The sequence below is a fragment of the Cellulomonas sp. P4_D11 genome (assembly GCF_056401915.1).
Genome location: NZ_JBFUIK010000036.1, coordinates 1 through 44161 on the forward strand (window position 1 = coordinate 1; position 44161 = coordinate 44161).

At 73.9% G+C, this 44161-nt stretch carries 46 protein-coding genes and 2 tRNA genes; 29 read left to right on the forward strand and 19 right to left on the reverse strand.

Translation table 11 applies throughout. The features are described from left to right. Positions 1–112: 112 nt before the first annotated feature. Positions 113–1219 carry a YlbL family protein gene (locus tag AC1DT4_RS17240; RefSeq protein ID WP_477091010.1) on the forward strand — a complete coding sequence of 369 codons (1107 nt, stop codon included), beginning with the start codon at positions 113–115 and terminating at the stop codon, positions 1217–1219. Here AC1DT4_RS17240 and AC1DT4_RS17245 read toward each other — a convergent pair whose 3' ends face one another. Further along, positions 1220–1789, reverse strand: a complete 570-nt coding sequence (locus AC1DT4_RS17245; protein ID WP_477091011.1) for a PPA1309 family protein — start codon at positions 1787–1789, stop codon at positions 1220–1222. Positions 1790–1938: 149 nt separating this feature from the next. Between AC1DT4_RS17245 and AC1DT4_RS17250 the strand changes: the two genes are divergently transcribed. Both AC1DT4_RS17250 and AC1DT4_RS17255 read left to right on the forward strand, forming a co-directional pair. Beyond that, complete coding sequence (locus AC1DT4_RS17250; RefSeq protein WP_477091012.1) at positions 1939–4905, forward strand: UPF0182 family membrane protein; 2967 nt, start codon at positions 1939–1941, stop codon at positions 4903–4905. 96 nt (positions 4906–5001) lie between these two features. Next, positions 5002–5075: transfer RNA gene (locus AC1DT4_RS17255), tRNA-Met, on the forward strand. Positions 5076–5135: 60 nt separating this feature from the next. Here AC1DT4_RS17255 and AC1DT4_RS17260 read toward each other — a convergent pair. Further along, positions 5136–8390: an ATP-binding protein gene (locus tag AC1DT4_RS17260; protein WP_477091013.1), complete on the reverse strand. Its 3255-nt coding sequence runs from the start codon at positions 8388–8390 to the stop codon at positions 5136–5138. 195 nt (positions 8391–8585) lie between these two features. Between AC1DT4_RS17260 and AC1DT4_RS17265 the strand changes: the two genes are divergently transcribed. The 3 genes from AC1DT4_RS17265 to AC1DT4_RS17275 all read left to right on the forward strand — a co-directional run bounded on the left by AC1DT4_RS17265 (position 8586) and on the right by AC1DT4_RS17275 (position 10526). Then, complete coding sequence (locus AC1DT4_RS17265; protein ID WP_456824894.1) at positions 8586–9155, forward strand: TetR/AcrR family transcriptional regulator; 570 nt, start codon at positions 8586–8588, stop codon at positions 9153–9155. 154 nt (positions 9156–9309) lie between these two features. Beyond that, positions 9310–10029 carry an alpha/beta fold hydrolase gene (locus AC1DT4_RS17270; protein WP_477091014.1) on the forward strand — a complete coding sequence of 240 codons (720 nt, stop codon included), beginning with the start codon at positions 9310–9312 and terminating at the stop codon, positions 10027–10029. Positions 10030–10452: 423 nt separating this feature from the next. Further along, positions 10453–10526 (forward strand) — tRNA-Met (locus AC1DT4_RS17275). Positions 10527–10656: 130 nt separating this feature from the next. Here the strand turns inward: AC1DT4_RS17275 and ligD are convergent. Beyond that, complete coding sequence (ligD, locus tag AC1DT4_RS17280; RefSeq protein ID WP_477091015.1) at positions 10657–11622, reverse strand: non-homologous end-joining DNA ligase; 966 nt, start codon at positions 11620–11622, stop codon at positions 10657–10659. A 123-nt stretch (positions 11623–11745) separates the two neighbouring features. Further along, on the reverse strand, positions 11746–12216 hold the full coding sequence (locus AC1DT4_RS17285) for a hypothetical protein (RefSeq protein WP_477091016.1): 471 nt from the start codon (positions 12214–12216) through the stop codon (positions 11746–11748). 314 nt (positions 12217–12530) lie between these two features. Here AC1DT4_RS17285 and AC1DT4_RS17290 point away from each other — a divergent pair, with 314 nt between their 5' ends. Then, complete coding sequence (locus tag AC1DT4_RS17290; protein WP_477091017.1) at positions 12531–13307, forward strand: aldo/keto reductase; 777 nt, start codon at positions 12531–12533, stop codon at positions 13305–13307. Here the strand turns inward: AC1DT4_RS17290 and AC1DT4_RS17295 are convergent. Continuing rightward, positions 13204–15165: a phosphoenolpyruvate carboxykinase (GTP) gene (locus AC1DT4_RS17295; RefSeq protein ID WP_477091018.1), complete on the reverse strand. Its 1962-nt coding sequence runs from the start codon at positions 15163–15165 to the stop codon at positions 13204–13206. The two genes, AC1DT4_RS17290 and AC1DT4_RS17295, sit on opposite strands and share 104 nt — an antisense overlap. A 114-nt stretch (positions 15166–15279) precedes the next feature. Between AC1DT4_RS17295 and AC1DT4_RS17300 the strand changes: the two genes are divergently transcribed. Next, entirely contained in the window at positions 15280–16779 is a 1500-nt protein-coding gene (locus tag AC1DT4_RS17300) for a helix-turn-helix domain-containing protein (RefSeq protein ID WP_477091019.1), read from the forward strand. Here AC1DT4_RS17300 and AC1DT4_RS17305 read toward each other — a convergent pair. Both AC1DT4_RS17305 and AC1DT4_RS17310 read right to left on the reverse strand, forming a co-directional pair. After that, positions 16776–17381: an FMN-binding negative transcriptional regulator gene (locus AC1DT4_RS17305; RefSeq protein ID WP_477091020.1), complete on the reverse strand. Its 606-nt coding sequence runs from the start codon at positions 17379–17381 to the stop codon at positions 16776–16778. The genes AC1DT4_RS17300 and AC1DT4_RS17305 overlap by 4 nt on opposite strands. Continuing rightward, positions 17381–18034 (reverse strand): TetR/AcrR family transcriptional regulator, encoded by a 654-nt coding sequence (locus AC1DT4_RS17310; protein WP_477091021.1) that lies wholly within the window; start codon positions 18032–18034, stop codon positions 17381–17383. Before AC1DT4_RS17310 ends, AC1DT4_RS17305 begins: the two co-directional genes overlap by 1 nt. Positions 18035–18128: 94 nt before the next feature. Here AC1DT4_RS17310 and AC1DT4_RS17315 point away from each other — a divergent pair, with 94 nt between their 5' ends. Both AC1DT4_RS17315 and AC1DT4_RS17320 read left to right on the forward strand, forming a co-directional pair. Further along, positions 18129–18713 carry a TIGR03086 family metal-binding protein gene (locus AC1DT4_RS17315; RefSeq protein WP_477091022.1) on the forward strand — a complete coding sequence of 195 codons (585 nt, stop codon included), beginning with the start codon at positions 18129–18131 and terminating at the stop codon, positions 18711–18713. Positions 18714–19061: 348 nt separating this feature from the next. Next, a complete protein-coding gene (locus tag AC1DT4_RS17320) occupies positions 19062–19316 on the forward strand; it encodes a nuclease (RefSeq protein ID WP_477091023.1) in 255 nt (84 codons plus the stop codon). On the opposite strand, the gene AC1DT4_RS17325 is transcribed toward AC1DT4_RS17320, so the two are convergent. Then, positions 19313–19714: a four-helix bundle copper-binding protein gene (locus AC1DT4_RS17325; protein ID WP_477091024.1), complete on the reverse strand. Its 402-nt coding sequence runs from the start codon at positions 19712–19714 to the stop codon at positions 19313–19315. The genes AC1DT4_RS17320 and AC1DT4_RS17325 overlap by 4 nt on opposite strands. 168 nt (positions 19715–19882) lie before the next feature. Here AC1DT4_RS17325 and AC1DT4_RS17330 point away from each other — a divergent pair, with 168 nt between their 5' ends. Further along, positions 19883–20875, forward strand: coding sequence for a helix-turn-helix transcriptional regulator (locus AC1DT4_RS17330; RefSeq protein WP_477091025.1), 993 nt, complete (start codon positions 19883–19885; stop codon positions 20873–20875). On the opposite strand, the gene AC1DT4_RS17335 is transcribed toward AC1DT4_RS17330, so the two are convergent. Genes AC1DT4_RS17335 through AC1DT4_RS17345 form a run of 3 tightly spaced genes read right to left on the reverse strand, consistent with a single transcriptional unit; the run spans position 20853 to position 22748 of the window. After that, positions 20853–21440: a mycothiol transferase gene (locus AC1DT4_RS17335; RefSeq protein WP_477091026.1), complete on the reverse strand. Its 588-nt coding sequence runs from the start codon at positions 21438–21440 to the stop codon at positions 20853–20855. The genes AC1DT4_RS17330 and AC1DT4_RS17335 overlap by 23 nt on opposite strands. 58 nt (positions 21441–21498) lie before the next feature. Beyond that, entirely contained in the window at positions 21499–21885 is a 387-nt protein-coding gene (locus AC1DT4_RS17340; RefSeq protein ID WP_477091027.1) for a nuclear transport factor 2 family protein, read from the reverse strand. Then, on the reverse strand, positions 21882–22748 hold the full coding sequence (locus AC1DT4_RS17345) for a helix-turn-helix transcriptional regulator (protein ID WP_477091028.1): 867 nt from the start codon (positions 22746–22748) through the stop codon (positions 21882–21884). Before AC1DT4_RS17345 ends, AC1DT4_RS17340 begins: the two co-directional genes overlap by 4 nt. A gap of 127 nt (positions 22749–22875) precedes the next feature. Between AC1DT4_RS17345 and AC1DT4_RS17350 the strand changes: the two genes are divergently transcribed. Both AC1DT4_RS17350 and AC1DT4_RS17355 read left to right on the forward strand, forming a co-directional pair. Then, a complete protein-coding gene (locus AC1DT4_RS17350; protein WP_477091029.1) occupies positions 22876–24135 on the forward strand; it encodes a serine/threonine-protein kinase in 1260 nt (419 codons plus the stop codon). Continuing rightward, positions 24132–24563, forward strand: coding sequence for a mucin-associated surface protein (locus tag AC1DT4_RS17355; RefSeq protein ID WP_477091030.1), 432 nt, complete (start codon positions 24132–24134; stop codon positions 24561–24563). The genes AC1DT4_RS17350 and AC1DT4_RS17355 overlap by 4 nt, the downstream gene beginning before the upstream one ends. A gap of 11 nt (positions 24564–24574) precedes the next feature. On the opposite strand, the gene AC1DT4_RS17360 is transcribed toward AC1DT4_RS17355, so the two are convergent. Further along, the gene (locus tag AC1DT4_RS17360) at positions 24575–24952 is read right to left on the reverse strand and encodes a hypothetical protein (protein WP_477091031.1); all 378 of its coding nucleotides are present in this window, start codon (positions 24950–24952) and stop codon (positions 24575–24577) included. Continuing rightward, positions 24949–25209, reverse strand: a complete 261-nt coding sequence (locus AC1DT4_RS17365; protein WP_477091032.1) for a dsRBD fold-containing protein — start codon at positions 25207–25209, stop codon at positions 24949–24951. Before AC1DT4_RS17365 ends, AC1DT4_RS17360 begins: the two co-directional genes overlap by 4 nt. Before the next feature lie 189 nt (positions 25210–25398). On the opposite strand from AC1DT4_RS17365, the gene AC1DT4_RS17370 reads away from it, so the two are divergent. Together AC1DT4_RS17370 and AC1DT4_RS17375 are read left to right on the forward strand one after the other, a co-directional pair. Continuing rightward, positions 25399–25659, forward strand: coding sequence for a PspC domain-containing protein (locus tag AC1DT4_RS17370; protein ID WP_477091033.1), 261 nt, complete (start codon positions 25399–25401; stop codon positions 25657–25659). After that, complete coding sequence (locus AC1DT4_RS17375) at positions 25656–26390, forward strand: N-formylglutamate amidohydrolase (protein ID WP_477091034.1); 735 nt, start codon at positions 25656–25658, stop codon at positions 26388–26390. The genes AC1DT4_RS17370 and AC1DT4_RS17375 overlap by 4 nt, the downstream gene beginning before the upstream one ends. Position 26391: 1 nt before the next feature. Here AC1DT4_RS17375 and AC1DT4_RS17380 read toward each other — a convergent pair whose 3' ends face one another. Together AC1DT4_RS17380 and AC1DT4_RS17385 are read right to left on the reverse strand one after the other, a co-directional pair. Then, complete coding sequence (locus AC1DT4_RS17380) at positions 26392–27399, reverse strand: hypothetical protein (protein WP_477091035.1); 1008 nt, start codon at positions 27397–27399, stop codon at positions 26392–26394. Between the two features lie 212 nt (positions 27400–27611). Then, entirely contained in the window at positions 27612–28022 is a 411-nt protein-coding gene (locus AC1DT4_RS17385; protein ID WP_477091036.1) for a TIGR03668 family PPOX class F420-dependent oxidoreductase, read from the reverse strand. Positions 28023–28048: 26 nt separating this feature from the next. Here AC1DT4_RS17385 and AC1DT4_RS17390 point away from each other — a divergent pair, with 26 nt between their 5' ends. Then, positions 28049–29416 carry a pyridoxal phosphate-dependent decarboxylase family protein gene (locus AC1DT4_RS17390; protein WP_477091037.1) on the forward strand — a complete coding sequence of 456 codons (1368 nt, stop codon included), beginning with the start codon at positions 28049–28051 and terminating at the stop codon, positions 29414–29416. 3 nt (positions 29417–29419) lie between these two features. Here AC1DT4_RS17390 and AC1DT4_RS17395 read toward each other — a convergent pair whose 3' ends face one another. From AC1DT4_RS17395 to AC1DT4_RS17405, 3 genes are all read right to left on the reverse strand, one after another. Beyond that, the gene (locus AC1DT4_RS17395) at positions 29420–29713 is read right to left on the reverse strand and encodes a YciI family protein (RefSeq protein ID WP_477091038.1); all 294 of its coding nucleotides are present in this window, start codon (positions 29711–29713) and stop codon (positions 29420–29422) included. A 7-nt stretch (positions 29714–29720) separates the two neighbouring features. Then, the gene (locus AC1DT4_RS17400) at positions 29721–30773 is read right to left on the reverse strand and encodes a DUF4349 domain-containing protein (RefSeq protein WP_477091039.1); all 1053 of its coding nucleotides are present in this window, start codon (positions 30771–30773) and stop codon (positions 29721–29723) included. 118 nt (positions 30774–30891) lie between these two features. Beyond that, a complete protein-coding gene (locus AC1DT4_RS17405; protein ID WP_477091054.1) occupies positions 30892–31707 on the reverse strand; it encodes a DNA-3-methyladenine glycosylase family protein in 816 nt (271 codons plus the stop codon). Positions 31708–31997: 290 nt separating this feature from the next. On the opposite strand from AC1DT4_RS17405, the gene AC1DT4_RS17410 reads away from it, so the two are divergent. Together AC1DT4_RS17410 and AC1DT4_RS17415 are read left to right on the forward strand one after the other, a co-directional pair. Continuing rightward, a complete protein-coding gene (locus AC1DT4_RS17410; RefSeq protein ID WP_477091040.1) occupies positions 31998–33305 on the forward strand; it encodes a mechanosensitive ion channel family protein in 1308 nt (435 codons plus the stop codon). 53 nt (positions 33306–33358) lie between these two features. Next, positions 33359–33919 carry a nucleoside/nucleotide kinase family protein gene (locus tag AC1DT4_RS17415; RefSeq protein WP_477091041.1) on the forward strand — a complete coding sequence of 187 codons (561 nt, stop codon included), beginning with the start codon at positions 33359–33361 and terminating at the stop codon, positions 33917–33919. Here the strand turns inward: AC1DT4_RS17415 and AC1DT4_RS17420 are convergent. Then, positions 33909–34862, reverse strand: coding sequence for a helix-turn-helix transcriptional regulator (locus AC1DT4_RS17420; protein WP_477091042.1), 954 nt, complete (start codon positions 34860–34862; stop codon positions 33909–33911). The two genes, AC1DT4_RS17415 and AC1DT4_RS17420, sit on opposite strands and share 11 nt — an antisense overlap. Before the next feature lie 88 nt (positions 34863–34950). Here AC1DT4_RS17420 and AC1DT4_RS17425 point away from each other — a divergent pair, with 88 nt between their 5' ends. The 11 genes from AC1DT4_RS17425 to AC1DT4_RS17475 all read left to right on the forward strand — a co-directional run bounded on the left by AC1DT4_RS17425 (position 34951) and on the right by AC1DT4_RS17475 (position 44149). After that, positions 34951–35931, forward strand: coding sequence for an ATP-binding cassette domain-containing protein (locus AC1DT4_RS17425; protein ID WP_477091043.1), 981 nt, complete (start codon positions 34951–34953; stop codon positions 35929–35931). Further along, positions 35928–36737 carry an ABC transporter permease gene (locus AC1DT4_RS17430; RefSeq protein ID WP_477091044.1) on the forward strand — a complete coding sequence of 270 codons (810 nt, stop codon included), beginning with the start codon at positions 35928–35930 and terminating at the stop codon, positions 36735–36737. The genes AC1DT4_RS17425 and AC1DT4_RS17430 overlap by 4 nt, the downstream gene beginning before the upstream one ends. Before the next feature lie 102 nt (positions 36738–36839). Beyond that, positions 36840–37406, forward strand: coding sequence for a methylated-DNA--[protein]-cysteine S-methyltransferase (locus AC1DT4_RS17435; protein WP_477091045.1), 567 nt, complete (start codon positions 36840–36842; stop codon positions 37404–37406). A 42-nt stretch (positions 37407–37448) separates the two neighbouring features. Then, a complete protein-coding gene (locus AC1DT4_RS17440) occupies positions 37449–37676 on the forward strand; it encodes a MoaD/ThiS family protein (protein ID WP_477091046.1) in 228 nt (75 codons plus the stop codon). A gap of 48 nt (positions 37677–37724) precedes the next feature. Beyond that, positions 37725–38750 carry an NAD-dependent epimerase/dehydratase family protein gene (locus AC1DT4_RS17445; protein ID WP_477091047.1) on the forward strand — a complete coding sequence of 342 codons (1026 nt, stop codon included), beginning with the start codon at positions 37725–37727 and terminating at the stop codon, positions 38748–38750. Positions 38751–38768: 18 nt separating this feature from the next. Continuing rightward, positions 38769–39278 (forward strand): DsbA family protein, encoded by a 510-nt coding sequence (locus AC1DT4_RS17450; protein ID WP_477091048.1) that lies wholly within the window; start codon positions 38769–38771, stop codon positions 39276–39278. Further along, complete coding sequence (locus AC1DT4_RS17455; RefSeq protein ID WP_477091049.1) at positions 39275–40063, forward strand: SDR family NAD(P)-dependent oxidoreductase; 789 nt, start codon at positions 39275–39277, stop codon at positions 40061–40063. The genes AC1DT4_RS17450 and AC1DT4_RS17455 overlap by 4 nt, the downstream gene beginning before the upstream one ends. Continuing rightward, the gene (locus tag AC1DT4_RS17460; protein WP_477091050.1) at positions 40063–40506 is read left to right on the forward strand and encodes an SRPBCC domain-containing protein; all 444 of its coding nucleotides are present in this window, start codon (positions 40063–40065) and stop codon (positions 40504–40506) included. The genes AC1DT4_RS17455 and AC1DT4_RS17460 overlap by 1 nt, the downstream gene beginning before the upstream one ends. Before the next feature lie 69 nt (positions 40507–40575). Continuing rightward, a complete protein-coding gene (locus tag AC1DT4_RS17465; protein WP_477091051.1) occupies positions 40576–42279 on the forward strand; it encodes a threonine/serine exporter family protein in 1704 nt (567 codons plus the stop codon). A gap of 329 nt (positions 42280–42608) precedes the next feature. Beyond that, positions 42609–43001 carry a DUF7144 family membrane protein gene (locus AC1DT4_RS17470; protein WP_477091052.1) on the forward strand — a complete coding sequence of 131 codons (393 nt, stop codon included), beginning with the start codon at positions 42609–42611 and terminating at the stop codon, positions 42999–43001. Continuing rightward, positions 42998–44149, forward strand: a complete 1152-nt coding sequence (locus AC1DT4_RS17475) for a peptidoglycan-binding domain-containing protein (protein WP_477091053.1) — start codon at positions 42998–43000, stop codon at positions 44147–44149. Before AC1DT4_RS17470 ends, AC1DT4_RS17475 begins: the two co-directional genes overlap by 4 nt. Positions 44150–44161 lie beyond the last annotated feature (12 nt).

Genomic DNA, 44161 nt, shown 5'->3' on the forward strand with positions numbered 1-44161 from the left:
CCGCGGCGCTCGGCGCGGCCGGCGCGGCGGTCGCCCTCATCGGTACCGCCGCCGTCTGGCGCCAGGCGCGGGCGCGTCGGCGACCATGACGGCGACAGGGGATGATGGCGGCGTGCTGGAGCAGCCCCCGACCCCCGTCGACGACCCCTTCGGCGTGCCCGAGCCCGAGCGCGTGAGCCCCCGCTCGATCACCTTGTCCGTCGGGATGCTGGTCACCGCCCTGCTGCTGGCCGTGCTCGTGGTCATGCCGGTGCCGTACGCCGTGAACAGCCCCGGACCGACGCGGGACGTGCTGGGCGAGCACGACGGCACGCCGCTGATCCAGATCTCCGGCGCCGAGACGTACGACTCGACCGGCGAGCTGCGGCTGACCACCGTGTCGGGCACGGGTGGTCCGGGCTTCCCGTCCAGCGCGGTCGGCGTGCTGCAGGGCTGGCTCTCGCCGTGGGTCGTCGTGCTCCCGGTCGAGCTGCTGTACCCGCCGGACCGGACGCAGGACGAGATCGACAAGTCGAACACGGCCGAGATGGTGTCCTCGCAGGAGAACGCCACGGTGGCCGCGCTGACGGAGCTGGGCTACGAGGTGCCGGCCACGCTCGTCGTCGCGGGCACCGTGGAGGGCACCGACGCCGAGGGCAAGGTCGAGGAGGGCGACGTGATCGTCGCGCTCGACGGCACCCCGGTGCCGGACTACCAGGGCCTGATCGCGCAGCTCGACGGGGTGGACCCCGGCTCGACCGTCACGCTCACGGTCCGGCGGCACGGCCAGGTGGTCGACGTCCCCATCGTGACGGGCACCAAGGACGACGGCCACGCCCAGATCGGCGTCTTCATCGACCCGACCTTCGACCTCCCGGTCGACGTGACCATCAGCATCGACGACATCGGCGGCCCGAGCGCCGGCACCATGTTCGCGCTCGGGATCGTCGACAAGATGACGCCCGAGGACGAGGCGAACGGCAAGGACATCGCCGGGACCGGCACCATCGACGTCACGGGCGAGGTCGGGCCGATCGGCGGCATCCGGCAGAAGCTCGCGGGCGCCGAGCGGGACGGCGCGACCTGGTTCTTGGCGCCGGCGTCGAACTGCGACGAGGTCGTGGGCCACGTGCCCGACGGACTGCGCGTGGTGCGCATCTCCACCCTGCACGAGGCCCGCGAGGCCATCACCGCGATCGGTGCGGGCACGGCCGCGGACCTGCCGACCTGTACCTCGTAGCTACTCGAGGGTCGTCCGCACCGCGGCGACCAGCCCGGGCACGAGGTCAGGACCCTGGCCGACCTGCTCGTCGTCGTCGTTCGCGCGCGTCCGTACCGCGCACCACGCCGGCCCGTCGCGCAGCGCGCCCACGACGAGCCGCACGTCCTGACGGTCGGGGTGCGCCAGCAGGAACTCCAGCGCCGCGTCGGTGTCCTGCGGCATCGCCTCTTCCGCGGCCGGCGGCAGGACCACCCGCTCGACCGTGACGGCCATCCCGTCGACCGTCGACGGCCACGAGAGGCCGGCCAGGAGCGTCTCGAGGTCCGGCGCCGGCGGGAGCTCTTCCTGCTCGACCGACGTGAGGTGCCACGGCTCGGTGCGGGCCGCGGCGAGGACCGCGGGGTCGAGCTGGGCGGCGAGGCCCGGCTCGGTGAGCAGCATGGACTGCGTCCGCACCAGGGCGAACACGCGGACCGGCCCGTCCCAGCCGGCGGCGGCGACGTGGTGCTCGATCTCGCGGACCGAGTCGGCCAGGGCCGTCAGCGCGGGGGACACAGGGGAGACGGGGGCGGCGGGGTCGTCGGACACCGGCTCATGGTCGCATCCGTGTGGGAACCTGTGCGTCGACCGGCACGTTCAGCGTGCGAGTGGTGTGCGTCCTGTGCGCGTCGCTCGACGCGGTCCGCGGCCGCGTCAGCAGTGCTCAACCTGTTGCCGACGACGAGGACCGCCACGCCGTGACCTTCGGAAGCCCGCCCCGACCCCGCACGGCGCCACAGCGTCGACGCGGGGCGCTCGCCCCGACGCTCGTCGTCCTCGGGGCGCTCGTCATCATCGTGCTGATCCTCGCGCAGGTGTGGACCGAGGTGCTCTGGTACCAGCAGCTCGGCTTCTCGAACGTGATCGCGACCGAGTGGGGCACGCGCGCCATCCTGTTCGTGCTCGGGTTCGCGGTGATGGCCGGTGCCGTGTTCTGGAGCCTCAGCTTCGGCTACCGCTCGCGGCCGGTCTACGCGCCGTCGACGCAGGAGCAGGCGAATCTCGACCAGTACCGCGAGGCGATCGAGCCCCTGCGGCGGCTCGTCATGATCGTCGGGCCGGCGGTGCTCGGCCTGTTCGCCGGTGCGGCCGCCTCGCAGCAGTGGCAGACCATCCAGCTGTGGATGCACGGTGCGCCGGTCGGCAAGACCGACCCGCAGTACGGCATCGACCTGGGCTTCTACCTCTTCACGCTGCCCGGCCTGCGGTTCGTCGTCTCGTTCCTCATGGCGGTCACGGTGCTCGCGGGCATCGGCGCGCTGGCCACGCAGTACCTCTACGGCGGCCTCCGGATCGGCGGCCAGCGCGGGGGAGCACCGCGCACCACGCGCGCCGCGCGCGTGCAGCTCTCGATCATCGCGGCCGTGCTCATGCTGCTCATCGCGGCGAGCTACTGGCTGGACCGCTACTCGATCCTCATGAACACCAAGCGCGACCAGAAGTTCGCCGGCGCCTCGTTCACCGACGTGCACGCCGTCATCCCCTCGAAGGCGATCCTGGCGGGCATCGCGATCTTCGTCGCGCTGATGTTCATCGTCACCGCGATCCGCGGCAACTGGCGCCTGCCGGCCATCGGAGTCGGCCTCATGATCGTCGCCGCGATCGCGGTCGGCGGCATCTACCCCGCGGTCGTGCAGCGCTTCCAGGTGCAGCCGAACCAGCAGGACGCCGAGGCCGACTACATCCAGCGCAACATCGGCGCCACCCTCGACGCCTACGGTCTCGACGACGTCGAGAAGACCGACTACGACGCCAAGGTGACCGCCGAGGCCGGGGCGCTGCGGGCCGACGCCGACACCACCGCGTCGATCCGCCTGCTCGACCCGCAGATCGTCAGCCCGTCGTTCAAGCAGCTCCAGCAGATCCGCGCGTTCTACGACTTCCCGGACTCGCTCTCGGTCGACCGGTACGAGATCAACGGCGAGAGCCGCGACACGGTGATCGCCGTGCGCGAGCTGTCGCTCGAGGGGCTCGACGCGCAGCAGCGCAACTGGACCAACGACTCCACCGTCTACACCCACGGGTTCGGCGTGGTTGCCGCCTTCGGCAATACGACCGCCGTCCGCGGTGCGCCCGACTTCTGGGAGGGCGGGATCCCGTCCACGGGCTCCATGGGCGAGTACGAGCCGCGCATCTACTTCAGCCCGAAGGCCCCCACGTACTCGATCGTCGGCGCGCCCGAGGGCACCAAGCCGTGGGAGCTGGACTTCCCGGACGACGCCTCCGGCGGCGCGGTGAACAGCACGTTCCCGACGAAGACGGTCTCGGCCGGCCCGACGATCGGCAACCCGCTCACCAAGCTCCTCTACGCGCTGAAGTTCGGCTCCGAGCAGATCGTGTTCTCGGACCGCGTGACCAGCGACTCGCAGATCCTCTACGACCGCGACCCGCGCGAGCGCGTCCAGAAGGTCGCCCCGTACCTGACGCTCGACGGCCGGGTGTACCCGGCGGTCGTCGACGGCCGCGTCAAGTGGATCGTCGACGGCTACACCACGTCCGACCAGTACCCGTACTCGGCGTCGCGCCCGCTGGACGAGGCGACGACGGACTCCCTCACCGAGTCCTCGGAGACGGTCCAGGCCCTGCAGCCCAAGACCGTGAACTACATCCGCAACTCGGTCAAGGCCACGGTCGACGCCTATGACGGCTCGGTCACCCTCTACGCGTGGGACGCCGAGGACCCGATCCTCAAGGCGTGGAACCGCACGTTCCCGTCCACGCTCGAGCCGCTGTCGTCCATCGACGGCGACCTGATGAGCCACCTGCGCTACCCCGAGGACCTGTTCAAGGTGCAGCGCTACCTCCTGGCCCGCTACCACGTCATCGACGCCGGTCAGTTCTTCTCCGGCAACGACTTCTGGGCCAACCCGAACGACCCGACCAGCAGCGTCGCCGTGCCGCAGCCGCCGTACTACCTGACGCTGAAGATGCCGGACCAGGACGCCGCCAGCTTCTCGCTGATGTCGACGTTCATCCCGACCGGCACCAACGCGCGCAACGTGCTGACCGGCTACCTGGCGGTTGATGCGGACGCGGGCAACGAGGCCGGGAAACCCTCGGCGGACTACGGGAAGATGCGCCTGCTCGAGCTGCCACGCGACTCGACCGTGCCCGGACCCGGCCAGGTGAACAACAACTTCGTCGCCGACCCCACCGTGTCCAACGAGCTCAACATCCTCGGACGCGGCGACTCCCAGGTGGTCCGCGGCAACCTGCTCACCCTGCCCATGGGCGGCGGTCTGCTCTACGTGCAGCCCGTCTACGTCCAGGCCCGGTCAGGCACGACGTTCCCGCTGCTGCAGCGCGTGCTCGTGGCGTTCGGCGACGACATCGGGTTCGCCGACACCCTCGACGGCGCCCTCGACCAGGTCTTCGGCGGCGACTCCGGGGCGGACGCCGGCGACGCCGGGACCTCGCCCGATACCGGCACGCCACCCACCACCGGCACCGAGACCCCGCCGCCGGCGGAGCCCGGGACCGATACCGGCACGGAGGCGACCGCCCGAGCCGACCTCGACCGCGCGCTGCAGCAGGCCAAGCAGGCCATCGCGGACAGCCAGGCCGCGCTCGCCATCGGCGACTTCGGGGCCTACGGCGAGGCGCAGAAGCGGCTCGACACGGCCGTCCAGAACGCCGTCGACGCCGAGGCGCGCCTCGGTCAGTGACGTGCACCCGACCGGCGGTGGTGACGCACGCCACCGCCGGTCGGGTGCCTCGCGATTTGGTCGCCCCTCGGGCCTGGGGTAAGTTGTACTCACCGACGCGGGGTGGAGCAGCTCGGTAGCTCGCTGGGCTCATAACCCAGAGGTCGCAGGTTCAAATCCTGCCCCCGCTACAAGAAGACGAAGGCCCGGACCTGATGGTCCGGGCCTTCGTCGTTCACGCGATCCCCTGCTCAGCGATGCACCACTGAGACCGCCCGGGGAACCGGCGAGACCTGGAGCGACGTCAGCAGCAGCTCGGCCCGACTCGCGAACACGTGCGCGCCCCGGCCGATCGCGACCGCCCGGGCACGCTCGGCCAGGCGGACGGCGCCGAGATGGTCGCCGGCGGCCGCAGCCAGCTGCGCCCTCACCAGGACCACGAGCCCTTCTGCCGAGCGTTGGCCGTAGCGTTCCAGGCAGTCGTCGGCACGATCGAGGGCCGCGGACGCGGCGGACAGCGACCCCGCGGCGATGCGCATCTCGGCGAGCAGCGCGTACCAGGTCGAGACGCACGAGCGAACCGGGTTCGACAGGTTCACCAGGATCAGTCGTTCCGCCTCGTCCGACGCCGGACCCGGGTCGCGCCCGCTCATCGCCATCGCCCAGCACCGCGCCAGCCGGAGGTAGGTCCCGAGGAAGACGAAGGAGAAGTGCGGGTCGACTGCGATCCCACGCTCGCTGCGGCCGAGTGCCCACTCGGGATCACCGACGACCGCGGCGGTCCGAGCCGCCATGGTGGTGGCGACGGTGACCGCGTAGGGGTCGTCACCGGCCGCTGTCTCGAGCCGGTCGTGGAGCACTCGCGCCTGTGCGGCGTCCCCGTGGTACGCGGAGATCTCGGCGAACGTGCCGGCGGTGAGGAGCTGCAGACCGTCCCGGACCGGGTCGGGGTCTGCCGCGCGTTCCTCGGAACGGCCGTCGGAGTGCATCGCGCTGAGGGTACGGAACGACTCTCCGACGTTGCCCAGGTGCCACTGGTGGATCCCCCAGGCGGCCTGCCCGTAGATGCGGACGACCAGGTCGTCGGACGCCGTGCCCTGCGTGAGCAGCCGACGAGCGAGGGGGCCGCTGGTCTCCAGCTCGAGGCCCTGGCCGTGCGCGGTCCAGCGTGAGAAGAGGAACCCGGCGGCATCCCGCTCGCGATCGAGGCCCCGGGCAACCTGCTCCGCCCGCTCCAGCAGGCTCACCGACGTCCGGCCGTACATCGAGCGCATGCCGACGACGGCGATCAGCTGCGAGAGCGCCTCGAGCTCCAGCTCGAGCAGGGACGATCGGCGCGCGAGCTCCACGGCAGATCTGAGCTGACGCTCTGCCGCGCCCAGCGCGGTCTTCTCCTTGGCCCGGGCTCCGGCGCGGATCAGGGCGTCGACCGTCCGGGCCGCATCGCCCAGGGGACCTGCCGCCCACAGGTGGTGGGCGACCCTCTCGGCGACGGACTCTCCGCCGAGCCCGGCGCCCTCGAGGGCATCGGCGATCCGTCCGTGGAGCGCGGCGGCGCGGCCCGGTGGGATCGCCTCGGACACGGCCTGCCGCACGAGGTCGTGGACGAAGCGGTAGCTGTACGGATCTCTCGGGTTCGGGCCGATCAGGCCGAGGGCGCGCACGGGCTCGAGGCGCCCGAGGCTGGCTGACACGTCGAGAGATGCTGCCCGGGCGAGCACGGCGATCTCGACGTCCCGGCCGACCAGCGCTGCGACCTCCAGGAGCTCCTGCGCATCGTGGTCGAGTGCGCCGAGGCGGTCGCGGACGACGTCGCGGACCGTCAGGGGCACACCGGTGCTCAGCACCGCCGGCCTGGACGCCGCCTCGCCAGCCGTCCACAGCCGGCCCAGCTCCTGCACGAAGAAGGGGTTGCCCCCCGTGCGGCTGTGCACCAGCGTGGCGATCTCCGTGGTCGGGACGACGCCGGTCTCGAGCTGGACCAGCTCGGCGACCTCGGGCGGACTCAGAGGCCCCACCCTGACCCGGCGGTGTCCGGGCGCGCGGCTGGCTGCGGCGAGCATGTGGGACAGGTCGGGGCTGGGCGAGGGGCAGGAGTCGCGAGATGCGCCGACGGCGGCGCTGCCGGCAGGGAGTCGGGCGATGACGTGCTCGAGCACCTGCAGCGAGCTGGGGTCGGCCCACTGGAGGTCGTCGATCACCATCACCACGGGTCGTTCCCGGGCCGACTCCGCGATGACGTCGACCAGCTGCTCCTGCAGGCGGAACCGGGCGCTGCTGTCAGGGATCGGGAGCGTCGGCCACGAGGCCGCGTCGGTGCCGACGAGGTGGCCGAGATCGCGCGAGAGCCATCGTTCGCGCCGGTCTGGCGCCATGGCGTCGACGAGGCCGGTCACCACCTCGATCCACGGCCACATCGTGGGGGTCCCCTCGCCCTCCAGACAGTGGCCCCGCACGACGAGAGCGCCACGTGCCGCAGCGTGGCAGGCGAGCTCCTCCAGGAGGCGGCTCTTCCCGGCCCCGGGCTCACCCTCGAGGAGCACGACTGCAGTTCTCGCGGCGAAGGTCGGTTCGAGCGCGTGGCGCAACGTGGCGATCTCGTCCGAGCGGCCGACAAGTCGTCCCGGGACGCCCGTGTCCCCAGCCGCAGTGCCCGAGGGCGGGGCAGGCTGCGTGGCGGAGGTCGACGATCGTGTCTGCGCGAGCACCCGGTGGTGCGCGGCCGCGAGCGAAGCTCCAGGATCGATGCCGAGGTCGTTCACCAGGCGGCTGCGCACCGTGTCGAACACGGCGAGCGCCTCGGCCTGGAGGCCCGCAGCGCCCAGCAGGTCCATCAGGCACGACTGCACCGGCTCGTGCAGAGGCGCCATCGTGGCGGCGAGGTGCAGTGCGGGCAGGACCCGTTCGGGGCAACCGTGGGACAGCGCGACCCCTGTGGCGTCGACACAGGCCCGGAAGAACTCGTCGTCGAGGCCGGCGAAGATCGACGCGGCCGCAGGCCCGTGCGCCCACCCGTCGCCCGCCGGGCCGCTCCACAGACCGAGCGCCTCGACGAACAGGTCGAGTGCTGTCGTCCCGTCGGCTGCGGCGAGGGCTGATCGTGCAGCGCCGGTGAGATGGCGGAACGCCGCGAGGTCGAGGACGTCCGCTCCTGCCGCGCACAGGTAGCCGGCGCCCCGGCGCACCAGGTAGGTGCCCGCGTCGCGGGACGGGAGGTCGGGTTCCAGGAGACGCCGCAGCGAACCGATGTGCTTGTGGATCACGTTCAACGCGCTCGCGGGCGCGCCCTCGCCCCAGATCAGGTCGATCAGCTCCGCGGCGCCGGTGGGACGGCCGCCCCGAGCGAGGAGCAGCGCCAGCAGATAGCTCTGCTGGCGCGGTCCGGCGTCGAGCTCGGTGGTGCCTCGCCACAGCCGGAGCGGACCGAGCACCTGCAGGCGCAACGGCTGCGTGAGCGCCGGTGGCCCGACCCGGTCGGGGCCCTCGTGCACGAGCGTCACGCTCATGTCCGTCTCCTGTCCGCCGGCTCCGCATCTGGTCGTCTGAGTGGCGTGGTGCGAGTTGGAGCGCTCGTGCGGTTGCTCGACAGATAATCTAGGCGCTGTAGTACCTCTCTAGCCAGATCCCACGACCGAGGGACGGGACCACCGACGGTGCCAGGCGAGTCACGACCACCCAGCCGGCGCGACGAGTACGCCGAGATGACGCGGCAGAGCGTCGTGGAGGCGGCCCGCAAGCTCTTCGCCGCGAACGGCTACGAGCAGACGACGGTCCCGTCGATCGCCCGCGAGGCGCGGGTCTCCGCCGCCACCGTGTACGCCCAGTGCGGCGGCAAGGAGGGTCTGCTCCGGACGCTGATGGACATGTGGACCCGGAGCGACCTGGTGACCCGCATCATCGCCGACTGCGCGGCGGCCACCACCGGACATGCCAAGCTGACGACGCTTGCCGACGGCTACGTCGAGCTCTACGCCGCGGACGACGACATCATCCGCATCGTCACCCGGGCGGCCGCGAGCGCTCCGCCGGCAGCGGACTTCGTCGGCATCGCCGATCAGCGTCATCACGAGGCGTTGGCCGTGATCGTCCAGGGGATCGAGGACGTCGGTGACCTGGCCGATGGTCTGTCGGTGGACGATGCGGCGCGCATCATCTTCTTCCACTTCCAGCACGCCCAGTTCGTCCTCGCCGTCGAGACCTTCGGGTGGGGAGTGGACCGAACGAGACGGTGGATCCTCGAACGGGTCGAGGCCGCGGTGCTGAAGGACTGACGTCCGCCGGTCCCGCGGACGGCGGTCCACTCGTTCGTCACTTCTTCTCCACACCGGCTCTCTAGCGTCGGCGGCACAGGGAGCGATCCGAAAAACAGCCGTCTACCGCCGCGAGCAGACCCGTCCCGTCGGCGGTGCGATCCGAGGAGAAGCCATGTCTGTCACACCCACCGTGGTCCTGGTCCACGGAGCCTTCGCCGATGCCTCCAGCTACGCCCGCGTCGTCGCCGAGCTGCTCGACGACGGCACGAAGGTCGTGGTCCCGGCCGGTCCCAACCGCGGCCTGGTCGGTGACGCCGCGTACATCGCCTCCGTCGTGCGCCAGATCGACGGCCCCGTCGTCCTCGTCGGGCACTCCTACGGGGGCGCGGTGATCACCGTGGCCGGTGTCGAGGACAACGTCGTCGGACTGGTCTACCTCGCCGGCTACGCGCTGGACGAGGGGGAGAGCCTCGGTGAGCTGCAGGGACGCTTCCCGGAGTCACCGCTGGCGGGGGCCCTCGCCTACGCCACGTTCCCCGTCGACGGCTCCGACGAGCCCGGCACCGACGTCTTCGTCGACGTCGCCAGGTTCCCGGAGATCTTCGCGCCCGACGTCGAGCCCGACCTCGCCCGCGTGCTGGCCGTCTCGCAGCGCCCGCTGGCTGCGGTCGCGTTCGCGCAGCCGGCCAGCGTCGCCGCCTGGAAGACCAAGCCCGCCTGGGGCGTGGTGGCCTCCTCGGACACCGTCATCAACCCCGACGTCGAGCGGTTCGGCTACGAGCGCGCGGGGATGAAGGTCTCCGAGATCGACTCGTCCCACCTGCTGATGCTCTCCCACCCCAAGGAGGTCGCCGAGGTCATCCGCGAGGCTCTCGCCTCCGTGACCGCCTGACCTCCTCTCGGCAGCCGTCGCGGCGGGAGCGCGGACGCCGGCACGACCCGACGACAGGGAGCCGACGTGAGACGGCAGTACGGGTGCATCGCCTTCACTGATGACGTCCGCGAGGACCAGCAGCACTACGGCAGCGACGAGCTCTACGACCGGGTGCGGTCAGGGGCGACGGGTGCCCCGGGCGCCGACCCGTTGGGTCAACGAGAGGCTGGTTTCCTGGCCCGGATGGACGGCTTGTACCTCGCGACGGTCAGCCAGACCGGATGGCCCTGCGTCCAGTTCCGCGGGGGCCCGCCGGGCTTCGTCTCGGTGCGGGACGCGCACACGATCGGCTGGGCGGACTTCCGTGGCAACCTCCAGCACGTCTCCACCGGGAAACCTGAGGAGGACCGGCGTGTGGCGATCATCGGGGTGGACTACCGACGTGAGGTGGAGCAGCTCGGTAGCTCGCTGGGCTCATAACCCAGAGGTCGCAGGTTCACATCCTGCCCCCGCTACACGAAGACGAAGGCCCGGACCACATGGTCCGGGCCTTCGTCGTGCAGGCTCTCTGCCCAGACCCCCACATGGCTGTCTCCCCAGCGGTCAGCGCCGGTCACGCCGTGGAGATGGCGCCCTCTGGCAGGCTCACGAGTCGTCTTCCGGGGGCGCCGTGGCCCCGTCGCGCTCGTCTCGCTCGGCCCAGCGGAGCAGCGGCGCCAGGTCGAACACCGCGTCGTCGATGCCGGCGTGCAGGTCGCCGAGCTCGGCGTAGCGTGCGGGGACCGTGCGCAGGGTGCAGTCGCGGGGGTCGACGTCGTCGATCTCGTCCCAGCGCAGGGGCGTCGACACGGTGGCGTCCGGGGTCCCTCGCACCGAGTAGGCCGAGGCGATGGTGTGGTCGCGCGCGTTCTGGTTGTAGTCGACGAACACGAGCGAGGGGTCCCGGTCGCGCCGCCACCACGTCGTCGTGACGTCGTCCGGCGCGCGGCGCTCCACCTCCCGGGCGAAGGCGAGCGCCGCTCGTCGCACGTCCGCGAAGCCGTGCTCGGGCGCCACCCGGACGTAGACGTGCAGGCCGGAGCCGCCGGAGGTCTTGGGCCAGCCGACTGCGCCCAGCTCGTCCAGCACCTCCTGCGCCACGCGTGCCACCCGCCGCACCCGGTCGAAGGGGCAGTCCGGCATCGGGTCCAGGTCGATGCGCCACTCGTCGGGGCGTTCCGTGTCGCCCCGGCGGCTGTTCCACGGGTGGAACTCGACGGTCGACATCTGCACCGCCCAGATCACGTGAGCCAGCTCGGTCACGCACAGCTCGTCGGCGGTGCGGCCGTAGCGCGGGAAGTAGAGCTCCACCGTCTCCATCCACGGCGGAGCCCCGCGCGGCAGCCGCTTCTGGTGCACCTTCTCGCCGGCGACGCCCGTCGGGTAGCGGTGCAGCATGCACGGGCGCTCCCGCAGGGCACGCACGATCCCGTCACCGACGGCGAGGTAGTAGCTCGCCAGGTCCAGCTTGGTCGCCCCGCTGGCGGGGAAGTAGACGCGGTCGGGGTTGGAGATCCGCACCGTCCGGGACCCGACCTCGAGCTCGACGGCGGGTGACTGGTCCGGGGCCATGCCTCATTCAAGCGCGCCACGCGGCTCGGCGGTGGCAGGCAGGCTCGGCGCTCGGTCCGGAGTCGGCTGCATCGCAGGTGCTCGATGTGCAGTCGACCGCGTGCCGTACGGTCCCTCGACGGTTCAGGGCGTGCTTGCCGTCGGCACGTCGGTGGGCGCCCACCGGCGGCTCGTCCCGGTCCCGGGGCCGTGGGCCTGAGCCCGCGCCCGAGCGGCGGCGATCGCGGACTCGCGGGCGTCGCGCATCGCGACCTCGGCCGACGGCGTCGCGGGGACAGGGGCCGCGCACCGCATGTGCGGCTCACCGGGTCTCGACGGAGAGACGCCGACGGGCCGGCACGACGCGCCCGCGGGCACGTGGACATGGGAGGCCGGGGCGGTGGTGTGCGGCGGCACGGACCGGGTTCCGAGGTCCGTCCCGAGCACGCCGGCGGCAGCGATCCCGAGGGCCAGCCCGGCACCGCCGAGCACGCGGCGGACGTGCAGCGCCCGCTCGCCGAGGTCGTGCGGCGGTTCGTGCACCGGGTCGGGTTCCATCTCGAACTCGATGACGGTCTCGAGATGAGCTCTTCTGTGGGTGGTCGCGGTGGTCATGGCGCGGTCTCTTCTTGCGTCGAGATGGGTGCGCCTCGACCCGCGGTGCGCGATGTGTGTGGTCGGCCGTGAGGAGGACGTCGCGGGCCGGGTCGTCGTCCCGCTGTCGGCGCCTTCGACGGTGACCGTGAGTCCCACGGCCACGTTGCCGTCGTCTTGGTGGTGTCAGGCCAGAGTCCCGTGGTCACGGTGAGCGTCGGATCAGGAGGACCCCCTGGTCTTCAGGGGTGCGGGACGCCCCAGGGGATACGGCTGGGCGTAGATGTCACCCGGTCCGGAGGGCGCACACGGCTGAGCCGGGCGAGACTGGCGCCATGATCTCCGTACCGATCCCCACCCTGACCCTGCCCGGCGGGCAGATCCCGGTCGTCGGCCTCGGCACGTGGCAGTCGGAGGGCGGAGCGGCCGAACGCGCCGTCAGCGCCGCCCTCCAGCTGGGCTACCGCCACATCGACACGGCCACCGGCTACGGCAACGAGTCCGAGGTCGGCCGCGCGCTCGCCACCGTCGGGATCGACCGGGACGACGTCTTCGTCACGACGAAGCTCCCGCCGGACCACGCCGGCCGGGCACGGCGGACGCTGACCGAGTCGCTCGCGGCGCTGGGCACCGACCACCTGGACCTCTGGCTGATCCACTGGCCTCCGGGCCGCAGGGCGGCGCCCGAGACGTGGCAGGTGTTCCGCGAGGTGCGCGACGAGGGGCTGGTCCGGTCGATCGGCGTCTCCAACTACTCGATCGCGCAGATCGACGAGCTGATCGAGGCGACCGGTGAGGCGCCCGCCGTGAACCAGATCCCGTACAGCCCGCGGGACCACGACCCGGACCTGCTGGCGGCCCACCGGGAGCGGGGCGTCGTCGTGGAGGGCTACAGCCCCCTCAAGCGCACGAACCTCGAGTCGGCCGCGATCGTGGAGGCCGCCGACGCGCACGACGTGACGCCGGCGCAGGTCGTGCTGCGCTGGCACATCCAGCACGACGTGGTGGTCATCCCGAAGTCGACCACGCAGGCGAGGATCGCGAGCAACCTCGACGTGGTCGGGTTCGAGCTGACGCCCGAGCAGATGGCGGCCATCGACGCGGTGCGCTGAGCGGTCGGGGGCGGGCCCGCCCCCCCCGGTCGCGCAGGGCGGACGGCACGCGGTCGCCGAAGGTGGCGAAGAACTCCTCGGTGAGGTCGGCCTCGCGCGCCCACGAGTCGGCGTCGACCTCGAACAGCTGCGCGAGCGCGCCGGGGGAGAGGTCGAGCCCGTCGGTGTCCAGCGCGTCCGGCGCGGGCAGCAGACCCACGGGGCTGCGGACGGCGCCGACGTCGGTGCGCAGCCCGCGCGCGCGGTCGACCTGCTCGACCATCCACGCCAGGACGCGCGAGTTCTCGCCGAAACCGGGCCAGAGGAACCGGCCGTCGGCGTCCTTGCGGAACCAGTTCACCTGGAAGACGAGGGGGCGTCGCGCCGGGTCGAGCGTGGCCCCGACGCGCAGCCAGTGCGCCCAGTGGTCGGCCATGTCGTAGCCGCAGAAGGGCATCATCGCGAACGGGTCCCGGCGCAGCTCGCCGACCAGCCCCTCCGCCGCGGCGGTGCGCTCCGAGGAGATCGTCGCGCCCATGAACACGCCGTGCTCCCAGCTCTCCGCCTGGGCGACGAGGGGCACGTTGGTGGCCCGGCGGCCGCCGAAGACGATGGCGTCGAGCGGCACGCCCTCGGGGTCGTCCCAGCCGTCCGCGATCGTCGGGCACTGGGCTGCCGCGACCGTGAACCGGGAGTTCGGGTGGGCGGCCGGCTCCGCCGAGGCGGGGGTCCAGTCGCGCCCCCGCCAGTCGGTGAGGTGCGCGGGAGGGGTGTCCGTCAGCCCCTCCCACCACACGTCACCGTCCGGGGTGAGCGCGACGTTGGTGAAGATCGTGTCGTGGCCGAGCGTCTCGACGGCCGCGGGGTTGGTGCTGACTCCCGTGCCCGGGGCGACGCCGAAGAACCCCGCCTCCGGGTTGATGGCGCGCAGCGAGCCGTCGGGCCCGCGCCGCAGCCACGCGATGTCGTCGCCGATCGTCTCGACGCGCCAGCCCGGGAGCGTCGGCCGCAGCATCGCGAGGTTCGTCTTGCCGCAGGCCGAGGGGAACGCGGCGGCGACGTGGTACCGGCGGCCCTGCGGCGACGTCAGCCGGACGAGCAGCATGTGCTCGGCGAGCCAGCCCTCGTCGCGCCCCATGACCGACGCGATCCGCAGCGCGAAGCACTTCTTGCCGAGCAGCGCGTTGCCGCCGTAGCCCGAGCCGTACGACCAGATCTCGCGCGTCTCGGGGAAGTGCGAGATGTACTTCGTCGTGCTGCAGGGCCAGGGCACGTCGACGTCGCCGGTGCTCAGCGGAGCGCCGACCGAGTGCACCGCCGGGACGAACGGTGCGCCCGCCTCGATGAGATCGAGGACGGAGCGGCCCACGCGCGTCATGACGTGCATGCTGACGACGGCGTACGGCGAGTCGGTGAGCTGCACGCCGGCGTGGGACAGGGGGCCTCCGACGGGTCCCATGGAGAAGGGCACCACGTACATCGTCCGGCCCCGCATGCTGCCGGCGAACACCGCGTCCAGCTCCGCGCGCATGGCCGAGGGCTCGCGCCAGTTGTTGGTCGGACCCGCGTCGGCCTGGTCGACCGAGCAGATGAACGTGCGCGACTCGACCCGCGCGACGTCGTCGGGGTCGGAGCGCGCCAGGTAGCTGCCGGGGCGCAGGCTCGGGTCGAGCGGCAGGAGCGTCCCTGTGCGCACCATCTGGGCCACGAGCGCGCGCCGCTCGTCGTCCGACCCGTCGCACCAGACGACCGCGTCGGGCTCCGTGAGCTCGGCGACGGCGTCGACCCAGGCGTGGACGTCTCCCTGCACGGCGACCGCCGTGACGTCGGCGAGCGTACGGGCGGGGGTCGTGGTGGGCGCCTCGATGAGCGTCGTCATGGTGCTAGTTCTCCTTCGCGGTGATGCGGGTACAGCCATCGTGTGGTCAAGGCACGGCGATCCACGGGGAACATAGGCTGTCAAGTTTCACGCTTCTTGACATAGAGTCACGTTGTGGCCGCACAGGACAGGGATCGCGACGACGCCGGGTCGAACGGTGCCCCCGACGCGCTGACCCTCGGGCGCCGCCTGCGGCACCTGCGCACGGCGCGCGGGCTGACGCTCGACGACCTCGGCCGCCGGGTCGGCGTGACGCCGAGCCTGCTGTCCCTGTTCGAGAACGGCCGCCGCGAGCCCCGCCTCGCGCTGCTGCGCACCCTCGCCGACGAGCTCGACGTGACCGTGGCCGACCTGCTGGACCCCGAGCCGCCGTCGCGACGGGCCGCGCTCGAGATCGCGCTCGACCGCGCGCAGCGGTCAGCCGGCTTCGAGCGCCTCTCCCTGCCGACCGTCCGGCCGGGTCGGTCCTTGCCCCTGCCCGTGCTCGAGCAGATCGTCGGGCTGCACGCCGAGCTCGCCCGGCGCGACCTCGAGGCCGTCGCGACCCCCGAGGAGGCGCGCCGTGCGAACACGCAGATCCGCCTCGAGCGGCAGCGGCGGGACAACTACCTGCCCGAGATCGAGCGGCTCGCGGAGACCATGGCGCGCAAGGCCGGGTACACGGCGGGGGCGCTCACGCACCGGGCGGTGTCCCGGATGGCCGAGCAGCTCGGGTTCGCGATCATCCACGTGGACGACCTGCCGGCCTCGACGCGGACTGTCACCGACCTCGCGCACGGCCGGGTGTACCTGCCGCCGGCCTCGACGCCCGGTGGCCACGGGCTGCGCTCGCTCGCGCTGCAGGCCATCGCGCACCGCGTGCTCGGGCACGAACGGCCGACGTCGTACGACGACTTCCTGCGCCAGCGCATGGAGACCACCTACTTCGCGTCCTGCTGCCTCATGCCCGAGTCGGCCGCGGTGGAGCACCTCCAGCAGCACAAGAAGGAGAAGGACCTCGCCATCGAGGACCTGCGGGACGCGTTCGGCGTGACGCACGAGGCGGCGGCGCAGCGGTTCACCAGCCTGGCGACGCACCACCTCGGCATCCCGGTGCACTTCGTGCGGATCGGCGGGGACGGGGCGATCTACCGCGCGTACGCGAACGACGGCCTGCCGCTGCCCACGGACGTGACCGGGGCGATCGAGGGTCAGCTCGTCTGCCGGAGCTGGGGGGTGCGGCGCGCGCTGACCCGCCGCGACCGCACCTCGGAGTCGTACCAGTACACCGACACGCCCGAGGGCACGTTCTGGTGCTCGACGCAGACGGGCTCGGGCACCACCGGCCAGCTCGCGCTCGCCGTCGGCGTGCCGTTCGCGTCGGCGACGTGGTTCCGCGGGCGCGACACGACGGTCCGCCACCAGTCGACCTGCCCGGACGAGGCGTGCTGCCGCCGTCCGCCGGCCACGGCCTCCGCCCGCTGGCAGGACGCGTCGTGGCCCAGCGCCCGGATCCACCAGCAGGTGTTCACCGCGCTGCCCACCGGGGCGTTCCCGGGCGTGGACGCGCGCGAGGTGTACGCGTTCCTCGACCGGCACGCGCCGCCGACGTCGGACGAGGCGGTCGACGGCTAGGCCGACGGGCCGTTCACCCGCCGCATCTCGTCGGCGAGCGCGGGGTTGGTGGGCTCGAGCTGGGTGATCACGTTCTGCACCACCCCGGGCGCCTTGTTCTGGCTCAGCTTCGCCCGGGCGTCGAACCGGGTGACCCGCAGGCGCAGGCCGACGGTGCCCTTCGCCGTGCGTCGGGTGCCGGCCTCGTCCTCGCTCAGGCTGCGGCCGCCCGGGTGGTGCTGCTCGAAGTGGTCGGTGAGCAGCGAGAGCATCGCGTAGTTCTCGTCGTCGGACAGGATCTCGGGCGTGCCGTACAGGTGCGCGGTGACGTGGTTCCAGGTGGGGACCAGGTCGCCGGGCGCGTACCAGCTGGGGGAGACGTAGTCGTGCGGCCCCTGCACGATGACGAGGATCTCGTGCCGCCCGAGCTCGTGCAGGACGTCGTCGGGCCGGCCGAAGTGGCTGACGATCGTGAGGCCGTCGCCGTCCTCGACCAGCGCGGGGTAGTGGGACGCGACCAGCCCGGTCGACGCCGGCGAGACGAAGGTCGCCCACGGGTTCTGCCGGACGAGGCGCTTCACCTCCTCCGGGTCGGTCATCAGGTAGCGCGGCGTATGGCGCATCAACGGCTCCCGTCGTGGTGGGGTGCCGACCGCGGGACCCATCGGGCGCCGAGCTCGGCAGCGGTCGGCGCGCCGGCGGGCAGGGGAGCGGCGTCGGGCGCGGGGCGCAGGCCCTGCAGCTGCAGCTCGACGTAGCGGCGCCGGAGGGCTGCGGTGCGGTCGGCGTCGCCGAGCCGGAGCGCGGTCAGCTGCTCCCAGATCATCGCGAGGTCCTGCGGGTCGGCGTCGGCGCGCACGACGCCGGCGGCCTGCGCGGCAGCCAGGATGTCACGGCCGAGCCGGCCGGCCTCGTCGGCCAGGCGGCGGTGCTCGTCGGACGGCGTGAACAGCCCGGCCAGGTTGACGGTCAGGCCGTGCACGTCGGCGGCGACGATGCCGCGGACGAACTCGGCGAACGTGTCCCACGGGTCGTCGAGCTCCTGCGCGGCCCGCGCGACCACGAGGTACTCCGCCAGCCCGTCGAGGCAGAGCTGCGCGAGCAGCGCCTCCTTGCTGGGGTAGCGGCGGTAGAGCGCGCTGATGCCGACGCCGGCGGCCTGCGCGACGGCCGCGACGGGGGCGGTCGGGTCGCCCGTCAGCACCTCGCGGGCCGCCGCGAGGATCGTGACGTCGTTGCGGGCCGCCTGACCGCGCCGACCGCTCAAGGCCTCCATGAGGCTCACGGTAGCACTTGAACGGAACGGATCATTCCGCTACGCTCGGACCTAACGGAATGAATCATTCCGTTCCGACGATGGAGGCGACGACATGAGCACCGGATTCGACGTCCTGGACCGCGCGCACACCGCGCTGCGCACCACGGCCGCGGCCTTGACCACTGGGGACCTGCGCCGCGCGACGCCGTGCGCGGAGTGGGACGTGGCGCAGGTGCTGCAGCACGCGGCCGGTGACCAGCGCGCGTACGCGTACTTCCTGACGGGTTCCGACGGACCGACGGGGGACCCGTTCGCCCCCGACGGCGTCCTCGTCGTGCCACCGCTCGAGCTCGTCGGTCCGGCGATCGACGCCACCGCGCGCGCGTACGCCGGGGTCGACCCGGAGGGCACGGCGCCCACACCCCTGCCGCAGGGCGTCCTGCCCGCCCGGACCGCGGCCGGCGCGGCCGCGCTCGACGCCGCCGTCCACGCGTGGGACCTCGCCGTCGCGGCGGGCCTCCCGTCGCCGCTCGACGACGAGCTCGCGGCCCTGATCCTGCCCACGGCACGCGCACTGGTGGAGCCCTTGCGGCAGTGGGGTGCCTACGCGGCCGAGCTCCCCGTGGGCCACGACGGCCCGGCCGGCGAGCTCCTGCGCTACCTCGGGCGGGACCCGCGGTGGACGCCAGCCGGGTGAGACCGCGGACGGAGACGGCGACCGTCCGATATGTGAGATGCCTTGACAGCATATGGACGCGGTCGCACACTCGACGCATGTCCATCGCCCGCACCGTGCCTGTGCTCCCGCTTCGCGCGGGATCCGTCGACGTCGCGTCGACGCGCCGGTGTCTCTGTCGAATGTGTCGCTGACGACCCAGTCGTAGCCGGTCCCCGCAGCTCCGAAGAGAGCTCCCCGCAGGCGTTCCGCCTGGTCCGAGGGTCGGGATCAGTCCCGCCGCACCGCGGCGCAGCCCGTCACCGCCCGCCGTCCGGCGTCGGTGCACGGACCACACAGTGGCCAGCGTGACCATCGATGGAGCTTGACGTGCCGAACCGTACCCGTATCGATCTGCTTCCCATCCAGGAGGCCGTCGCCGCCGCCTCGCCGAGCGCATGGCGCGACGGTCTCGTCGTGGCGCAGGAGGCCGGCGCGATCACCGTCGCGCTCCTGGACGGCCAGGTGGCCGTGCTCGCCACCCGTGCCGCCCCGGCGCTCGGCGAGCCCGTCGCCGTGCACCTGGTGGCCGAGGTCGTCGCTCTGGGGGGCGCGTGGTACGCGGCGCGCCCCGTGATCGGCTAGGCCGTCTGCATCGAGGCCATCGCGGCCCTGCACGCGTCGACCATGGCCGTGCACGCCGCGGCGCAGATGCGGCAGTGCTCCGACGTGTCGGCGTGCATGGAGCACTCCGCCGCGCAGGCCTCGCCCATCGTCATGCAGGCCGTCATCATCGAGGTCATGACGCCCATGTCGTAGCCGTTCGGGCGCATCATCATCCGCATCATCGTCATGGCGACGTCTGCGGTGTTCATACACATGGACGCACATCGGCCCATGCCCTCGCTGCCGTCGGCGTCCGCGCACATCGTGGCCGCCATCGAGGCCGCCGAGCACGCCTCGATGCAGTCCTGCATCATCGGCATCTCCATGCCCGTCATGCCCTTCGGCATGGACTTCATCATGTCCGCCATCATGCTCATGGTTGGTCTCCGCTCTCGTCGCCACCCCGGAAATCCTTCCCTTGCGACGGTACGCCGGGCGCTCGGCGCGGCGCCACGGTCCAGGCGGTCCCATCGGGAGTCGTCGCGGACGCAGCCGCGGCCTCCTAAGGTCGTTTCCGGACGGAAGGCGTCCGGAAACGAGGGGCGATGAGCGGCGACCAGAACCCGACCGCGCGGGCGCTCACCACGCTCGAGCTGATCCAGGCGAGCCCCGGGATCACCGCGGAACGGATCGCGGACACGCTCGGCGTCTCGGAGCGGGCGGCCCGGCGCTACGTCGGCAACCTGCGCGACGCCGACATCCCGATCGTCTCGGAGCGAGGCCCCTACGGCGGCTACCGGGTGGGCCGGGGCCTGCGGCCGCCCCCGCTCCTGTTCACGGCACCGGAGGCGTTGGCGCTGGTCATGGCGGTGCTGGACGGGCACCACGACCTCGACGACCCGACCGAGCCGGTGGGCACGGCCATCAGCAAGATCCTGCGCTCGCTGCCCGAGKCGGTCGCGGCGCCGGTCCGGGCGGTCCGGGACGTCGCCGCACCCGCGCCCGACCGGGCGGCCGCGCGTCCGGACCCCGGTACCGCGACGACCCTCGTGCAGGCGTGCGCCGGGCACCGCCGCGTCCGGGTGGCGTACCGGTCCGAGAGCGGCAACGCCTGGGACACCGAGGTCGAACCGTGGGCGGTCGTCGTTCGGCACGGCCGCTGGTACCTGCTGTGCCACTCGGTCGCCTCCGACGCCCGCCGCGCGTACCGCGTGGACCGGGTGGAGCGCGTCGACGTCCTGGACGCGACGTTCGTCCCGCCCGTCGACCTCGACCCGGTGGCCGAGCTCGAGGCACACCTGGCGACGGGGTGGGAGTTCGCCGTCGACGTCGTCGTCCAGGCCCCGGCGCACCGGGCGCAGCACTGGCTCCCGCGGGGTCTCGGCCGGCTCGAGCCGGTGGACGGGTCGTCGTGCCGCCTGGTGGGCACGACGAGCAACCCCTACTGGTACGCCGAGCGGCTCGCGTCGGTGCCCGTCGACTACCGGGTGCTCGGTGGACCGGAGCTGCTGGCGACCGTCCGGTCGCTGGGCCGACGGATGCTGGCGGCCACCGAGGAGGCCGCCGGCACCGTCGTCACCACTCCCGGATCCAGCTGAGCGGCGTCCCCGAGACCGGCCGCCAGTCCAGCGGCGGGTCCTCGCCGACGCGACCGTCCACCACCTCGCGGAGCAGGTCGGCGTGGCCGGTGTGGCGGCCGTACTCCTCGATGAGGTCGAACAGCAGCCGTCGCAGGATGGCGTGGTTGCCGTCGTCGTCGCCGTCGTGGACCTGCTGGTCCAGGCCGCCGTTCTCGAGGGCCTCGGCGAGCCGGTCGCGCGACCGGGCCACCGCCTCGTCCCACGCGGCGTAGAGCTGCTCGGGTGTGTCGTCGACGGCCGACAGGAGCTCGGTGTCGTTCTCGCCCCACGTCTCCGGCCGCCACATCTCGCCGGGGTGCTGGCCCGCGAGCTTCCACCGGAACGTGGTGTCCTCCACCGCGGCGAGGTGCTTGAGCAGGCCGCCGAGCGTGAGGGCGGAGACGCCGATGTGCTGTGCGAGGCCGGCGCTGTCGAGTCCGTCGGCCTTCCAGCGGAACGTCGTGCGGAGCCGGTCGAGGGCGCCGACGAGGTGGTCGAGCTCGGTGCCCGCGAGGGGCGGCATCCAGGGTGCGATCTTGGTCATGGGCGTGACGCTAGGACCGGTTCCGGACGATCTGCGTCCGGAACCTCCCGCGGTTTCCTCAGCTTTCCGTGGTTCCCGCCGGGTTGTCGTCGCCGGCCAGGTACGTGCCGTGACCCTCGACGACGAGCCCGTCCGTGAACACCAGGACCTCGTCGACCACGTTGCCGCGCTGGTTGCGGTAGCTGATGACCAGCACGCTCACGCCGGCGAACACGCGCTCGACGGTGAAGTGCAGGTCGGGGATCCGTCGCAACCCCTCGGTCCAGTACGCGCGCAGGGCGTCCTTGCCCCGCAGGACGCCTCCGGACTCCGGAACGATCCGGGCGGCGACCGGCGAGGTGAACACCACGTGGTCGGCGAAGTGGTCCAGCAGGGCGTCGAGGTCATGCGCGTTCCAGGCGGCGGCCCAGGCGGCGCTGAAGGTCGCGGGGTCGGGCACGGTCATGGCAGGGCGCCCTCGTCGACCGTGGCTGCCCAGCTGGCCAGCACCTTGAGCGCGTCGGCCGTGGAGCTGTCCGCCGCCGCCGTGTAGACGAGCATCGTCAGCCCCGGGTCCGCGGGCAGCTGCAGCGTGTCGTAGTCGAGCTCGAGGCGACCCACGACCGGGTGGTTGATCAGCTTGGTCCCGCCGCGGTGCAGGTGCACGTCGTGGGTGGCCCAGCGGGTGCGGAAGTCCTCGCTGCGGGTGGAGAGCTCGCCCACCAGGTCGGACAGCGCACGGTCGTACGGGTGCCGGCCGGCCTCGGCGCGCAGGATGCCGACGGTGTCGTTCGCCGCGCGCTCCCACTCGATCCAGAAGTCCTTGGCCTGCGGGTCGAGGAACGCGAACCGGGCGTGGTTCGCCGGGCGCGCGGGATCGCGGTACACCGGGGAGTACAGGGCGCGGCCGAGGGCGTTGCTGGCGAGGATGTCCAGCCGGTCGTTGCGGACGACGGCCGGCGCCCCGATCATCGCGTCCAGCATCGCCTGGACGCTCGGGCGCACGTGCCGCGCCGCCGGGCGCCGTCGGGCCCGGGCGGGCTGCGGCCCGGCGGTCCGCGCCAGGTCGAACAGGTGGGTGCGCTCCGCCTCGTCGAGCTGCAGGGCGCCGGCCAGGGCGTCGAGCACGCCCTCCGAGACCCCGCCGAGGTTCCCGCGCTCGAGGCGCGTGTAGTAGTCGACGCTCACGCCGGCGAGCATCGCGACCTCCTCGCGGCGCAGCCCCGGGACGCGCCGGTGGGTGCCGTAGACCGGCATGCCGGCCCGCTGGGGCGTGATCCTGGCGCGCCGGGAGGCCAGGAAGTCCCGGACCTCGTCGCGGTTGTCCATGGGACCGACCGTACGGCGCGAGCCGCCCGGGAGGCAGGTCCTGCCAGTACCTGGAACGGCACGGCCGCCGCGGTTTCGCCCGCACCCGGCGTGCGGGCGCCGTCGTCTCCGCCTAGCGTCGGGCGACGTGCTGCCAGATGCGGGGTCACCCCCGGACGCGTCGGGCGAGGTCGAGGAGCCTCGCCCGGTCCTCGACGGTCGGTACCGGCTCGACGACGTCCTCGGCCGCGGCGGCATGGCGACGGTGCACCGCGCCCACGACCTCCTGCTCGAGCGGGACGTCGCCGTCAAGGTGTTCCCCGCCGTGCACGAGGATGCCGACGACCTCCTGCGCAACCGCGCCGAGATCCGCGTGCTGGCCACCCTGAGCCACCCGGGCCTGGTCACCCTGCACGACGCGGGCACGGTCCACGGCGACGACCGCTCGCAGCAGGTGTACCTCGTCATGGAGCTGGTCGCCGGCCCGACGCTCGCCGAGCGCCTGCGGCGCGGGACCCTGAGCGACGCGCAGGTCGCGGTGGTCGGCAGGGACGTGGCCGAGGCGCTGGCGGTGGTGCACGCGCAGGACATCGTCCACCGCGACATCAAGCCGGCCAACGTCCTGCTGACCAGGCCCGACGCGCTCGACGACGACGCCCCGACGGGCCACGCGGTCAAGCTGGCCGACTTCGGCATCGCCCGGCTGGCCGGCGCCACCCGGCTGACGATGACCGGCATGACGCTCGGCACCGTGCACTACCTGAGCCCGGAGCAGGCGACCGGCACCGCACTCGGACCGGCCAGCGACGTGTACGCGCTGGGCCTGGTGCTCATCGAGTGCGCGACCGGCCGCGCGGCCTTCACGGGCACGCCCGCCGAGGTCGCGACCGCCCGCCTGACCTCCGTCCCGGTGGTGCCCGCCGAGCTCCGGCCGGAGCTGGGCGACCTGCTCGCGCGGATGACGCGCCTGTCGCCCGACGATCGACCCACCGCGGACGAGGTCGCGGCCGGCCTCGCCGCGCTCGTGGGCCCGACCTCCGGCGAGACCCTCGTGCTCCCCGTGGCCGAGCCCACGGCCGAGGGCGTGGCCGAGCCCACGTCCGAGCGCGTGGCCCCCACCGCACAGGGCCCCGCCGACGAGGCGGCCGATCGCGCCGCCGATCCTGCGACCCAGGAGCTGCCGCCGACGGTCGCCGCACCCGCGGCGCCGGTGGGGTGGCGGGCGCGCGTCCGCTCGGCCCGCTGGGCTGTCGCCGCCGGGGCGGTGGCGCTGGTGGCCGGCGGCGCCGTTCTCGTCGGGCACCTGGCATCGGACGGCACCGAGCCGTCCGTCGCCCCGACCTACCCGGCCGTCCCGGGGACGATCGGCGAGGCGCTGACCCAGCTGCAAGAGAGCGTCGAGCCGTGAGGCGGCCCATCGCCCTGGTGCTCGGTGCCGGCCTGCTGCTCGCGGGGTGCGGCACCAGCCCCGACCTGGCCCCCGACCGGGCGCACACCCTCCAGGAGACGGTCCTCGCCGTCAGCCAGGCGGCGAGCGAGGCGCGCTGGGCCGACGCGTTGGTCCTGCTCGACGAGGCCCGGACCGAGCTCGACGCCGGGGCCGACGCCGGCGAGGTCTCGACCGCGCGCTACCGGGAGGTCGACGCCGCCCTCGAGCGGGTCGAGGCCGAGATCACGGCCGAGCAGGCCCGGATAGCGGCCGAGCAGGCGGCCGCCGAGCAGGCCGCGGCGGAGGCGTCGGCGGCGGCGACGGAACCCGCACCGGCACCGGCTGCCCCTCCGGCCAAGGGCAACGACAAGGACAAGGGCCCGGGCAAGGGCAAGGGCGGGAAGTAGCCCCGCCGGGATCAGGAGCTGCGCAGCCAGCGCGCCGCCGCCGCGGTCTCGCCCACGCCCACCGCGACGAAGACCCACTGCACGGGCGACGTCCAGCCGATGAGGGGCAGCTGCGCGAGCACCCACCCCGTGAGCACGAGGCCGGCGGCCAGCCCGGCCTGGGCGGCGCGCGGGTGCCGGCGCAGCCCGAGGACCAGGGCCGCGCCCTGCGGCACCGCGATGCACAGCCCGAGCGCGGCGGCGGGGAGCACGGGCGCGTCGACGATCGGGAGCTGGTCCACCAAGGGCGCGAACTGTCCGGAGAGGAACCCCTGCACGCCGGCGACCGCGCCGACCGTGGTGAACCCCTCGAGCGCGAGCGTCCAGCGGCGGGCGCCCGGCCCCGTCACGGCACCAGGAGGAGGGCCGGGGACCCCAGCTCGTCCGGGCACGCCTGCAGCAGCCGGTCCGCCAGGTGCCGCAAGGCCCGTGCGGCCGCCACCTCGGTGCCGACCTCGGGCGCGTCGACGTCGTACGCGCTGAACCGCGCACGGCCGTAGCCGTCGAGCGTCGCGCCGGTCGACGTGGTGAGGACGGCGTGGGCGCTGGTGGTCAGGTCGTCGGCGGCGTCCATGAGGTGGATCGCCACGGTCCAGGTCTCGGTCACGGCTCGGCTCCTTCGTCGTCGTCGTCGTCGTCGTCGCACTCCAGCCTGCGCCGGACCCCGAGCAGCGACCAGGGCACAAGGTCCTGAGGATCAGGGGGACGATCCGGGCGATCACCGATGCGCGCGAGGGGTCCCCGGTCGCATCCTGGTGGTGCCCGGTCATCGAGGCCGGCACGAGAGGAGCACGACATGGGCACCATCCACGACGGCATGGCTCGCGAGGGCCTGGTCCGGCCGATCGACGGCCGTGTGCTGGGCGGCGTCTGCGCCGGGCTGGGCCGGCGGTTCGGCATCGACCCCTGGTTGGCACGGCTCCTGTTCGTGCTGATCCTGTTCGTCGTCCCGGGCAGCCAGCTGCTCGTCTACCCGATCCTGTGGATCCTGATGCCGACCGAGCGCTGGGTCCCGGCGCAGGGCCCGACGACCGGTCCGGCGGGCTCGGGGGCGTGACGTCCAGCGTCCTGCTCCACGTCCCGCACAGCTCGCGCGCGGTCCCCGCCGACGTCCGGGCGGGGATCGTGCTGTCGGACGTCGACCTCGAGCGCGAGCTCGACCGGATGACCGACTCGCTCACCGACGAGCTCGCGCTGGCCGTGTCGGGGGACGTCGTCGTCGCGCCCGTCTCGCGGCTGGTCGTCGACGTCGAGCGTTTCCCCGACGCGCGCGAGGCGATGAACGAGGTCGGCATGGGCGCGGTCTACACGCGGACGCACGACGGCCGGGTGCTGCGGGAGGCGGTGGACCCGACGCTGCTCGACAGGTACTTCCACCCGCACGCCGCCGCCGTGACGGCCCGCGTGGGCCGGCTGCTCGCCGAGCACGGTCGGGCCGTGGTGCTCGACCTGCACTCGTACCCGACCGTCCGCCTGCCGTACGAGCGGGCCGCCGCCGACGCCCCCCGCCCGCAGGTCTGCCTCGGCACGGACCCCGTCCACACGCCGGCCTGGCTCGTCGACGCCGGCCGCGCCGCGTTCGACGGCTGGGAGGTCGCGCTCGACTCCCCGTTCGCGGGGACCTACGTGCCGCTCGCACACCACGGCACGGACCCGCGGGTGGTCTCGCTCATGATCGAGCTCCGGCGCGACACGTACCTGGACGAGACGACCGTGCAGGCCACGGGAGGGTTCGACCAAGTGGTGGCGGGGCTCGCCCGCCTGGTCGACGGCCTCGCGAGCCGCTGAGTTACACCGTGGACGAGAGGTGCCGAGGCCGGCGCTGCGACGGGAGCAGCAGACCCGTCGGGGCCGGGACGACCTTCTCCAGCTCGTCGACGAGCGCGCGCCAGCACCGCTCGGCCTGGCGCATCTGCGTCGACACCGTCTCCGGGGCCACGTGGCCCACGATCCCGGCGCCGTCCGCGGCGTCGAGGGCGTCGAGCGCGCGCTCGACGGTCTGGCGGGCCGCGCGGTAGTTCGTCGTGTCCCGCGCGGCGGGCGGCGTCATGACCTCGAGCGCGGCGGCGGCGTCGTCGAACAGCGAACGCACCAGCGCGACCGCGTGGGGGCGGTCGCCCATGGGCATCCGGGCGGCGGCGTCGGCGACCGCGCTGACCAGGGTCGACTGGGCGAGCCGCTCGACCGTGGACCGCAGCGCGTCGGGGTCCAGCTGGATGGCGAGCAGGAGCACGACCGTCCGGCCCAGCAGGGTCTCCGACCGCATCCGCGCGGTCCGGCGGCGCTCGGCCGCCACGCGGGCCTCGTTCTCGGCGCGCAGCACCTCGGCGTGGGCCTCGCGCTCCCGCCGCTCGGCCGCCTGGCGGGCCGCCGTCGCGCGCCGCGCCACCAGCTCCGTAGCCACGCGCACGTGCTGCTCGCTCTCGGCCTGCCCGCGGTGCACGAGCTCGACCGCGCACTGGTTCACGGGGGCCGCGAACCCGGTGTCCGTGTACCCGAAGAGCGCGATGCGGTGCTCCTCGGCCCAGAGCACCGACGTCTTGGTGTACCCGGAGCGGGAGTAGAAGACGGCGACCGAGGCGCCGGCGGCCGCCCGCAGGTCCTCGAGGTCGTCACGGCCGACGGGGCTGCGCCGGTGCTCGACGCGGGCGGCGAAGTCGGCGCCGATGAGGTCCAGGTCGGTGGTGGTGCCGGTGGGCGTGACGCGGACGTCGGTGCGCGCGAGGACGGTGCGCGCGTGCCGCTCGGCAAAGCGCTCCGCATCCCGCCACTGCGGGTCCTTGCCCGCTACGCTCACGTCCACCTCCTCGGTCCGGCCCCGGAACTGGCCCTTCTGTGCCCGGGAGTCTCAGACGCCGACGTCGACGCTATTGACCGTCGTGGGGTGCGGACTCCTCCATCCGAGTGACCCCGCCGGCGCAAACACGCGATCCGACGACACCCCCGGACGAATCGACCGGGTGAATTCCGCCTTCCCGGTGCAACGCACGGTTGCCCCACGACAACCGTTCACCCGTTCGGCTGCCAGCCCGTCCAGTGGTGCACGCGTGCGCGGATGACGGGACCCTGCGACGGCACCTCGCGGTACGGCGCGTAGCGCTCCTGCAGGGCCGCGAGCTCGGCGGGTGCGGGCGGCCCGTCGAGAACCTCGGCCGTCGCGTCGGCGCGGACCCACCACAGCCGGGTCCAGTCCGTCGACCAGTGGTCGACGAGGAAGGCCACGCTCGGGTTCTCGCGGATGTTGCGCAGCCTCCGCAGGTCCGTGCTGCGCTTGGGCTTGTGGTCGACGGTCACCACGACGACGTCGCCGAGAAGCGCGAACGTCACCGGGACGAGGTGGGGGCGCAGGTCCGCGCCGGTCGTCGCCAGCACCGCGCGCTCCGCGGCGACGAACCTCGACCGGCACTCGTGCGCGTCCACGGCCACCAGTCTGCGAGGCTGGCGCCATGACGGCACGGTGGCCGGCGTTCGCCCCGGCACTCGATCGCGCGGCGCACCACGCACGGGAGTGGCTCCTGTCCCTCCCGGAGCGGCCCGTCCACCCGACGGCCGACGCCGACCAGCTCGCCGCGGTGCTCGGCGGGCCCCTGCCGGACGGCCCGACCGCGCCCGAGGTCGTCGTCGACGAGCTGGCGGCCGGCATCGAGCCCGGGCTCATGGGGATGCCCTCGGGCCGGTTCTTCGGCTGGGTCATCGGCGGCACGCACCCGGCGGCCCTCGCGGCCGACTGGCTGACCAGCGCGTGGGACCAGAACACGGCCCTGCGGCACGCGACGCCCGGGGTGGTGGCGGTCGAGGAGGCCGCCGGCGCGTGGGCGCTCGACCTGCTCGGGCTGCCCGCGGGTGCCGACGTCGGGTTCGTCACGAGCGCGACCATGGCGAACTTCACCGGCCTGGCCGCCGCGCGTCAGCAGGTGCTCACCGACGTGGGCTGGGACCTCGACCAGGACGGGCTGGCCGGTGCGCCGCGCGTCCGGGTGCTCGTCGGGGCCGAGCGGCACGAGACGGTCGACCTCGCGCTGCGCTACCTGGGGCTCGGCGCGCCCACGATCGTGCCGGCCGACCGGCAGGGCCGCCTGGTCGTCGGCGAGCTCGAACGAGCCCTCGGCGACGGTCCGACCATCGTGTGCCTGCAGGCGGGCAACCTGCACTCCGGCGCGTCCGACCCCATGGCCGACGCCATCGCCGTGGCGCACGCCCGCGGCGCCTGGGTGCACGTCGACGGCGCGTTCGGGCTCTGGGCGGCCGCCTCCCCGCGGCTGCGCGGGCTGCTCGACGGCTACGAGCGGGCCGACTCGTGGGGCACCGACGCGCACAAGACGCTCAACGTGCCGTACGACTGCGGGCTCGCGATCGTCGCGCGGCCCGAGCCGCTGCGCCGGGCCTTCGGCATGCGCGCCGACTACTTCGCGACCTTCCAGGGGGCGGGGGACCCGATGGAGAAGGTGCCCGAGCTGTCACGGCGCGCCCGCGGGGTCCCCGTGTGGGCCGTCCTGCGGTCGCTGGGCCGGTCCGGCGTCGCGGACCTGGTCGACGGCCTCGTCGCGCGCGCCCGCCAGATCGCCGACGGCATCGCCGCGATCGACGGCGCCGAGATCCTCAACGACGTCGTGTTCACGCAGGTCAGCGTCGCGTTCGGCAGCGACGAGCGCACCCGCGAGGTCACCGCGCAAGTGCTGGCCGACGGGGCGACGTGGATGTCCGGGTCCCGCTGGCAGGGCCGGGACGTGCTCCGCGTCTCGGTGAGCAACTGGTCGACCGACGACGAGGACGTCGCCCGCTCGGTCGACGCGGTACGCCGCGCGGCGACCTGACCTCTACGACCGCTCGAGCACCACGCGCCACGGCCGCACCGTGACCGCGAGCACCCCGTCCCGCACCGCCTGGTCGTCCTGCGTCGCCAGCCGCACGGCGTCCTCCAGGGACGCGACGTCGAGGACCGTCATCCCGCTGCCCTCGACGTCCTCGAACGGACCGGCGGCGACGAGCTCGCCGGCGGCGTGCCGCCGCTGGAGGAACGCGTAGTGGCCGGCGATGCCCGGGTGGTCCCCGACGGGCCGGCCGTCGGGGACTGCGGGGCCGCGGACGTGCAGGAGGACGAACCGGCTCATGGCTTCCTCAGTGCTGGTCGGGGTCGACGGGACGCGCGGCCGGAGGCCCCGCCGGCGGGTCGAACGGGTTGCCGGGTCCCGCCGCGAGGGGCTGCACGACCACCGGGGTGCGGAACCGCCGGCTCCAGCGAACCAGGGCGACGACGCCCGCGGCAATCGCTCCGCCGAACGCGAGCCACGGGAGCAGGACGCCGAGGACGATGACGATGCCGGAGACCAGCGAGACGAGCGCGTTCCAGCCGGTGGACAGGCCTTCCACGAAGGACTGCGGGCCGGTCGGGGGCACAGGCGGCGCAGGCGGCTCGACGTACGGCGGCAGGTCGGGGCCGACGAGGGTGACGTGGATGGTCGACAGCGAGACCTGCTCGGCGAGGGCCGACCGCTGGGAGAGCAGCGTCTCGAGGCTGGTCTCGCGCTCGGTCAGCGCGTTCTCGGCCGTGACGATCTCGTCGTGCGTGGTCGCGGTGGCCAGCAGGTTCTCCATGCGGCCGACCGAGAGCTGCATCGCGTGGATGCGGGCGTCGAGGTCCTGCGACGCCGCGGTGACGTCCTTCTTCGCGAGGTTCACCTTGTCGACGTCGCCCAGCTCGCGCAGGGCGACCAGCGTCGGGGTCACGGCGGCGGCGGGGAGCCGGATCGTCAGCGCGGCGGTGCCCACCTCCGTCTCGGTCTGCGCCTGCTCGGCGCGGTCGTCGACCCGGCCGCCGGAATCCTCGGTGAGCCGGACGATCTCGTCGGCGGCGACCCGGGGGTCCTTCACCGACATCGCGACGTCGCCGGTCTGGATCACCTGGCGGTTGGCGTCGGCGTCGTTGGCGGCCGGGGCGACCGAGCCCTCGGCGCTGCCGTCCTGGACGCCGGCGTCGGAGCCGCCGCCCTGGTCCGCGCCGACGGCGCCGCCGTCGGCCTGGCTCTCGGAGTAGCCGGTGTCGGCGGACGAGCCGCTGTCGCCGGCGGAGCAGGCGCTGAGCGTGGCGCCGAGCGCGATGATGCCGACCACCGCCAGGCGGGCGGTGCGGGCGCGGACCTTCGAGCCGGGGCGGGTCGTCGTGGGGTTCATGGCCGTGAACGTAGGGCCGTCGGCGAGACTGTGGGCCGCCTGTGACTCAACTGTGACGGCGTCGGGACCCGCGGCACCGAATCGTGACCGGGCCGTCACCGGCCCGCGTTCTGCCTGCTCAGAGGCCGTAGGCCGTGGCGGTCCACAAGTGCACCGCAGCAAAGGCCCGCCACGGCCGCCACGACTCGGCCAGGCGGGCCACCTCGACCGCGGTGCCGACGCCCAGCGCCCGGCGCAGCACCAGGTCGCCGACGGGGAGCGCGTCCCGGTCGCCGAGCACACGCAGGGCGAGGTAGTCCGCCGTCCACGGACCGATGCCCGGCAGCGCGAGCAGGCGCTCGCGGACGTCGGGGGCGCCCGGGGTGAGGGAGAGCCCGTCGGCGCTCGCCCGCGCGAGGGCGTGCAGCGTGCGGGCGCGCGAGTGGGTGATCCGGACGACGGCCTGCAGCTCGACCGGGTCCACGGAGGCGAGCGTGGCCGGCGACGGGTAGACCGTCAGGCCGTCCGGCCCCGGCGTGCCGTACGCCGCGGCGAGCCGGCCGCCGAACGTGCGGGCCGCCGCGAGCGAGACCTGCTGGCCGAGCACGGTGGTCACGGCCGCCTCGAACCCGTCGGGGTGCCCGAGGATGCGCAGGCCCGGGCGCGCGCGGACGAGCGGGCCGAGGACCGGGTCGCCGGAAAAGGCGTCGTGGACGGCGCCGAGGTCGTCGGCGAGGCCGAACCAGGTGTCGGCGAGGGCCGCCAGATCGAGGTCCGCACCGGCGACGAGGTTGATCCGGTCCGGCGACAGGGCCGCCGTGACCACGGCGCCGCCGACGACCCGCCGGACGATGCTGCCCGACACCACCTCGACCCCGGGCACCGCGTGGGCGGCGAGGGAGGCGAGCGCGGGAGCGGGGTCGAACGGCCGCTGCAGCGTGAGAGCCGTGGTGATGGTCGAATCCTTACGATCGGCGGGCGAGGCGGCTTTACCAACACAAGATGGTCACATGGAAAGGATGCGCCCCACTCGTGACAGTGCTAGAACTGTTCTAGCTGATCGCCACGGGACTCCGGGGCGACCAGCCGGTCGCAAGTCGGGCCGCGTTGCCGAGGGTCACGGCGAGAGCCGGACCGCCCGTAAGGGTTCAGGGAGTGCGCCAAGCCTCGTGCCGGCGAGACGCCTCTCCGTGGCGCCCCGTCCCCGAGAAACGGGGACGGGGCGCACCTACGTACGCTGGCACCGTGCTGCAGCTGCTGCCCTCCGCCACCACCGACGACACCGTCGCCCACGACGTGCAGGGATTCGTCGTCCCGACGGTGTCGATCCTCGCCGCCGTCGTCGTCGCCTACCTCACGGCCACCTTCATCGCGGTCCTGGTCCGCCGGGTCGCGCGCAGGTCGGCGGTCGCAGCGGACCTGACCCGGCGGTCGCGCACCCCGATGCGGGCGGTCCTGTTCGTGGTCGCCGTCTGGATCGCGCTGCGGCTGAGCACGGACCCGTCCGACTGGACCCGGACGGCCGAGCACGTCCTGCTCATCGCGTTCATCATCACGATGGCCTGGCTCATCGGCAGCCTCGCCTTCGTGCTCGAGGACGCCGCCCTGCAGCGCTACCGGATCGACGTCGCCGACAACCGGCACGCCCGCCGCGTGCGCACGCAGGTGCAGGTGCTGCGTCGCCTGACCGTGGCCGTGCTGGTCCTCTGCGCGATCGCAGCGATCCTGCTCACGTTCCCGCCGGCGCGCGCGCTCGGGGCGAGCCTGCTGGCGTCGGCGGGACTCATCTCGATCGTCGCGGGCCTCGCGGCGCAGAGCTCGCTGGCCAACGTCTTCGCGGGGATGCAGCTGGCGTTCACGGACGCGATCCGGGTGGACGACGTCGTCGTCGTGAACGAGCAGTGGGGGCGCATCGAGGAGATCACGCTCACGTACGTCGTCGTGCACATCTGGGACGACCGCCGCCTGATCCTGCCGTCCACGTACTTCACGACGACGCCGTTCGAGAACTGGACCCGGCGCGCGGCCGACCTGCTGGGCACCGTCGAGCTCGACGTCGACTGGGACGCGCCGGTCGAACCGATGCGCGCGGAGCTCACGCGGCTCCTGCAGGAGACCGACCTGTGGGACCGGCGCGTGGGCATCCTGCAGGTCACCGACGCGGTCGGCGGCGTCGTACGGGTCCGGGCGCTGGCCAGCGCGGTCGACGCCCCGACGCTGTTCGACCTGCGCTGCTACGTGCGCGAGGGGCTGGTCGGCTGGCTGCAGCGGGAGGCGCCGCAGGGGCTGCCGAAGACCCGGTGGGAGGGCGGCCCGCCGACGGTCGGACGCCGGGCGCGGCCCGAGACGGCGCCGACGCCGACGCTTCCCGTCCCCGGCGGGTGGTCCGCCGACGACACGCAGACCATCCGCACCGGCGGCCAGGACTCGCGGTTGTTCACCGGCAGCATCGAGGCCCTCGAACGGTCCCGGAACTTCGCAGGCCCGGGTCAGGACGTGATCGACGAGCGCGAGCAGACCGCCGAGCAGCACGGCGAGGGTCGGCAGCCCTGAGCCCGATCCGCCCCGCCACCGCCGCGGGGGTCGTCGACCTCGTCGTCGGCCGCGTGCTCGAGATCGACGGGCGGGCGCGCGTGCTCGTCGACGGCGCCCCGCCGACCGGTCCGGACGGGTGGGCCGACGCCCTCGTCGAGCCGCTGCGCGCCGCCGGCCGCCCGGTGGTCCGGGTGCACGCGGACGACTTCCTGCGGCCGGCGTCGGTGCGGCTCGAGCACGGGCGGGACGACGCCGACGCCTACCTGGAGGACCGCCTCGACCTGCGCGCGCTCGCCCGCGAGGTGCTCGACCCGTTCAGGTCCACGGGCCGGTACCTGCCGACCCTGTGGGACGCCGTCGCCGACCGCGCCACGCGAGTGCCGTACGCGCAGGCGCCCGAGCGTGCCGTGCTCGTGCTCGACGGCAGCCTGCTGCTGGGCCGCTGGCTCGACCACGAGCTCGCCGTGCACCTGACGGTCCGCCCCGCGACGCTCGAGCGGCGGACGGCGCCCGAGGAGCGGTGGGCGCTGCCGGCGTTCGCGCGGTACGACGACGAGATGCGTCCCGCGGAGGTGGCGGACGTCGTCGTGCACGTCGACGACCCGAGGCACCCCGCGCTGCTCACGCCGTGACGGCGGCCGTGAGCCGCGCCGCCAGGCGGTGCATCGCGTCGGCCAGCTCGGGCGGTCCGACCACCCGCAGCGGCACGCCGAACATCGCGAAGGTCGCGGCGACCCCGTCCCACGACCAGGCGCTGAGCACCACGCGGCTGCGCCCCTCGCCGAGGCTCTCGACGAGCGCGCCGCGCCCGGCCCACCGCGCGACCTCGGACGCGTCCATGTCGACCTCCGCCTCGCCGCGGCACGGCCACGGGTTGATCCCGCTGAACTGCTGCGCGACGAACGCCGCGACGTCCACCGCGGGCAGCTCCCGCGGCGCGAAGCGCGGGCCGGTCCCGGTCTTCGGCGTCATGCGGTCCACGCGGAACGTGCGCCAGTCGGCGCGCTCGAGGTCGTAGCCCACGAGGTACCAGCGGCCGCCCCACGTGACCAGGTGGTGGGCCTCGGCCCGGCGCGGGAGGTCGGTGGCCCGGCCGCCCGCGTAGTCGAACCGCAGGACCTCGCGCGCGCGCACGGCGGAGCCGACCGTCAGCAGGACCTCCTGGTCGACCTGGGGCCGGTCGCCGCCGCGCGAGACGGCGGTGACCTGCAGGGCGTCGGCGGCCGTCCGGAGCCGCGCGGGCATCACCTGCCGCAGGGTCGCGAGCGCGCGGACGGCCGCCTCGTCGACCCCCGCTACGCCCGTGGACGCGGTCTGCAGGGCCACGACGAGCGCCACCGCCTGCTCGTCGTCGAGCAGCAGCGGCGGCATCTGGGTGCCGGCGTCGAGCCGGTAGCCGCCGTCCGGGCCCTTCGACGCGTGCACCGGGTAGCCGAGCTCCCGGAGCCGGTCGACGTCGCGCCGCACGGTGCGGGGGCTGACGCCGAGCCGGTCCGCCAGGACGCCGCCGGGCCAGTCGCGGCGCGCCTGCAGCAGCGACAGCAGGGCGAGGAGGCGGGAGGACGGCGTCGACATGCCCCCAGGATCGCATCCGATGGCGGACAGGACCTGACCGCTACTCCCGGCAGCCTGGTTCCCGTACCCACTCACGAGGGAGAACCCCATGATCCACACGCGAGGACTGACCAAGGACTTCGAGGTGAGCCGCACCGAGACCGTGCACGCCGTGCGCGGGATCGACCTCGACATCGCGCCCGGCGAGCTGGTCGCCGTGCTCGGGCCCAACGGCGCCGGCAAGACCACCACGATGCGGATGCTCACCACGCTCGTCCGCCCGACGTCCGGCACGGCGACCGTCGCGGGAGTCGACGTGGTCGCCGACCCGGCCACCGTGCGGCGGCACATCGGCTACGTCGGGCAGGGCAACGGCGCGGGCCACCAGCAGCGGGGCGCCGACGAGCTCACGATGCAGGGCCAGGTCTACGGGCTCGACCGGGCGTCGGCCAGGCGGCGGACCGGCGAGCTGCTCGAGGCGCTCGACCTGACCTCGCTGTCCCGGCGGAAGGTGTCCGAGCTGTCGGGCGGCCAGCGCCGGCGGCTCGACGTCGCCCTCGGCCTGGTGCACGCGCCGAGGCTGCTCTTCCTCGACGAGCCGTCCACCGGCCTCGACCCGCAGAACCGCGCCAACCTGTGGGACCACATCCTGCGGCTGCGCGCCGAGCACGACATGACGATCGTGCTCACCACGCACTACCTCGACGAGGCCGACACGATGGCCGAGCGCGTCGTCGTCGTCGACCACGGCCAGGTCATCGCCGACGACACCGCGGACGGGCTCAAGCGCACGCTCGCGGGGGACCGCGTCGTCCTCACCGCGGCGGTCCCCGGGACGGCGGCGCGGGTGGCGACGATCGTCGAGGCGATGCCCGGCGCCCGCGACGTCACGGTCGACGGCGCCCGGGTCGAGGCGCGGGTCGCCGACGCCGCGGTCGCCGTCCCCGAGCTGGTGCTCGCCGCGTCCGCCGCGGGTGCCCCGCTGCTCGAGGCCCTGGCCGTGCGACCCACGCTCGACGACGTGTTCCTGGCCCTGACGGGCCGCAGCCTGCGCGAGTCCGCCGACACCACCGAGGAGGCAGCAGCATGAGCACCACCACGATCGACACCCCTGTCGGCACCGCGACGCCCGTGCGGCGACCGTGGCTCGCCGACGTCCGGCTCGTCATGACCCGCGAGCTGCGGCCCGTGGTGCGCGAGCCGTTCTCCGTCGTGTTCGGGCTGGTCCAGCCGCTCGTGTTCCTCGGGCTGTTCGGACCCCTGCTCGTCGGGACGTCCGACGGGCTGAGCTCCGCCGAGGTGTGGCAGTGGTTCGTGCCGTCCGTCCTCGTGATGACGACCCTGTTCGGCACGTCGACCACCGGCGCGAACCTGCAGTTCGAGATGCAGACCGGGGCCCACGAGCGGCTGCTCGTGACGCCCCTGTCGCGCTCGGCACAGCTGGTCGGCCGCTCGCTCAAGGAGATGGTGCCGCTGGTGGCGCAGGCGGTCATCGTCATCCTCGTGATGCTGCCGTTCGGCTTCCGCGCCGACCCCGCCGGCGCGGTGCTCGGGCTCGCGATGCTCGCGGTGCTGGGCGTCGGCCTGGGCTCGCTCAGCTATGCGCTCGCCATCGCCGTGCGCCGGCAGGAGTGGATGTTCTGGGCGGTGCAGCAGACCGTGCTGTTCCCGCTGCTCATCCTGTCCGGCATGCTCCTGCCGCTCGAGACCGGGCCGGAGTGGATGAAGGTCGCCTCCGCGTTCGACCCGCTGCGGTGGGTCGTCGAGGCAGAACGGGCCTTGTTCGCCGGCGACCTGACCAGCAGCGCGGTCGCTGCGGGCTGGCTCGCTGCGGTGGTCACGGCCGCCGTGGGGCTGGCCGTCGGGGTGCGCACGCTGCTGAGGAGCACCGACTGAACCACCTCACAACGCCCGTCCGTCGCGCGTCTTCCCTGTGGAGTCGCGCGGCGGGCGGGCTCCTCACGTCGAATGTCAGAGGGTGGGGCAATGATGTCGACCATGACGGTCCAGGGGGAGCTCACGGCGGAGCTGGGATACGCCCGCGAGGGCGAGACGGACGTGCGGGTGGTGCACACGGTGATGCCGTCGCCGGTCGGGCCCCTCACCCTCGTCGCGCACGACGGGGGGCTCAGCGCGCTGCTCCTGCCGGGGTCCAAGTACGAGGCGGTGCAGGGGCCGTTCGGTGAGCGTGCGGACGACGAGTTCGACCACGTGCGCGAGCAGCTCGACGAGTACTTCGCCGGCACGCGCACCGAGTTCGACCTCCCGCTGCACTTCGTCGGCACCACGTTCCAGTGCCGGGTCTGGGAGGGGTTGCTGCGCATCCCGTACGGGCAGACCCGCTCGTACGGCGACCTCGCGGCGGAGATCGGGCTCGACCCGCGGACGTCGTCGCGGGCGGTCGGCGCGGCCAACGGGCGCAACCGGATCGCGATCGTCGTCCCGTGCCACCGGGTCATCGGTGCGGACGGCTCGCTCACCGGCTTCGCCGCCGGCCTGGACCGCAAGCGGTTCCTGCTCGGGCTCGAGGCCAAGGGCCGGCCGCGCGAGCACCTGCTGTTCTGACGGGTCCTGTCCGGACCCGGGGTCCGGTGGCAGCATGGGGCCATGGCGCTCGTCCGCTACGTGGCGGCCGCCGCCGAGGCCGCCGGCACCGCCGCCGAGCAGGTTCCCGCCTCGACGGTCGGTGAGCTGCGCGCCCAGGTGCTCGCCCGGCACGGCGGGGAGCTCGCCCAGCTCATCGGCGGCTGCTCGTTCGTGGTCGACGGAGTACGGTCCGACGACGCGGCGGCGCTCGGGCCGAGCGACGTGGTCGACGTCCTGCCCGGCAGCTGACGGCAGCCCCCGGATGCGCCCGGTTCGCACTCCTGCGAGCGTGTGCGCATGAGGGTCGTCGTCGTCGGAGCCAGCGGGAACGTCGGCACGGCCCTGCTGCGGCGGTTCGTCGACGACGGCACCGTGACGTCGGTGGTCGCGATCGCGCGGCGCACGCCGCGCCGGCCACCGCCGGCCCCGTACGACGTGGCCTCGTGGTTCGCGTGCGACGTGGCGGCGCCGTCTGCCGTCGACGACCTCGTGCCGTCGCTGGTCGGCGCCGACGCCGTGGTGCACCTCGCGTGGGCGATCCAGCCCAGCCACGACCGGCGCCGCCTGCACGCCGTCAACGTCACGGGCACCCGGAACGTGGTCGAGGCGGCGCGCCGGGCCGGCGTCCCGCACCTCGTCGTGGCGTCGAGCGTCGGCGCCTACTCGCCGGCTCCCGACGACGTCCCGCGCGGCGAGGGCTGGGCCACCGACGGCGTGCGGTCGTCGTCGTACTCCGTCGACAAGGCCGCCGCGGAGCGCGTGCTGGACGAGGCGGAGGACCGCTACCCGGACCTGACCATCGCGCGGCTGCGTCCCGCCCTCGTGTTCCAGCGCGCCGCGGGGCACGAGATCTCGCGGTACTTCCTCGGGCCGTGGGCACCCCGGCGCGCGATCGGAGGGCACCTTCCCGCGCTGCCGTGGCCCACGGGACTCCGGCTCCAGGCGGTCCATGCCGACGATGCCGCCGAGGCCTACCGGGAGGCTGTCGTCCGGCGCGTGCGGGGACCGTTCAACGTGGCGGCCCCGGACGTGCTGCGCGGGCAGGAGGTGGCCGACGTCGTGGCGCGCGGGCGCCTGCGGGAGGTCGCGGTCGCCGAGGCCCGGGCCGTGCTCGCGACGGTGTGGCACGCGCGGGTGGTGCCGGTCGGGCCGGGATGGCTGGACATGGCGCTCGCGGCGCCGCTGCTCGACACGTCGCGCGCCGAGCGGGAGCTCGACTGGCGGCCGCGCTGGTCGGCGGCGGACGCGGTGCGGGACCTCGTGGACGGCATCGCGGCCGGCGCGGGGACGGCGAGCCCGCCCCTGCGGCCCCGGAAGCTCTGACCTGGCATCCTCGACCGCATGACGGACCACATCCCGGCCGAGCGGCACGTCTACGGCCGCCCCGACGCCCCGGTCACCGTGCTCGAGTTCGGTGACCTCGAGTGCCCGTACTGCCGGGCCGCCGCGCCCGTGCTGCGCGAGCTGGTGGACACCTCCGGCGGGCAGGTGCGCCTGGTCTGGCGGCACTTCCCCCTGTTCGAGGTGCACCCGTACGCGCTGTCGGCCGCGCTGGCAGCCGAGGCGGCGGGCGCCCACGGCAAGTTCTGGGAGATGCACGACGAGCTGATGTCGCACCAGGACCGGCTGGCGGAGCAGGACCTGCGGGCCGCCGCGCGGACCCTCGGGCTCGACCCCGCCGAGGTGACCGGTGACGGCGCGCAGGCGTTCGCGCCGGCGATCTCGGCGGACTACTCCGCCGGCATCGAGCTCGGGGTGCGGGGCACGCCCACGGTCTTCGTCGGGGGCGTGCGGTTCCACGGCAAGGTCGCGCTGGACCGGTTGCGCGAGGCCGTCGAGGCGGCCCGATGAGGACGGCGCTGGTCACCGGGGCCGGGCGGGGGATCGGGCGGGGGATCGCGCTGGGCCTGGCGCGGGCCGGGTACGCGGTCGCGCTCGTGGGCCGGACCCGCGCGCACCTCGACGCGGTCGCCGAGGAGATCGGCGGGTCGGTCTGTGTGGCGGCCGCGGACCTCGTGGACGGCACGGCGGTGCTCGACGCGGTGGCACGGGTCGAGGAGCAGCTCGGGGGGATCGGGCTCCTGGTGAACAACGCCGGGGTCATCGAGCGCGCCGAGGTGCCGTTCGTCGATGACGACGTCGAGGACTCGTGGCGAGTGATCGAGGCGAACGTCCGCGGCCCGCTGCTGGTGACGCACGCCGTCCTGCCCGGCATGCTCGTGCGCGGCGACGGCCGGGTGCTCAACCTCAACTCGGGCGCGGGGCACCGGGCGATGACCAGCTACACGGGCTACGCGCTCAGCAAGGGCGCGCTGGCCCGGTTCACCACCCAGCTCGACGCGCAGTACCGGGCGCGGGGCATCCGGGTGCTCGACCTCGCGCCCGGGCACGTCGAGACGGCCATGACGACGTCGATGCCGATGCACGACGGCCGCACGCAGTGGACGCCGGTCGACGCCGTCGCCGAGCTGGTGCGGGCGTTCGGGGACGGGGAGCTCGACGCGCTGTCCGGGAGGTTCGTGCGCGCCGGCGCCGACACGGTCGGGTCGCTGCTGGCCGCGACGCCGCGGATCCTCGCCACGGACGCGCGCACGCTCCGCCTGGCCCCCTTCGGCGACGACGACCCGGTGGCGTGATGGAACCGGTCCGCCACCAGCTCGTCGTCGCGCAGACGCCGGTCGAGGCGTTCGACGCGTGGGTCGACGGGATCGGGCAGTGGTGGCACCCCGACTACACGCCGGACCCGGCCGGGTTCCGCGGCGCCGTCATCGAGCCCCGCGTCGGCGGTCGCGTCTACCTGGTCGACGCGACCCTCGGCGAGGTCGAGTGGGGACGGGTGCTGGCGATCGCCCGCGGCGCGCTCGTCGTGCACACCTCGACCCTCGGGCAGACGCGCGAGCACCCCAGCCGGATCTCCGTCCAGTTCGTGCCGCTCGACGAGGGCGGCACGCGCGTGGAGCTCGAGCACGGCGGCTGGGACGAGGGCAACGCCGCCGACCGCCACAAGTTCACGGACTGGCCGCTGATCCTCGACCGCTACGCGGCGTTCGTCGCCGGACACGACGTCCCGGCCCGGTAGCGTCCGGGTGTCCGCGACAGCGAGGAGGCGGCCGGTGGGATCGTCGATGGCTGCACCGCAGGCCGTGGCGTGACCGCGTCCGCCGGGGCGGTCGCGCCCGATCCGGCCACGACCGGGGTCGACGCCTCGGCCGACCCCGTGCCGCAGCCCGAGCCGACGGGCACCACCACCGACGAGCCGACGACGCCCCCGCCCGAGCCGACGCAGTCCGCCGCGCCGACGCAGTCGAGCTCGGCGGAACCGGTGCCGACCCCCACCGACGAGACGTCCACCGCGCCCCCGTCGCCCGAGCCCACCGTGACCGAGACCGTCGTGGTCCAGGTGCCCTGGACGCACGAGCCGGCCGCGTCGACCTCGACCATCCCGCTCGGCGCGATCGTGACGTCGCTCCTGATCCTCGCGGCGGCGGCCGCGGCGCTGGTGCTCGCCGTGCGCCGCACGCGCGGCGCGGGTGCGCCGGTGGCGGGTGGGGCGGTCGTGGCCGCGGCGGCGGCGCCCGACCTGGTCGCCGCGACGAGCCCTGACGCGCTGCCGCAGGACGACGTCGCCGACACGCTGCGCTTCCTCCTGGTGCTGGGCGAGGCGATGATCGACTCGAGCGCACCCGTGGTGCAGGTGAACCGGACCCTCGAGCGGGTCGCGACGATCAACGGCGCGCCCGACGTCGAGGTGGTGGCGTTGCCCACGGCGTTGCTGGTGTCCGTGCCGCACGGCGTGTCGACGCAGACCGCTGCGTCGTCGGCGGGATGGCGTCAGCTGCGGCTGCACCAGGTGCAGGACGTCCTCCGCGTCGCGGACGAGGCCGAGACCGGCGACGTCGGGCCGGTCGAGGGCATGGCACGCATCCGGACGGCTGTCGCCGCGCCGCCCCTGTACCCGGGGCTCACCCGCGTCGCGGGATACGTCGGCGTGTCGGCGGGGCTGGCCATGATCCTGGGCGGCAGCCTGGTCGACGTCCTGGTGGCGTCGGCGCTCGGCGTGGCGATCGCGAGCGTGCAGGTGGCGACGGTACGGATGCCGGCCGCGTACCAGTCGCTCATGGTCCTGGCCTGCGCGTTCGCCGTGTCCGTGACGGTGTTCCTGCTGTCGCGCACCGGGATCGACATCGGCCTGCTGGCGCCGCTGGTGGCGCCCCTGGTGACGTTCCTGCCCGGCGCGCTGCTCACCACCGCCGCGATCGACCTGGCCACCCGGCAGATGATCGCGGGCTCCGCGCGGCTCGCGGCGGGGATCATGCAGCTGGTGCTGCTGGCGATCGGGATCACCGGGGCGGCAGCCCTGGTCGGGGTGCCCGCGTCCGAGGTGGGCGCGGCGGCCTTCCAGCCGCTCGGCTGGGCGGCGCCGTGGCTGGGGGTGCTCGTGTACGGCGTCGGGGTCGTGTTCCACCACTGCGCCCGGCGCCCCGCCCTGCCGTGGATCCTGCTCGTGCTCGTCGTCGCCTATTCCGGTCAGGTGCTCGGTGGGCTGCTGTTCGGTGGTGCGTTCTCCGCGTTCGTCGGTGCCCTCGCCATGACCCCGGTCGCGATGTTCGCGGCGACCCGCCCGTCCGGACCGCCGGCGCTCGTCGGGTTCCTGCCGGGGTTCTGGCTGCTGGTGCCCGGCGCGCTGGGGCTCGTGGGGGTGACCTCGATCCTCGGCGACGGCGACCAGGCGCTCTCGACCGTGGTCACGGCCGGCACGACCATGGTCGCCATCTCCGTGGGCGTCCTGGCGGGCATCGCGCTGGCGTCCGCGGTGGGGCGCCGGGCAGGGCTGTCGCTCGGGCGGCTCTGACCCGGTCGACGACGCGGCCACGGGGTGCTGGTCTTCGCCCCGGATGTCCGCAATGATCCTGTTCAGGGGCATTTTGTGCGGGCGGATCCAGAGGAGGGTCGAGTGACGCCGAGCAGGCCGGGCGGTCGCCGTGCCCGCTGCGCAGCGTCCTCGCTCCCCGAGCCCGCGGGTGTCGACGATCCCCGCCGGTCCCGGTCACCGCTGGTCGAGCGGCACGCACCGACCGCCGCGCCGCCGGCACCACCTCACCGTCGGGCGGCGGCGCAGTCGTGCGCCTGGCGCGCGATCGCTCGTGCACGACCACCGCACCGTCGAGAGAGGGCTCTGACATGACCGAGCAACGCAGTGGACTTGCCGTCGGCCTCACCGTGTTCGCCGCCACGATGATGATCCTCATCGGGATCCTGCACGCCGTGCAGGGACTGGTCGCGGTCGCCAACGACACGTTCTACGTGGTGGGCCAGGAGTGGGTCTTCGAGCTGGACGTCACGACCTGGGGCTGGATCCACCTCGTCGTCGGTGCGCTGGTCGTCGTCGCCGGCGTCTTCGTGCTGCAAGGGGCCGTGTGGGCGCGGACGGTGGGTGTTCTCGTGGCCTGCCTGAGCCTCGTGCTCAACTTCGCCTGGCTGCCCTACTACCCGGTGTGGAGCCTGGTCATCATCGCCCTCGACGTCTTCGTGATCTGGGCACTCACGGTCCACGGTCGGGACATCGTCCGATGAGCCGCCGCACGACTCGGGCCGTCGCCCTGGCCGTCGGTACCGGTCTCCTGCTGGCCCTGGCGGGGTGCACCGGCGACGCGTCGGGCCCGGAGCCGACGCCGAAGTCCGACGTGGAGGTCGCGCAGGCGAACGTCGCGGCCGCGGAGGAGGCGCTGGCCACCGCGCAGGCCGCGGCGACCGACGCCGGCGCGGCGTTCTGCGACGCCAGCTCGACCTACATCACCGCGCTGGACCGCTACGGGGACGTGCTCAACCAGACGGCGGTCACCGTCGGCGACGTCCAGACGGCCGGCGACGACCTCAAGGAGCCCGCGGCGGAGACCAAGGACGCGGGCCAGAGCGCCGTCGACGCCCGCGATGCGGTGGTCCAGGCCCAGGAGGACCTCGCCACGGCGCAGGCCGAGCTGGCCGCCGCCGAGGCGGCCGCCGCGGGTGAGCCCGCGCCCGAGCCCACGGAGGCGTCGCCGAGCCCCGAGCCCACGGTCCCGGCCGCCACGGTGACCCGCGTCCAGCAGGCCGAGGACGAGTTCGCGTCCGCGCTCGGCAGCATCACGCCCGACACCCCGTTGGTGCAGGCGTCCGAGCAGTTCAACTCGGCCGCGGTGGCCCTGGAGATGGCGTGGCTCCGGCTCTTCGGCGACGCGGGGTGCCTGTCGGACGAGCGCCAGGCGGAGGCGAGCGCCACGGTCAGCGCCTACACGGCCGCGCTCCAGCAGTCGCTGAAGGACGCGGGGTACGACCCGGGACCGGTCGACGGGATCTACGGCCCGCAGACGGTCGCCGCCGTGCAGGCCCTGCAGAAGGCGAGCGGGCTGCCCGAGACGGGGACCATGGACAAGGCGACCAACGCCGCGCTCCAGGCGGCCCTCGAGGCGAAGGGCGCCGAGGCCGCTGCCGCGTCCGCGGCGGCGACCGCTGCGCTGCAGCAGACGCTGAAGCTGGCGGGCTACTGGGACGGGCCGGTCGACGGCGTCTGGTCGGACGAGCTCACGGCAGCCGTCGGGGCGGCGCAGACGGACCTCGGGGTGCCGGTGACGGGCACGGTGGACGCGGCGACGGTCGCGGCGTTCCAGGCGGCGCTGGCCGCGGCCAAGGCGGGCGCCTCGGCCGAGCCGACCCCCGAGCCGACGCCGACCGAAGAGGGCTGAGCCGACCGTCGG

Bases quoted from the DNA above. Each gene is read 5' to 3' on its own strand.
- AC1DT4_RS17315 (WP_477091022.1), top strand. From the start codon at position 18,129: ATGAGCACCGGATTCGACGTCCTGGACCGCGCGCACACCGCGCTGCGC.
- AC1DT4_RS17425 (WP_477091043.1), top strand. From the start codon at position 34,951: ATGATCCACACGCGAGGACTGACCAAGGACTTCGAGGTGAGCCGCACC.
- AC1DT4_RS17295 (WP_477091018.1), bottom strand. From the start codon at position 15,165: ATGACGACGCTCATCGAGGCGCCCACCACGACCCCCGCCCGTACGCTC.
- AC1DT4_RS17440 (WP_477091046.1), top strand. From the start codon at position 37,449: ATGGCGCTCGTCCGCTACGTGGCGGCCGCCGCCGAGGCCGCCGGCACC.
- AC1DT4_RS17455 (WP_477091049.1), top strand. From the start codon at position 39,275: ATGAGGACGGCGCTGGTCACCGGGGCCGGGCGGGGGATCGGGCGGGGG.
- AC1DT4_RS17260 (WP_477091013.1), bottom strand. From the start codon at position 8,390: ATGAGCGTGACGCTCGTGCACGAGGGCCCCGACCGGGTCGGGCCACCG.
- AC1DT4_RS17470 (WP_477091052.1), top strand. From the start codon at position 42,609: ATGACCGAGCAACGCAGTGGACTTGCCGTCGGCCTCACCGTGTTCGCC.
- AC1DT4_RS17445 (WP_477091047.1), top strand. From the start codon at position 37,725: ATGAGGGTCGTCGTCGTCGGAGCCAGCGGGAACGTCGGCACGGCCCTG.
- AC1DT4_RS17345 (WP_477091028.1), bottom strand. From the start codon at position 22,748: ATGGACAACCGCGACGAGGTCCGGGACTTCCTGGCCTCCCGGCGCGCC.
- AC1DT4_RS17290 (WP_477091017.1), top strand. From the start codon at position 12,531: ATGATCTCCGTACCGATCCCCACCCTGACCCTGCCCGGCGGGCAGATC.
- AC1DT4_RS17395 (WP_477091038.1), bottom strand. From the start codon at position 29,713: ATGAGCCGGTTCGTCCTCCTGCACGTCCGCGGCCCCGCAGTCCCCGAC.
- AC1DT4_RS17390 (WP_477091037.1), top strand. From the start codon at position 28,049: ATGACGGCACGGTGGCCGGCGTTCGCCCCGGCACTCGATCGCGCGGCG.
- AC1DT4_RS17435 (WP_477091045.1), top strand. From the start codon at position 36,840: ATGACGGTCCAGGGGGAGCTCACGGCGGAGCTGGGATACGCCCGCGAG.
- AC1DT4_RS17460 (WP_477091050.1), top strand. From the start codon at position 40,063: ATGGAACCGGTCCGCCACCAGCTCGTCGTCGCGCAGACGCCGGTCGAG.
- AC1DT4_RS17370 (WP_477091033.1), top strand. From the start codon at position 25,399: ATGGGCACCATCCACGACGGCATGGCTCGCGAGGGCCTGGTCCGGCCG.
- AC1DT4_RS17430 (WP_477091044.1), top strand. From the start codon at position 35,928: ATGAGCACCACCACGATCGACACCCCTGTCGGCACCGCGACGCCCGTG.
- ligD (WP_477091015.1), bottom strand. From the start codon at position 11,622: ATGGCCCCGGACCAGTCACCCGCCGTCGAGCTCGAGGTCGGGTCCCGG.
- AC1DT4_RS17450 (WP_477091048.1), top strand. From the start codon at position 38,769: ATGACGGACCACATCCCGGCCGAGCGGCACGTCTACGGCCGCCCCGAC.
- AC1DT4_RS17285 (WP_477091016.1), bottom strand. From the start codon at position 12,216: ATGACCACCGCGACCACCCACAGAAGAGCTCATCTCGAGACCGTCATC.
- AC1DT4_RS17475 (WP_477091053.1), top strand. From the start codon at position 42,998: ATGAGCCGCCGCACGACTCGGGCCGTCGCCCTGGCCGTCGGTACCGGT.
- AC1DT4_RS17325 (WP_477091024.1), bottom strand. From the start codon at position 19,714: ATGAGCATGATGGCGGACATGATGAAGTCCATGCCGAAGGGCATGACG.
- AC1DT4_RS17310 (WP_477091021.1), bottom strand. From the start codon at position 18,034: ATGGAGGCCTTGAGCGGTCGGCGCGGTCAGGCGGCCCGCAACGACGTC.
- AC1DT4_RS17335 (WP_477091026.1), bottom strand. From the start codon at position 21,440: ATGACCAAGATCGCACCCTGGATGCCGCCCCTCGCGGGCACCGAGCTC.
- AC1DT4_RS17305 (WP_477091020.1), bottom strand. From the start codon at position 17,381: ATGCGCCATACGCCGCGCTACCTGATGACCGACCCGGAGGAGGTGAAG.
- AC1DT4_RS17400 (WP_477091039.1), bottom strand. From the start codon at position 30,773: ATGAACCCCACGACGACCCGCCCCGGCTCGAAGGTCCGCGCCCGCACC.
- AC1DT4_RS17340 (WP_477091027.1), bottom strand. From the start codon at position 21,885: ATGACCGTGCCCGACCCCGCGACCTTCAGCGCCGCCTGGGCCGCCGCC.
- AC1DT4_RS17270 (WP_477091014.1), top strand. From the start codon at position 9,310: ATGTCTGTCACACCCACCGTGGTCCTGGTCCACGGAGCCTTCGCCGAT.
- AC1DT4_RS17420 (WP_477091042.1), bottom strand. From the start codon at position 34,862: ATGTCGACGCCGTCCTCCCGCCTCCTCGCCCTGCTGTCGCTGCTGCAG.
- AC1DT4_RS17265 (WP_456824894.1), top strand. From the start codon at position 8,586: ATGACGCGGCAGAGCGTCGTGGAGGCGGCCCGCAAGCTCTTCGCCGCG.